Raw genomic sequence first — 56,324 nt, 5'->3', positions numbered from 1 at the left:
GAGGCGCGGCTTGCGCCGTTCGTCGCGGGCGCGGCGGTGGTGCCGACGGTGGTCTATTTCAACGGCGAGCGCTTCGCCCCGGACCACATGCGCTTCCGCCGCGCCGGGGACTACGAACTGGCGGTGGCCGACGACGAAAACGGCCGCGCCTTCGCCGGCCTGATGGCGGGCACGCCGATGCGCATCCTGCTCAGCGGCGAGTTCCCCACCCTGGTGTGGAAGAAGCTCCTGATCAACGCGGTGGCCAACCCGGTCACCGCGCTCACCCTGCAACGCCAGGGGGTGTTCCGCCGCGCCGACGTGCGCGAACTCTGCCTCGGCGTGCTGGAAGAGGCGGCGGCGGTGGCCCGCGCCGAGGGCGCGCCCCTCGCCGCCGACGTGCCGCGGCGCACCATGGACGTCCTCGCCACCCATCCGGCGGATGCGGGAACCTCGATGTATTTCGACCGCCTCGCCGGGAACGCCCTGGAAATCGAGGCCCTGACCGGGCAGATCGTCGCCGCGGCGGAACGCCACGGCATCGCCGTGCCGCTCAACCGTGCGCTGCTCACCCTGCTGCGCGTCGTCAGCGACGCCGCGGAAGCGTAGGAAATTCCGCCTTCTGCTGCACGCGGCATGGGTGAGGGGAAAACCAGGCCGGGCTCTGCCCGGACCCGCAAGGGGCCGGGAGGCCCCTTGACCCCTTAAACTGGTTTTCGCCGCGAAGCGGCTATCAACGCCTGCTGCATCGACAGAAGGGGAATAGCGCTTCGTGCGGAAAAGGAAGGGGGTCTGGGGCCCGCGGCCCCAGCGGGGTCCAGGGGCGGAGCCCCTGGCCTGGTTTTCGTTCACACCGTCCGCACCGCCTCGGTCAGCAGATCGACGCCCTTGAGGAAGTCGGCGATATCCATCGCCTCGTGCGGGTTATGGGAGCCGTTTTCGTTGCGGACGAAGACCATGGCGGCGGGGATTCCGGCATTGGCGAACACCGCGGCGTCGTGGCCCGCGCCGCTGGGGATGGTTTCCAGCGGGCTGCCGAGGCGCAGCGAAGCGGCCTGGAGGCGGGCGATCCACGCGGGGTCCATGGTGGCGGGGGCGGTGTCGATGCGTGTGTCGAAGGTGAAGGCGACGCCGCGGGATTTTTCGACGGCGCGGCATTCCTCGCGCACCAGGTCGTAGAAGCGCTCCATGGTGGCGGCGTCCTGGCTGCGGATTTCCAGGCTGAAGCGCACCTCGCCGGGGATGACGGAGACGGCGTGGCTGTCGGGCGAGGTGGTGCAGATGCCCGAGGTCATCACCAGGTCCATGCCCATTTGCAGCAGCACACGCCAGTGTTCGTCCATGCGGGAGAGGAGTTCCGCCACCGCGAGGACGGCGTCCTTGCGCAGCCAGCGCGGCACCGCGCCGGAGTGTCCGGCCTCGCCGGTGCAGCGCACCGCGTTGTGGCGCAGGTTGCCGCGGATGCCGGTGACCGCGGTGACCGGCCAGCCGCGCGCGGTCATCACCGGGCCCTGTTCGATATGGAGTTCCAGGTAGGCGGCGGCGTCGCCGGGGGCGAGCAGGGGCTTCCCGGCGCGGATCGCCTCGGTATCGATGCCGAGCATCGCCATCGCCCCGCCGAGGGTGCCGTGGCCGTCGCGGTGGCGCAGCGCGAGCGCCTCGCCGCCGAGCTTGCCGGTGAGGGCGAGGGAGCCGAGATAGGCCTTGCCGTACCAAGCGCTCTCTTCGCCGCGCAGGGCCAGCGCGCGCAGAGGCGGGGCCTCGGCGGCGCGGCCGCGATAGCGGGCGAGCGCCATCATCGCGGCGGCGACCCCGGCGAGGCCGTCGAAGTTGCCGCCGTGGGGCACGGAATCGAGGTGCGAGCCGAGGATCACCGGCGGCGCGGCGCGGGCGTCCTCCGGCAGGCGCATCCACAGGTTCTTGTAGGCGTCGGTTTCGCAGGCCAGCCCGAGTTCCGCGGCGATGGCGGCGACCGCTTCCATGGCGCGGCTTTCGCCCGCGCCGAAGCTTTCGCGCGAGACGCCGGGGTCGTCGCGGGTGAGGCCGCCGACGGTGCCGAAGATGCGCTCGGCGAGCGCGGCGGCGGACAGGGTGGAGACCGCGTTCATGCGCCCACCCCGCCGTGTTCGATCGACCAGGCCACCGGGTCGGCGGCCCAGGCGGCGAGCATCGCCTCCTGCGCCGGTTCGATGCGGCCGCTCTCGGCCAGCGCGGCGTGCAGGTCGGCCCAGTTGGTCATCGCGTGCAGGGCCATGCTTTGTTCGGCGAAGCGTGCGGCGGTCTGCGGGTAGACGTCGAATTCCATCAGCACCAGGGTGTCGTCCACGCGGGTGCCGGTCTGGCGCAGGGCGCTCGCGGCGGCGATCTTGGAGACGCCGTCGGTGGTCACGTCGTCCACCAGCAGCACCTGGGCCGCGGGCGGCAGGCGGCCCTCCAACTGGGCGCGCATGCCCCAGCCGATCGGCCGCTTGCGCATGTAGAGCAACGGCAGGGCGAGGCGTTCGGCGATCCAGGCGGCGAAGGCGATGCCGGAGTTCTCCACGCCGACCACGGCGTTGATCCCCTGGCGGGCGATCGCCGGGGCGAGGGCCTGGGCGGTGAGGTCCATCGCCTCGCTGCGCAGGGCGACGTCGGACATCAGCATGCGGGCGTCCACGTAGACCGGGCTCGCCCAGCCGGAGGTATAGAAGAACGGCTGCGCATCGGCGAGGTGCACCGCGCCGAGGGCGGCGAGCGCATGGGCGAGCCGCGCGGAGGCGGCGGGGGAGAGGATCATCGGCGAGGAACTCCGGCATGCCATCGGGAAAAGAGATGGTAGGTGTGGAGCGGTCTGGCGAGAAGTGGTAAGAATTCCGCTCAGGCGTTCCGTTTCACGATGTCTGGAGGGGGATATGACCGGCCTTCCGGCGCGCCGCGGCTTCCTGCGGCAGATCGACCTGGGAACCATCGAACTCTTCGTGCTGATCTGCGACCTCGGCAGCATCGCGGCGGCGGCGCGGGTGGCGCACATCGCCGCCTCGGCGGTGAGCAAGCGCATCGCCGGGCTGGAGGCGGCGGCGGGCGGCGGCCTGCTCGCCCGCCACGCGCGCGGCGTGCGGCCGACCCCGGCGGGCGAGCGCCTGCTGGAGCATGCGCACGCCATCCTGCTGGCGGTGGAGCGGCTGCGCGGCGACCTGGCGGAGTGCGCGGGCGGGGTGCGCGGCCGGGTGCGGGTGTGCGCCAGCGCCTCGGCGGTGGAGCAGTTTCTCGCCGCGGGGGTCGCCGACTTCGCCGCGGCGCATCCGGACATCCGCATCGAGCTGCGCCAGGCGACCAGCCGCGCGGTGGCCGAGGCGGTGCGCAACCGCGAGGCCGACCTCGGCATCTGCAACCCGACCGACGGCAGCGCCGGGCTGGACTCCCGCCCCTACCGCCGCGAGCGCCTGGTGCTGGTGACGCCGCCCGGCCACCCGCTGGCGGCGCGCGGGCGAGTCGCCTTCGCCGAGGCGCTCGCCTTCGAGCAGATCGGCCTGCGCGGCAGCAGCAGCGTGCGCGAAACCCTGCTGCGCGCGGCGCGGCGCGCCCGGCGGGTGCTGCGCCAGGGCATCGAGGTGGACAGCCTGAGCGCGATGTGCCGGATGATCGAGGCGGGGCTGGGCATCGGGGTGATGCCGGAGGGGGCCTACCGCACCCTCGGCGCGCCCTCGGGTTTGGCCGCGGCGGGGCTGGCCGATGCCTGGGCGGAGCGGGAGCTTGCGCTCTTCGCCGTGGACTTCGCGGCGCTGCCCGCCCCGGCGCGGCGCTTCGCCGATCACATGGCCGCGCCCTGAGGCGCTTTGCCGCAACCGCGGGAAGGCGGTATCCTGGTTGCGGTTCGATTGCAGGAGGCTCCCCCGTGACCGCAACAGCGAAGATCGTCTTCCTCGACCGCGACACGTTCTCCCCCGAGACCGTGCTGCATCCCCCCGCGTTTCCGCACGAGTTGGTCACCCACCTGCGCACCGCGCCGGACGAGGTGGCGGCGCGCATCGCCGATGCCGACGTGGTGATCACCAACAAGGTGCCGATCACCGTGCAGTCGGTGACCGCGGCGAAACGCCTGCGCCTGGTGGCGGCGGCGGCCACCGGCTACGACCAGATCGACCTCGCGGCGTGCAAGGAGGCGGGGGTGACGGTGTGCAACATCCGCAACTACGCCAAGAACACCGTGCCGGAGCATACCTTCGCCCTGATCCTGGCGCTGCGGCGCAGTCTCGTGCCCTACCGCGCCTCGGTGGTCGATGGGCGCTGGGAGGAGTCGGGACGGTTCTGCTATTTCGACTATCCGATCGCCGACCTCGCGGGGTCCACCCTCGGCATCGTCGGCGACGGCGTGCTCGGCCGCGCGGTGGCGCGCCTGGGCGAGGCGTTCGGCATGCGGGTGCTGTTCTCCGCCTACAAGGGGGCCGACGGCATGGGCCCGCTCTACACGCCGTTCGACGAGGTGATGCGGACGAGCGACGTGATCACCCTGCACTGCCCGCTGTCGCCCGCCACCCGCAACATGATCTCGCGCCGCGAGTTCGCCCTGATGGAGAAAAAGCCGTTGATCGTCAACACCGCGCGCGGCGGTCTGGTGGACGAGGCGGCGCTCGCCGAGGCGCTGGAGTCCGGGCAGGTGGCGGGCGCGGGCTTCGACGTGCTGACCCACGAGCCGCCGGGGGCGGACCACCCGCTGCGGCGCATCGCGGCGCGCCCCAACCTCATCCTCACGCCGCACGTCGCCTGGGCCAGCCGCGAGGCGATCCAGGGCCTGGCGGACCAGCTGTTCGGCAACATCGAGGCGTTCTGGCGCGGCGAGCCGCGCAACGTCGTGGTCTAGCGATCCGCGCCGTCCGGAGAAGAACGGGCGTCCGCCACGGCGGCCGCCCGTTGCGTTTGCAGCGGCCGCGGCTTTATTACGAATTGGTTGCATTCCGGCAATAAGCGCCGAGGAAATCCGGGGCGGGCGAAGAAGCGGCGCAGCGGGAGGATATCGCGGCAAGGGAAGGCGGGGGCGGGGGAAGTCTTATCCGTACAATTCATGCGGCTTTTACGCGGCGCTGCATGAGGGGGACTGTTCGGTATTCCACAATATATACATAAGATAATCAGTAATTTGCTTTGAGTTGTTTAATTCTATTGGAATAAATTAAAAGAGACGGATGCGAAACGATGCATGAATTATCTTAAATAGACTTATATTACGGTTGATTTAATATTCCGGATATGAGATAGCCCCGTCAGGAAGAATGAGTCGTTTTTTCTGCGGCGCACCGCGTTCCTGGCCGCGCCCCGCATTCCCTCGCCCGCGCGGCGGGGACCCTGCGCGCCGTGGTGGAAACCTTCCTGCAAGGCGTCCGGACCGCCTGACCAGGAAGGGGCGGGGGCGATTCGGGCTGGTCATTTCAGCCCCGGTGCGACAGAATCGCCCCCGCTTTTCGCCGCAACGACGTAATCGGTCATCGAGATGATCCTGTCCCCATGCGCAGGAGCGCGCCGAGGTTTCCGCCGCGTCCGCGCCTGCGCGGCGCGCCGGCTTTGCCTCGTGCTGCTGCTGGCCGCGGCGTTCTTCCCCGCGGCGGCGAATGCGGGCGACGGCGCGGCGCGGCGGGTTCTGGTTCTCGCCTCCTATCACCACGGCAATCCCTGGACCGACTCCATCGTCGAGGAAATCCGCCACGTCTTCGCGGCGCGTCAGCCGGGGGTGGAGGTCTATGTGGAGTACATGGACGCGGTGCGCAACGACACCCGCCAGGTGTTCCCCTTCCTCGAAACCCTGTTCCGCTCCAAGTACCGCGACAAGCCGCCGGAGGTGATCATCGCGGTCAACGACGAGGCGCTCAACTTCCTGCTGGCGCGGCGCGACCGCCTGTTCGGCAAGGTGCCGGTGGTGTTCTGCGCGATCAACGCGACGCGCAAGCTGCCGATCAAGGACGCTGCGGGGATCGTCGGCGTCACCGAGGACGTGGACCTGCGCCGCACCATCGAGCTGGCGCTGGCGCTGCACCCGAAGACCGAGCGGGTGGTCGGGGTGAGCGATCTGTCCTCGGCGGCGCGCTACGACTTCGAGCGCTTCTGGCGCATCTTCCCGCTGTTCGAGGACCGCCTACGCTTCGACGAGTTCGTCGGCTATTCCGCCGAGGACCTGGAGCGCGAGCTTTCCCGCCTGCCGCCCAACACCATCGTCATCGACGTGGCGTTCCGCCGCGACCGCAAGGGGCGGGTGTTCTCCCCGCCGGAGACGATGCGCCTGCTCAGCCACAACGGCGCTTTCCCGGTCTATTCGCTGTGGGACTACTACGTCGGCCAGGGGGCGGTGGGCGGCTTCGTCACCAGCGGCCGCCTCCAGGGCGAGGCGGCGGCGCGCCTGGCGCTGCGCAGGCTGAACGACGAGCCGGTGCAACTGGAGGAAGTGGAGAGCGAAAACCGCAGCGTGCCGATGTTCGACTATGCGCAGCTCGAACGCTTCAACATTCCGCTCTCCGCCCTGCCGGAAGGCAGCGTGATGGTCAACCAGCCGGAGAGCTTCTACTGGCAGTACCGCCATTACATCTGGGGCATCACCCTGGTGATCGGCAGCCTGCTCACCCTGGTGCTGATCCTTTTCAGCAACATCCTGCAACGCCGCCGCGCCATGCGCGAGTTGCAGGCGAGCCAGGAGCGCTACCGCGCCATCGTCGAGGACCAGACCGAATACCTGATGCGCTTCAACCGCTTCTTCCGCGTCACCTACGCCAACAGCGCGATCTGCGCGTTCCTGCGGCTGTCGCGCGACAAGGTGCTGGGCATGGATGCGACGCAATTGATCCCGCCGGTGCGCCTGCGCCGCCTGCTGCCGACGATCTCGCGGCGCACGCCGGACGAACCTCTGTTCCACGGCGAGGAGCGGGTGCGCGCCGCCGACGGCGCGCTGCGCTGGATCAAGTGGACGGGGCGCGCGATCTTCGGCCCCGAGGGGCAGGTGGAGGAATACCAGGTGGTGGGCGCCGACGTGACCTCGGAGAAGCTGACCTACCGCGAACTGGAAAAGTCGCGCGAGGCCTACCGCGAGCTTGCGGCGCACGGCCAGAACCTGCTGGAGAACGAGCGCACCCGCATCTCCATGGAGATTCACGACGAGCTCGGGCAGAACCTCACCGCGCTCAACATCGGGCTGTCGATTCTCGGGCAGGGGCCGGGCGGCAAGCATGCGGAGCGCATCCGCGAGATGCGCGACCTCACCGAGCGCACCATCGGCTCGGTGCAGCGCATCTCGCAGGAGCTGCGCCCGCCGCAGCTCGACGAACTCGGCCTGCTGCCCGCGATGCAGTGGCACGCCCGCAAGTTCCTCGGCTCGGTGGGCCTCGACTACCGCTTCGAGAAGGAGGGCGGCAACCCCGACGCCTGCCTCGACAAGGACCGTGCCACCGCGCTGTTCCGGGTGTATCAGGAATCGTTGACCAACGTGGTGCGCCACGCCGGGGCGAGCCACGTCACCATTCGCGTCAGCACGGCGGACGACGCGGTGGGCCTGGAGATCGCCGACGACGGCGTCGGCATCGACGAACGCGCCAAACGGTCGCGCAATTCGCTCGGCATCATGGGCATGCGCGAGCGCATCCGCGCCTTCCAGGGGCGGCTGATCGTCTCGGGGCGGCCCAACCAGGGGACCACGGTGCTGGTGCGCCTGCCGGCGGCGCAGGGAGGAGCGGAAAGATGAGGATTCTGCTGGTCGATGATCATGCGGTGGTGCGCAAGGGGGTGATCGACATCCTCTCGGCGCTTGCGCCGCCGCCCGTCTTCGCCGAGGCGGAAACCGGCTGCGGCGCGATGGAGCGGCTCTCCGCCGACCCCGGCGGCTTCGACCTGGCGATTCTCGACCTGCACCTGCCGGACGAGAGCGGACTCGACACCCTGGGCAGGATGCGCGCCGTGGCGCCGGGGCTGCCGGTGCTCATCCTCAGCATGTACGACGCGGCGGAATATGCGGTGCGCGCCCTCAAGGCGGGGGCCAACGGCTACGTCACCAAGGGTTCGGTGCCGGAAGAGCTGCACCGCGCCATCGAGGCGGTGCTCTGCGGCAAGACCTTCGTCAGCGAGCAACTGGTGGGCGACCTGCTCACCGGCCTCGGCGCGGAGCCCGCCGCCGGGCTGTCGGAGCGCGAGGCGACGGTGCTGCGCCTGCTGGCGCTCGGCCAGCGCATCAACGTCATCGGCGACCAGCTGGGGCTGAGCCCCAAGACCGTGGCGACCTACCGCGCCCGCGTGCTCGCCAAGCTCGGGTTGAAGAACAACGCCGAGCTGGTGCGCTACGCCTACAAGAGCGGTCTCCTATCCGAATGAGTAGGTCTGTAATCGGCCTTCCCAAGCACATGGCGTTAAAAGAACGCCGTGTGAAGGACGCGCCATGCGCTTAATACGTAAATATTTTTTGTCGAAAATCCCGATATATCCGAATTAACATTGTGAATATGAGGCATGCTTCCGGCAATAACCGCAAATATTTTCATGATGAATACTCTATGTAGGATTTATCCTACACTATATAAGACAAATCCTACAAACTTTTATGTTGAATAGTGTTTCCCCAGGCAGCATTCTGGCAAGACAAAAATCTCCGGCGAGACCTGCCCGGGCCGCCGTAAAAAAGGGAGGTTTAAGATGGGTTTTTCGAAAACCGGTTTGTTTTTAGGTGCGGTGATGGGCATGTGCGCCATGGTCGGCGGAGCCCAGGCCGCGAGTTTCCCCGATAAGCCGATTCAAATCGTCGTCACCTTCAAGCCGGGTGGCGGCAGCGATCTGTCCGCGCGCGTGTTCGCCAAGCACCTGTCCAAGTATCTGCCGGTGAAGGTGGTGATCACCAACATCGACGGCGCGCGCGGCCGCATGGGCGAGCTGGAAGTCAAGCGCGCCCGTCCGGATGGCTACACGGTCCTCTGGCAGCACCAGAACCTGCACATGGCCTATGCCACCGGCCGTTCCAACTACGACTACACCGCGTTCAAGCCGTTCGCCGACACCGTGCGGTCCGACAACGCCCTGATCGTCGGCAAGAACAGCCCCTACAAGACCGTGACGGAGCTCAACGCCGCGGCCAAGGCCGCCCCCGGCACCATCCGCTGGGGCGCCGCGATCAACGGCTTCAGCCACTTCGCCTTCCTCGAGTACCTCGATGCGACGAAGATGAGCGAGGAAACCTTCCACACCATCGGCATGAGCGGCGACAAGGACCGCATCATCGCCATGCTGCAGGGCAACCTCGACGCCGCCATCGTCGCGCTCAGCTCGGCCCGCCCGTATCTCGAGTCCGGCGACCTGCGCCTGCTCGGCATCATGGCGGAAGAGCGCTCCCCGGCGTATCCCAAGCTGCCGACCCTCAAGGAGCAGGGCATCGATGCGGTGTTCTACTTCGACTACATGAGCTTCGTGCCCAAGGACACCCCCGACGACCGCGTCAAGATTCTGCGCGATGCGTGGATGAAGGCGGCGGCGGACCCGGACATGCAGAAGGAATTGCATGACGGCTGGATGATCCCGACGCAACTGTCCGGCAAGGCGTTCGACGACTACCTCGCCAAGCAGATGAAGCAGTTCATGAAGCTGGCGAAGACCTATGGCCTGGCCAAGGAGGCCGGAAAGTAGGGCAGGGACCGTCCCGTCCCTGAGGCGTCGTCCGGGACAACGGAGAGAGCGCGGCCTTCATCCCGCCATGGTTGCGGGTGCGCTCCCTCCTTGCCCGGCGGCTATGGACCCAGCGGTCAATTCCTTGAGCGAGGGCGCGATGAAAACGGCAAACCGGATTGCGGCCGTCCTGATCATCCTGATCTGCCTGTTCCTGATCGGCGAGGCCTCGAAGATCGAGAGCCTGGCCTACGAGCTGATCAGCAACCGGATGTTCCCGTACATGACCTTCGGCCTCGTGCTCGCGCTCGCGGCCGGCCTTCTGGCGACGACCTTCATTCCGTCGCTCGAATCTCCCTTCCCCAGCGGCTATTGGGCGCGCGTCGTCGGCAAGCGGCGGCTGATCACCCTCGGGCTGTTCTGCGTCTACCTGCTGCTGCTGCCGGTGCTCGGCTTCCTGCCTGCGAGCTTCGGCTTCATCGTCGTCACCACCCTGGTGCTCAGCCCGCAGCGGCGCAAGGACCTGCCTGTCGCCCTGGCGCTCGGCGGCGGCGTGGTCGGCGTCTGCTACCTCGTCTTCGTGTACTGGCTGCAGTTCTATATGCCCTGACCGCCGGGAGAAATCGTCATGTGGGAACAATACGTCACGTCTTTCGGCCTCATCGCGACGCCCCAGATCATCCTGTCGATCGCGGCCGGCGTTCTGGGGGGCATGTTCATCGGCGCGATGCCGGGCCTGACCAGCACCATGGCCATCGCGCTTCTGGTGCCGGTGACCTTCGGCATGGATTCGGTGCACGGCCTCGCCCTTCTCATGGGCGTCTATTGCGGTGCGATTTCCGGCGGCTTCGTCGCCTCCTGCCTGTTGAACATTCCGGGCACGCCGTCGTCGGCGGCCACCTGCCTCGACGGCTACCCGATGTCGAAGAACGGCGGGGCGCCGCGGGCGCTCGCGCTGGCCGCCTATTCGTCGGTGATCGGCGGCTGCCTCTCCGGCCTGTGCCTGGTGATCATCGCGCCGACGCTGGCCGACTTCGCCCTGCGCTTCGGCCCCTGGGAGTACTTCTCCCTGGTCATCTTCACCTTCAGCTGCGTTTCCTCGCTGTCCAGCGGCTCGATGCTCAAGTCCTTCCTCGCCGCCGGGTTCGGCATGATGCTGGCGCTCGTCGGCACCGATCCGTCCAACGGCGTGGTGCGCTTCGCCTTCGGCTTCGAGGATTTGGAATCCGGCTTCAACGTGATGCCCGCGCTGATCGGCGTGTTCGCCATTCCGCAGCTGCTCGAGGACGTGGACGAGATCGGCGTCAAGGCGCACATCATCGAGGCGGACATCAAGTTCTCCGACTTCATGAGCGCGCTCAAGGAGATCTGGGAACGCAAGGTGGACCTCGTGCGCTCCACCTTCATCGGCATCGTCATCGGCATCCTGCCGGGCGTCGGGCCGGGGCTGTCCAACGTCGTCGCCTACGCCCAGGCGCGCACCGCCTCCAAGCATCCGGAGAAGTTCGGCCAGGGCGTCCTCGCGGAAGCGGTGATCGCGCCGGAGGCCGCCAACAACGCCTCCATGGGCGGCGCGATGATCCCGCTCTTGACCCTCGGCATCCCCGGCGACGCCTCGACCCTGATGATGCTCGGCGCCTTCATGCTGCACAACATCCAGCCGGGGCCGCTGTTGTTCCGCGACAACGGCGACATCGTCTACTCGATCTTCATCGCCTATTTCATCGCCTTCGGCTTCCTGCTGGTGTTCCTGCACTTCTGCCTCAAGCCGCTGATCAAGGCGATCGTCACCCCGGCGCAGTTCATGATCCCGGTGCTCCTGGTGCTGTGCACCGTCGGCAGCTATTCGCTCAACAACCGCATGTTCGACGTCTACTGCTTCCTCGGCTTCGGCCTGTTCGGCTACCTGCTGCGGCAGATGAAATTCCCGCTGCTGCCGGTGATCCTCGGCCTCATTCTCGGCCACATGGCGGAACAGCAGTTGCGGCTTTCGCTGACGCTGGGCTCGGGCAGCCTGCTGCCCTTCGTGACGCGGCCGATCTCGCTGGTGCTGCTGGTGGTCTCGGTGGTTTCCCTGATCCTGCCCTACGTCATGGAAGGGCGGCAGAAGAAGCGGTCGGCGGCAGCGGCGGCGGCAGACGGAAACTGACAAGAAACATCCTAGCGCGGGCGCCCCGAACGGGCGCCCGCATACGAGAAAACCCGGAGGAATAAAGGCATGTCCGTTCATTTCATCGACAACTCGGTGTTCCAGGATTCCGTCAGCACGCCGCGCATGCGCGAAATTTTCGACGAGCAGACGATGTTCCAGCGCTGGCTCGACGTCGAGCGCGCCATCGCGCTGGCGTCCGGCGAACTCGGCATCATCCCCAAGGCGGCGGCGGAGCGCATCGCCGCACATGCCAAGATGGACGGCATCGATCTCGACGCGGTGAAGGCGCACGGCAAGGTCACCGGGCACAGCCTGCTCGGCCTGCTCAAGGAGTTCCGCCGTGTGATCAACCACGACGATGCGCGCTACGTGCACTGGGGCGCCACCACCCAGGACATCATCGACACCGGCATGATGCTGATGGTGCGCGACGCCTACGCGCTGATCGAGGAGCAGATCGCCGAGACTCTGCGCCACGCCCGCCCGCTGCTCAAAACCTACCGCGACACGGTGATGGTCGGGCGCACCCACGGCGGCCATGCGCTGCCCATCACCTTCGGCATGAAGGCGGCGAGCTGGCTGGACGAAATGGGCCGCAACCTGGTGCGCTGGCGCGCCGCCAAGGAGCGCATCCTGGTGGTGGACATCGTCGGCGCGGTGGGCACCTTCGCCTCGTGGGGCGACGCGGGCTTCGCGTTGCAGCAGCGCTCGGCGGAGATTCTCGGCCTCGGCGCGCCTCTCTCGCCCTGGCCGTCGTCGCGCGACCGGGTGGCCGAGGCGGCGACGCTCTGCGCCTTGACCTCCGGCACCGCGAGCCGCATCTCCAAGGAGATCTACAACCTCGCCAAGACCGAGGTGCGCGAGATCGAGGAACCCTTCACCATGGGCAAGGTGGGCAGCAGCACCATGCCGCACAAGCGCAACCCGATCCACACCGAGTGGTCGATCGTGCTCGACCGCATCATCCGCGGCGACACCGCGGTCTCGCTGGAGGCGATGGGCGTGGAGAACGAGCGCGACGCCTCCCACTGGAAGGCGGAGTGGATCATCGTGCCGGAAATCTTCTGCATGCTGTCGGGCTCGCTCGCCCACCTCGATGCGACGCTGTCGGGCCTCTGGGTCCACCCCGAGCGCATGGAGGCCAACACCCGCATGCTCAAGGGCCTGCTGCTCTCCGAGCGGGCGATGTTCGTCCTCGCGCAGAGCATGCCGCTGCCGGAAGCGCACGAGACGGTCTACCAGGCCTCGGTGCGCGCCTTCGACAACGACACCGCGCTGATCGACGAACTGATGCAGGAGAAGGGCGTGGCCGCGGCGTGCACGCGCGAAGACATCGAGGCGGCGCTCGATCCGAAGAGCTACGTCGGCCTGGCGGGCGAGATCGCCGACCGCGTCGGCGCCCACATCGACGAACTGGTGAAGTAATGGCGAACCCGCCCGCACGCCTGGCCGAACGCCTGGCCGCCTTCACCGCGGCGCTCCGCTGGCAGGACCTGCCGGCGGACGTGCGCGGCCTGGCGGTGCAGGCGTTCCGCGACTGGGTCGCCAACGCCGCGGCCGGAACCACCACGCCGTTCGGCGAGGCGGTTCTCGCGGTGGCGCGCGCCGCGGGCGGCGGCGGACGGGCGAGCCTGATCGGCCCGCTCGGCGCGGCCGACCCGCTGACCGCCGCCCTGGTCAACGGCGGCTCGTCGCACGCGCTGGAATTCGACGACAGCCATAAGGGAACCTTCTACCACCCGGGTTCCCCGGCCTGTGCGGCGGCTCTCGCCGCCGCGCAGGCAGCCTCCCGCAGCGGCGCGGAGATGTTCGCGGGCATCGTCGCGGGCTACGAGGCGGGCATCCGCCTCGCCGCGGCGCTGGGGCCGGAACACTACCGCGTCTGGCACACCACCGGCACCGCCGGGGTGTTCGCCGCCGCCGCCGCCGCGGCGCGCACCCTCGGCCTGTCCGCCGGGCAGACCGCCGCCGCCTTCGGCCTCGCCGGAACCCAGGCCGCGGGCCTGTGGGAAGTTCTGCCCGACGCCCCGGCGGCGAAGAACCTGCACGCCGGCAAGGCGGCGCAGGGGGGCCTGCTCGCGGCGCTGCTGGCGCGCGAGGGGGTGCCCGGCCCGGCCTCGATCCTCGAGGGAAGCCGCGGCGTGTTCGCCGCCATGGTGCCCACGGGCGCCGATGCCGAGGCCTGCGTCGCCGCTCTCGGCGAGACCTGGCGCATCCGCGAGATCACCTTCAAGGCCTATCCGATCTGCGGCCACACGATGACCCCGGTGGAGGCCGCCCTGCATCTGCGCCCGCAGGTCGGCGATGCGGCGGTGGAGCGCATCGTCGTGCACTCCAACGCCATTTCCCTCCGCGTGGTGAGCAATCCGGACCCGCACGACGGCTATGCGGCGAAGTTCTCGATGCCGTATTGCGTCGCCGCGGCGCTGATCCACGGCCGCGTCACCCAGGCGGAGTTCGCGCCCGAGGCGCTGTGCGATGCGCGCATCCGCGATCTGATGGGGCGGATCGCCCTGGTGGCGGACCCCGAGTTCGACCGCATCGCCAGGACCATCCGTCCGGCGCGCATGGAAATCCACCTCGCCGATGGGCGGGTGCTGGAGGCGACCTCGGAGACGCGGCGCGGCGATCCGGAGCAGCCGCTCTCCGTGGCGGAAATTTCGGAAAAGTTCCGGGCGCTCGCCGCCCTCGCCTGGGGGACGGAGAAGGCCGCCCGGGTGGATGCGGAGATCGACGCCCTGCCGGGCTGCGATTCGGTTCCGGCATGGGCGGAACGGGTGCTTTCGGTGTGATGTGCGTGCAAGCGAGAGGAATCAATCGATGAAACGCGACGCGATTGCGATCAAGGACGGGGACAACGTGGCCACGGCCCTGCGCGACCTGGCGGCGGGAGAAACCGTCTCCGTCGGCATCGGCGACCATGTGGTGGCGGTGACCATGGCGGGCGCGGTGGAGTTCGCCCACAAGCTGGCGCTCGCCGACCTGCCCGCGGGGCAGGACATCCTCAAATACGGCGAAGTGATCGGGCGGGCGACGGAGGACATCCCCAAGGGGGCGCATGTCCATGTCCACAATATCGAGAGCCTGCGCGGCCGCGGCGATCTGGCGTGAGCCCGAGAGTTTCAGGAGAGGAGAGTACGCGATGATGGAATTCCAGGGATACCGGCGCCCCGACGGTCAGGTGGGCACGCGCAACTACGTGGGGGTGTTCTCCACCGTGGTCTGCGCCAATGAAGTGGCGGAGGATATCGCCCGCCAGGTGGACGGCGCGGTGAGCTTCACCCACCATCAGGGCTGCTGCCAGACGCCGGTCGATCTCAAGCGGGTCAACGAGGTGTTGATCGGGCTGGGCAGCAACCCCAACCTCGCCGCGGTGCTCCTCGTCAGCCTCGGCTGCGAGAGCACGGCGGTGGCCGAGGTGGTGGAGGGCATCCGCAAGACCGGCAAGCGGGTCGAGACCATCGCCATCCAGGAGCACGGCGGCGCCGCGCGCACCCGCGCCGAGGGCACCCTGATCGTCCAGGACATGGTGTCCGAGGCGACCTCGATGAAGCCTGAGAACTTCCCGATTTCCGAGCTGGTGCTCGGCATGAAGTGCGGCAGCTCCGACACCACCCAGGGCCTCTCCGCGACGCCCGCGATCGGCGTCGCCTCCGACCGCATCGTCGCGGCGGGCGGCACCACGGTGCTCGGCGAGATCACCGAGTTCATCGGCGCGGAGCACATCGTCGCCCGCCATGCCGCCACCCCGGAAATCGGGCAACAGATTCTCGCCCTGGTCGAGCGCATGGAAAACCGCGCCAAGGCGGTGGGCTGCGACATGCGCGGCGGCCAGCCGACCGGCGGCAACATCAAGGGCGGTCTCTCCACCATCGAGGAGAAGTCGCTCGGCGCCATCGCCAAGGCGGGCACCGCGCCGATCCGGGCGGTCTACGAATATGGCGAACGGCCGCAGGTGAAGGGCCTGGTGGTGATGGATTCGCCCGGCCGCGAGCCGGAAATCCTCACCGGCCTCGCCGCCGCGGGTTGCAACGTCATCGCCTTCGCCACCGGGCGCGGCGCGCCGCAGGGCTTCCCCTTCGTGCCGGTGGTCAAGCTCACCGGCAACGCGCTCACCTGGGAGCGCATGCGCGACCACATGGACATGTCGGTGGCGAGCATCATCGAAGGCACGGAGAGCATTCCCCAGGCGGGCGACCGCCTGCTCGAACGCATCGTCGAGGTCGCCTCGGGGGCGCGCACCCGGTCGGAGATCACCGGCTACACCCGCGCCATGGACATCTACGTCACCGGCCCGGTGATCTAGGAGAGGAAGGAATAATGACCCCGCGTTACGTCCAGTTGCTGAAGGACGTGGCCCTGCCGCCCGTCGCCCTGGTCCGCCAGACCTTTCCGGTCATGGAGGCGGGCGACGTGGCCGCGGCGGTGCACGAGGCGATGGCCAAGGAGGCCTGCTGCGATGCGGCGATCAAACCCGGCATGCGCATCGCGCTGACCGTGGGCAGCCGCGGGCTGGCCAGCCTGCCCGAACTGACGCGCGCCATCGCCGCGGAAATCCGCGCCCGCGGCGGCGAGCCGTTCATCGTGCCCTCCATGGGCAGCCACGGCGGCGCCACCGCCGAGGGCCAGGTGAAGATGCTCGCCCACCTCGGCGTCACCGAGGAGAGCGCAGGCTGCCCGATCCGCTCCAGCATGGAGACGGTGAACGTCGGCACGCTGGAAAACGGCATGGAGGTGCATGTCGATAAGCTCGCCTACGAGGCGGACGGCATCGTCGTGTTCAACCGCGTCAAGCCGCACACCGAGTTCCGCGGCGACAACGAAAGCGGCCTGATCAAGATGCTGGCGATCGGCCTCGGCAAGCAGTCGGGGGCCGACAATTGCCACGCCTGGGGCTCGGGCTACCTCGCCCGCTCGATCGTCGATATGGGCCGGATGAAGCTCGACCGCTGCAAGATCCTCTTCGGCGTCGCCACCCTGGAGAACGCCTACGACCGGCTCGCCCGCGTCGTGGTGCTCCCCGCGCAGGGGATGATCGAACGGGAGCGTCCGCTGCTCGCCGAGGCGATGCGCGCCATGCCGCGCCTGCCGCTCGGCCCGCTCGAAGGCTTGCAGGCGTCGGGGCCGCTCGACGTTCTGGTGCTCGACCAGGTGGGCAAGGAGTTCTCGGGCAGCGGCATGGACCCCAACATCACCGGCCGCGTCTCCACCCCGGCGATCAGCGGCGGGCCGGAGGTGGCGCGCATCGCGGTGCTCGACGTCTCCGACCACAGCGAGGGCAACGCGGTGGGCATCGGCATGGCCGACGTGATCACCCAGCGGCTGTTCGACAAGTTCGACCGCGAACCCACCTACATCAACTGCATCACGCTCGGCACCCTGACCATGGCGGGCCTGCCGATGACCATGCCCAACGACTGGGCCGCCATCGCCGCCGCGGTGAAGAGCTGCGCCTCGCATACGCCCTCTGCGATCACCCTGATCCGCGCGCCCAACAGCCTGCACCTGCAACACCTCTACGTCTCCGAGGCGCTGTTGCCGTCGGTGCGGGAGCGTCCGGGCATCGAGGTGGTCCACGAGCCGCGGCCGATGGGCTTCGACGCGGCGGGCAACCTCGCCGACCCCTGGCCGGAGCGCCACTGATGACCCGCGCCCCGGAGCATATCCACCTCGATGCGGTGGGCGGCGCGGCGGGCGACATGTTCGTCGCCGCGCTTCTCGACGCGCTGCCGGACCTGCGGCCGCGCGTGCTTGCCGACGTCGTGGCGGTGCTGCCGCCGGGGTGCGGCGCGCCGCGGCTTTCCGCGGTGCAGGCGGGCGGCATCGCCGCCCTGCATTTCGAACTGGCGGCGGAAGCCGCCCAACCTCTCCCCGATCATGCGCGCCTCCCCCATCCTGCGCATGATCACCCCGGCCATGCGCACGTACCCGAAGACGCGCATGGCCATTGCGATCATGCGCAGGGTCCTGAAGCTGCGCATGATCCTCACGGTCGTGCGCCCAGCCCCCCCGCAGCGCACGACCACTCCGGCCATGCGCATGAACCCCATGCGCATGGCCGCCCCCATCATCACGGCGCGTATGCCGACATGCGGAGCCGCATCGCGGATGCGCCGCTCTCCGCGGGCACGGCGGCGCACGCCGCGGCGATCCTGCGCCGCATCGCCGAGGCGGAGGCGGGCATCCACGGCGTGGCGCTCGACGACGTGCACTTCCACGAGATCGGCGGCTGGGACTCCCTGATGGACGTGACGGCGGCGGGCAGCATCGCCGCCGCTCTGCCCGGCGTCTCGTGGAGCGTCTCGGCGCTGCCGCTCGGCTCCGGCCTGGTCAAGACGGCGCACGGCCTGTTGCCGGTGCCGGTGCCCGCCGCCGCGGCGATCCTCGCGGGGTACGACTGGCGCGACGACGGCGTCCCCGGCGAGCGCGTCACCCCCACCGGCGCCGCGATTCTCGCCCACCTCACCGGCGGCGCCCCCGGCGTCCGCCGCGGCGGGCGGCTGCTCGCCACCGGCTGCGGCGCGGGCAGCCGCGCGCTGCCCGGCATGCCCAACATCCTGCGCGCCTCGCTGTTCGCGGCGGGGGAAGACGCGCAGACCGATGCGGTGTGCGTGGTCGAGTGCGACATCGACGACATGACCGGCGAGGAGATCGCCCAGGCCGCCGACCGCCTGCGCGCCCTGCCCGCGGTGCGCGACCTGGTTCTCACCCCCGGCATCGGCAAGAAGGGCCGCCCGCTCGTCACCCTGCGCCTGCTCGCCGATCCGGCGGGGGTGGAGGCGGTGGCGCGCGAGGTGTTCCTCGAAACCTCCACCCTGGGGCTGCGCTGGCACCGCGCCGAGCGCCGCATCCTGCCGCGGGAGGAAATCCGGGGCGGCCTGCGCGCCAAGCGGGCGCTGCGCCCCGGCGGGGTGCGCACGGTGAAGGCGGAGAGCGATGCGCTTTCGGGCATCGCCACGCTGGCGGCGCGCCGCGCCGCCAAGGCGAAAGGAGAGGAGGAACGATGACCGCCGCATTGCCCGCCGAGCGCGCCCTGCGCGCCGTACTGTCCTCCTACGGGCCGCTCGCCATCGCGGTGTCCGGCGGCATCGACAGCCTGCTGCTCGGCACCCTGGCGCACCGCTGGCTCGCCGAGACGCCGGTGATCTGCCATGCGGTTTCCCCCGCCGTGCCCGCGGCGGCGACGCAGCGGGTGCGCGCCATGGCGGCTTCCGAAGGGTGGGCGCTCGAAGTCCTTTCCGCGGGCGAGTTCGACGATGCGCGCTACCGCGCCAACCCCTACGACCGCTGCTACTACTGCAAGAGCCGCCTCTACGCCGCCTTGCGCACTCTGACCGGGCGCACCGTCGCCTCGGGCACCAACCGCGACGACCTCGGCGACTACCGCCCGGGCCTGATCGCGGCGCGCGAGCAGGGGGTGGCGCACCCCTTCGTCGAGGCGGGCATCGACAAGCAAACCATCCGCGCGCTGGCGCGGGCGGCGGGCCTGGGCGAACTGGCCGAACTGCCGGCGCAGCCCTGCCTTTCCAGCCGGGTGGAAACCGGCATCGCCATCGAGGCCGCGGACCTCGCCTTCGTCGATGCGCTGGAGGAGCGGCTGCGGCGGCGCTTCGGCGCGGAGCTGACGCTGCGGGTGCGCATCCGCGCCGCGGGCGTGGTGGTGGAGGTGCCGCCCGCCATGGGCGCGGCGACGCGGCGCGCCGTGGCGGCGCACGCCGGGGAGGTCTGCCTGGCCGAGGGGCGGGTGCCGGCGGGGGTGGAAACCTACCGCATGGGCTCCGCCTTCGTCGCGGGGAGGCGCTCATGCCCGGCGCGGTGATGGACTGGCAGCGGGTGGAGCGCATCGGCCTGCCGGAGGCGGTGTATGCCGAGGGCAAGACGCCGCAGCAGATTCAACAGATCGTCGATGCCGCCCAGGACGAGGGCCGCCGCCTGCTGATCACCCGCCTGGATGCGGAAAAATACGCCGCCCTGCCCGAGGCGGCGCGCACCGTCATCGACTACGACGCAACCTCGCGCACCGCGATTCTCGGCGCGCCGCAGGGGGCTCTGCCCATCGCGGCGGCGATCGTCACCGCCGGTCTCGCCGACCTGCCGGTGGCGGCGGAGGCGGAGCGCACCCTGGCGTTCTCCGGCGTCGGCGCGACGCTGTTCTGCGATGTCGGCGTCGCCGGGCTGTGGCGTCTGCTCGACCGCATCGACGAGATCCGCCGCCACCGCGTCGTCATCGCCGCGGCGGGCATGGAGGGCGCGCTGTTCAGCGTGCTCGCGGGGCTGATCGCCGCGCCGGTGATCGCGGTGCCCACCTCGGTGGGGCGCGGCGTCGCCACCGGCGGGCGGGTGGCGCTCGAGAGCGCGCTCGGCAGCTGTGCGCCCGGCCTGGTGGTGGTCAACATCGACAACGGTTTCGGGGCCGCGCAAGCGGCGCTGCGCATCCTGCGCGCGCCGCGCGCGGCCGAACTTTAGGGGACGGTTTCCATGCATATTCCGGATGGTTATCTCAGCGCGTCCACCTGCGCCTTCACCTATGTGTCCGCGCTGCCGTTCCTCGCCGTCGGGGTGAAGCGGGCGGGCCGTCTGCCGCGCGAGCGCCTGGCGCCGCTGGTGGGGCTGGCCTCCGCCTTTTCCTTCGTGGTGATGATGTTCAACCTGCCGCTGCCGGGAGGCACCACCGGGCATGCCGTGGGCATGGGAATAGCCGCCGCGGTGCTCGGCCCATGGGCCTCGATGCTGGCGATCTCGGTGGCGCTGGCGATCCAGGCCCTGGTCTTCGGCGACGGCGGCGTCACCACCCTCGGGGCCAACGTCCTCAACATGGCGGTGGTCGGCTCCCTCGTCGCCTATGCGGTCTACGTCGGCCTCGCCGGGCGCTCGGAGATCCGCTCGACGCGCCGCGTCGCCGCCGCCGCGGTGGCGGGCTACGTGGCGCTCAACGCCGCGGCGCTGCTCGCCGCCTTCGAGTTCGGCATCCAGCCGATGTTCTTCCACGATGCCGGAGGCATGCCGCTCTATGCGCCGTACCCGCTCGCCGTGGCGGTTCCGGCGATGATGGCGGGCCACCTCGGCTTCGCCGGTCTCGGCGAGATGGTGGTCACCGGCGGCCTCTTCGCCTACCTCCAGCACGCCCATCCGGAGCTTCTCGCTCCCTCCGCCGATCTGCCCGCGGGCGTCTCGCCGCGGCGCGCGGTGAAGCGCCTGTGGGTCGGCCTCGCCGCGATGGCGGCGGCCACGCCCTTGGGCCTGCTCGCCACCGGCATCGCCTGGGGCGAGTGGGGGGTCTCGGACTTCCTCGACCCGGCGGGGCGTGCGGCGATCGAGTTGGCCTCCGGCGACGCCGCCCTGCCCGAGGCGGTGCCGCAGGGCCTGGCGCGCCTCGCCGAGGCGTGGTCCGCGCCGATTCCCGACTATGCGCCCGCCTTCCTCTCCGGCGAGGCGATGGGCTACGTTCTTTCCGCCGCGCTCGGCGCTGGGCTGATCGCCCTGGCCTTCGCCGTTGCGGCGCGGCTGGGGCCGCGCCCGGCGCGCTGAATCCCCCCTCGCGGGCGGGCCGCCGCGCCCGCCCGCGAAGATGTTACAGTGTTGCCTCTCTTGACATCTCCGCCCGCAGTGGCGTAGATGGGCATGTCGGTGTCCGGTGCGGCTGTCGTCCGCCCGGATGAAAAGGGAACCCGGTGCGGCGCTGCGCGCCTAGTCCGGGGCTGCCTCCGTAACTGTGAGCGGCGAGCTTGCGGTCGATCGGGCCACTGGGAAACTGGGAAGGCCGACCGCGCATGGCGACGACCCGCAAGCCAGGAGACCTGCCGGCGATACGTCGCTTTCCTGTGGGCGGAGGTCCGTGGGGACGGTGAAAAGCCGTTGCGGTGACGTGGTTGTCGCAATGGGCCGTCGCGCGATTTTTTTCCCGAACGTCCATTGTGCCTGTCCGCCCCCGGCGGCGGCGCCCCCGTGCGTCGCCGCCTGACCGAACGAGGCTCGCCATGACGAAACAGCCGAGAGTGGTGTTCATGTTTTCCCACCCGTTCCTGCCGCAAGCCTGGGAGGCCGCCCGCGCCCTCCTGGCGGAACGGGGCATCGCCTGCACCGTCGCCGACCAGACGCAGCCGCGCGACTGGAACGCCTTCGCCGCCGAGGAGGTGGAGACCGCGGATGCGCTCTACCTCGACCTGACGCCGGATTTCGGCGGCTTCGACACGCTGCTCGACGCGGCGATGGCGGTGCCGCTGGTGGTGCCCGGCGGCGGCGCGGTGGCCGAGGAGTGGACGGAAACGGACAGCGGCGCGCGGGAGGCGATGCGCGCCTGCCTGTGCGCCGGACGGGCGGAGGACCTGGCCGGGGGGGCGCTCTGGCTTTTGCGCCGCTGCGGCTCTTGGCGCTTCGCCCTGCCGCAGGCACAGGCACAGGCGCCGCGCGCCGCGGCGCTCGAAGCGGCCCTGTGAAAGGCGCTTCGCGCGCGCCGGGAAGCGCCTTCGGCGCGCGCGGACGCGTGGCCGCAACGATGCGGCCGCAAGGGCCGTCTCCGGCCGATCGGCGGGGGCGCGGACCCCGGAGGGGCGGCATGTCCGCCGCCGGGGCGAAGAGCAAGTAAGAATAATTACAATCAATGAGATTGCTCAAGGGAAGGGAAGAAGAATCCCTCCCCTCGATGGGCAGTGGTGAATCTTGACTGGTTGCCTGTATAACTATATAGATTGCTAGCTGGCCTTCTGGGTGGACCAGTAGTCCTGTTGTCCGGGAAAATGCGGGGGAAAACACAGGGAATGGTGGCCTTGGATATCCACGAGCGGATCCCTGCGCTGGGGTCCAAGATCGCGAAACACACGATGAAGGAACAGATCAGCGACAAGATCGCCTATCTGATCTGTTCCGGCTTCCTGCGGGTGGGGGACGAGCTTCCCAGCGAGCGGGAGCTGGCCAAGGCGCTCGGCGTCAGCCGCGAGACGGTGCGCGGCGCGATCCAGTCGCTGGCGGGGCGCGGCATGCTGGAGGTTTCGCAGGGGGCGCGTACGCGGGTGGTGCGCAGCGACGGCTTCGCCCTCTACGAGGCGGTGACCACCCTGAGCGAACTCAAGAACTACTCGCCGCAGACCGTCTACGAGGCGCGCATGACGGTGGAGAGCGCGGTGGTGCGCAACGCCGCCGGGCACATGACGAAGGAGACGTTGCAGCACCTCGACAGGCTGCTCGCGGTGCAGGCGACGCTGTTCGACGATCCGTCGGCCTTCCAGATCTCCGACCGGGAATTCCACGAGGTGATCTACCGGAGTTGCGACAACCCGTTGCTGGCGAAGTTCGTGAGCGACCTCTACGCCTATGCGCTCGACGTGCGGCGCCACGCGATCAGCCGTCCCGGCGCGATCAGGAAGAGTTACGAGGACCACCTGAAGGCCTACGAGGCGTTCGCCTCCGGCGATGCGGAGGCCGCGGTGACGGCGATGTCGTCGCACCTCGTCACCGTCTACACCACGTCCCAGGAGTTCGGGAAGAACAGGAACGGGTGACCGGGAGCCCCGGGAGTTTCCCGCTGCCCGGCGTAGAGGATATGATGTCGGATCATCGCGGCGAGGGCGTGCTGGACACCACCATCGAGACCCTGGGGACGCCGACGGTCGCGTCGCCGCTCGCGGGCCGCCGTTTCATTCCCGACGATCACTTCGCGAACATCTGCCTGAGCCCGGAGGACATCGACGACGTCGCCGAGGAAACCGAGGCCGATTTCGAGATCGCGGGGCCGCGCGAACGGCTGTATTTCGATCCCGCCGGGGTCAAGGCCGCGGTGGTGACCTGCGGCGGGCTCTGCCCCGGCCTCAACGACGTCATCCACGCGATCGTCCTCGAGGCGCTCAACGCCTACCGCGTTTCCGGCGTCGTCGGCATCCGCTTCGGCCTGCAGGGGCTGATCCCCCGCTACGGCCACCCGCCGGTGGAGCTGACGCCGCAGGCGGTGGCGGGCATCCATCAGCAGGGCGGCACCATTCTCGGCACCTCGCGCGGACGGCAGCCCGCCGGAGAAATGGTGGATTTTCTCGAAAGCCGGGGCATCGGCCAGCTCTTCGTCATCGGCGGCGACGGCACGATGAAGGCGGCGATGCGCCTCAGCGAGGAGGTGCGCCGCCGCGGCGCGGCGATCGCGGTGATCGGCGTGCCGAAGACCATCGACAACGACATCAGCCTGGTCACCTCGTCCTTCGGCTTCGACACCGCGGTGGAGCGCGCGGCGGAGGCGATCCGCTGCGTCCACACCGAGGCGGTGAGCGTCCCCAACGGCATCGGCGTGGTCAAGCTGATGGGCCGCGAATCCGGCTTCATCGCGGCGCAGGCGGCGCTGGTGGTCAAGGATGCGGATTTCGTCCTGGTGCCCGAGGCGCCCTTCAGCCTGCGCGGCGAGGGCGGGCTTCTGCCCTCTCTGGCGGAGCACCTGCGGCGGCGCGGCAACGCGGTGATCGTCGTCGCCGAGGGCGCGGGGCAGGATCTCATCGCCGCCGCCGCGCCGCAGGCCGACGCCTCGGACAACCTGCGGCTGGGCGATATCGGCGGTTTCCTCATCCGCGAGATCGACGCATACCTGAAGGAGCAGGGCATGCTCCACAGCTTCAAGTACATCGACCCGAGCTACCTCATCCGCTCCGTCCCCGCCAACGCCAACGACCGCATCTATTGCGGCTTCCTCGGCCAATATGCGGTGCACGCGGCGATGGCGGGCAAGACCGGCATGGTGGTGAGCAAGCTCTACGGCCGCTACGTCCACCTGCCCCTGGCGCTGGTCACGCGCCGCCGCCGCAGGCTCAACCTCACCTCTTCGTGCTGGCAGTCGATCCTCGAAACCACCGAACAGCACCGGCTCGCCGCCGTCGCGCGGTAGCCGCGGCCAGCCGCCCGGCGGCCACTGGTCCGGCGGCGGGCGGGCATCCTGCCGACTCGGTGAAGGCGGCGGCGGGGGCCGGGCCGGGCCGCGGGGCGGAAACGCGCCCCCGGCGCTTCCGCTTCCGGCGTTTCCGTGGCCGCCGGGGAGGCTTGCCGCCGAGGGGGAGAGGTCCCGGAGCGGGCGCTTGACAGAATAGCCACACGGGAAGTAGAGTTTAAGCAACTGGTATGCTAAGCGGTCCAGTTGAGGGCCTCTCCGGACCGGCGCACCGGACGGAGCGCCGTCCGCGCCTGAGCCCGCGCCCGCCTGTACGTGGTTGGTGGCGGTTGTCTGGTCTACTGGATGGTCGAGGCAACCTGTTGCCGGGGCCGGAGCAGCAAGGAGGACGAAGAGGGTGAAGGCGCTTGTGTTCTACGGGAACGAGGATTTGCGGCTCGCCGACGTCGCCGACCCGAAGGCCGGTCCGGGGGAAGCCCTGATCCGCGTCAAGGCCTGCGGCATCTGCGGCTCGGACGTGCACGGCTATCTCGGCATCACCGGGCGGCGCACCCCGCCGATGGTGATGGGGCACGAGTTCGCGGGCGAGGTCGCCGCGGTCGGCCCCGGCGTCGCCGATATCCGCGTCGGCGACCGGGTGGCGCCCTATCCCGTGGTGTTCTGCGGCGAGTGCGCGGCCTGCCGTGCGGGCAACATGCACCTCTGCCTCAACAAGCGGGCCCTCGGGGTGCTCGACTGCGACGGCGCGATGGCGGAATACATCGCGATTCCCGCGCGGCTGCTGTTCAAGCTGTCGGCGAACGTTTCCTACGACGTCGGGGCGATGATGGAGCCTCTCGCGGTGGCGATGCGCGGCGTCAACCATGCGGGCGATCTTGCGGGCAAGACCGTGCTGGTGGTCGGCGCGGGCACCATCGGCCTGCTCGCCCTCGCCCTGGTGAAGACGCGCCATCCGGCGCAGGTGTTCGTCTCCGACCTCAGCGACGCGCGCCTTGCGGTGGCCGGGCGGCTGGGCGCCGATTGCGCGGTCAACCCGTCGAAGGAGGACCTCGCCGCCGCGGTCAGGGCCGCGACCGGCGGCGCGGGCGCGGACGTGGCGATCGAGGCGGTGGGGGCCACGCCGACGGTGCAGCAGGCGATGTCCTGCCTGCGCACCGGCGGCGTCGGCGTGTGGATCGGCAATTCCGCCAGGATGGTCAGCGTCAACATGCAGGAGATCGTCACCCGGGAGCTGCGGGTCGCGGGGTCGTTCCTCTATACCGTCCGGGAATTCGGCGAGGTGGTCGGCCTGCTCAACGAGGGCAGGCTCGACGTCGAGCCGGTGATCAGCCTCAAGGCGCCGATGATGGAGGAGGGGATCGCGCTTTTCGCCAAGCTGGCGAAGGACCCCGGACCGCTGATCAAGGTGATCCTGAACAACTGAACAGGCGAGACATCGGACCGGAGCGCGCTCCGGAACGTCTGCCGGGGACGATCGAGGCCGGAACCGGCGTGCACAGGGGAAGTTTAATGACGGACGGAACTCTTCGGCGTCTCAGGAGCTGCCGCCTCCTTCCCCGGCAGAAGGATTTCGCTCGGGGGATTCTCCGATCGATCGGGAGACGGGTCGATTTCTCCCAGGGACAGGCCGCGGATAATTCGGCGGCGGACCCGGGAACGGAAGCATCCCCCGGCCCGCCGCAGGATCAACCTCAAGAAATGGAGCCATAACGCAGCAACAGAAAACTTCATGGATCAGGAGAGTACCAAGCCGGTGTTGTGAGGGAGCCTTCTTTCACAACCCAGGGAGGCCACACCCATAAGAGGATCGTCATGAAAAAATTCGTAAAAGCGGTCATGGTTGCGGGGCTTGTTTGTTTCGGACTGATCGGCGTCTCGCAAGCGTATGCGCAAACCAAAAGCTCCGAGGTCACGCTGAAGGCGGAGGCCAAGGTCAAACCCGATTACACCATTCGTTTCGCCTACTACGACGCGGGCACCTGGCCGGCGCTGTCGAAGAATCCGCTGCCCGAGCATGCCTTCGCCCTGGTGTTCAAGAACATCGTGGAAGCCAGCACCAACGGCAAGGTCGCGGTCGATCTCTTCCCCGGCAATGCGCTGGGCGACACCAAGGCGACGATGGAAATGGCCCGTTCGGGCAGCATCGAGATGGTCACCACCACCGGCACCATCGCCAGCCTCTATCCGCAGGTCCAGGTGATTTTCCTGCCCTACGTGTTCAAGTCCGACGAGATCGCCTGGTGGTTCTTCGACGAGAGCAAGATGTGGAAGGACATGACCGCCGAGCTCGAGAAGAAGACCGGCCTCAAGATGCTCGCGGTCGGCCAGAACGGCACCCGCCACTTCACCAACAGCAAGCGCCCGATCCACACCCCGGCGGACATGAAGGGGCTGAAGTTCCGCGTCATGCAGTCGCCGATCTACGTGAAGATGGTCGAGGCGATGGGCGCCGCAGCCACGCCGCTGGCGTCCGGCGAAATCTACACCGCCTGCCAGACCGGCGTCGTCGATGGCCAGGAAAATCCGATCTGGAACATCGCCGCCAACAAGTGGAACGAAGTGCAGAAGTACATCACCCTCGACGGCCACACCTGGAGCGAGAACTTCGTGACGATCAACGCGGCGTTCTTCAACAAGCTGCCGAAGGAATACCAGCACATCATCAAGATCGCCGCCTATCAGGGGCAGATCGCCGACCGCGCCGCCGAGACCCTGGCCTCGCGCGTGCTCGATTTCGAATCGATCAAGAAGAGCATGGACATCTACGTCCCCACTCCGGCCGAGCTTGAGGAGTTCAAGAAGGCCGCCGCCCCGACCTACACCTGGCTGCGCGGCCAGGTCGGCGACGCCGTCGTCGATAAGTTCCTCGCGACCGTGAAGGAAGGCGAGAAGGTCTACGGTTACTGAGCGGTTTTTCAAGCAAAACGAACTCCCCTCCGGGAAACTCCCGGAGGGGGCGTGAGGGACATCAAGGGGGGCTTTTATGCAAATGCTTGAAAAGCTCAGCGACGCTTTGGACAAGCTCGCTGTGTTCTTGGGGGCTCTGATCCTGGGGGGGGTCTTTCTGCTCGTGATGAGCGGCGTGGTCTTCCGCATCACCGGTCACAACTTCTCTCTTTCGGAGGAGCTGTCGCGCTGGGGTCTGGTCAGCATCTGCTTCATCGGTTCGAGCGCCGCGCTCAAGCGCAAACAGCACGTCGGCGTGAACATGCTGTTGCAGGTGCTGCCGCTCGGCATCGGCAAGGTTTGCGTCGCCGTCTCCTATCTCGCGGTGCTTACGACGGTCGCCTTCTCCGCCCACTACAGCCTCCGGGCCGCGATGTGCGCCCAGGGGATGGTCGGCGACATCGTGCCGGTGTCGATGATGTACGTGAAGCTCAGCCTGCCGTTCGGCATGGCGATGATGTTCGTGCATCTGCTCTACGGGCTGTTCTCGATCCCCAAGGGGAAGACCATCAACTCCGTCCTCATCGGCACGCAGGAGGAGGTGTGAATGGTCGCCCTGATCTTCGTCTTCATCGGCGCGTTGCTGATCGGCATTCCGATCGCCTTCGTCATCGGCTGTTCGGCGCTCTACTACTTCCTGTTCGTCGGCAACATCCCGATGGACATGATCGGGCAGAAACTCTACAGCGGCTGCGACAATTTCGTGCTGCTGGCGATCCCGTTCTTCATCCTTGCCGGGGACCTGATGAACCGCTCGAAGATCACCGATTCCCTGGTGAACTTCGCCAAGCTGCTGGTCGGCCGCATTCCCGGGGCGCTGGCCCAGGTGAACGTGGTGTGCAGCATCTTTTTCGCCGGGATCACCGGCGCCGGCGTCGCCGACGTGGCGGCCCTCGGCTCGGTGCTCATCCCCTCGATGCGCAAGGAGGGCTACGCCACCGACTATGCCGCCGCGATCACCGTGGCGAGCTCGGTGATCGGCCCGATCATTCCGCCGAGCATCATCATGGTGGTCTACAGCATGACCACCGGCGAATCGGTGGGCGCGCTGTTCGCCGCGGGCTTCGTGCCGGGGCTGTCGGTCGGCCTCACCCTGATGATCATGAGTTACTACTTCGCGATCCGCTACAAGCACCCGCGCCGCACCGAATCGATCCCGTTCGCGGAGGCGGTGGTCACGGTGCGCAAGTCGCTGACCGCGCTGATGTGTCCGGTGATTCTCGTCGGCGGCATCTTCTCCGGCGACTTCACCCCCACCGAGGCGGCGGCGGTCGCCTGCTTCTACGCGATGATCGCGGGCGTCTTCCTGCTCAAGACGCTGTCCTTCCGGGACATCGTCGAGTGCATCGCGCGGTCGGCGGTGTCGTCCTCGGTGATCCTGCTGATCATCGCCATGGCCGGGCTGTTCAGCCAGGTGATGGCGCTGGAGCATCTGCCGCGCACCGCGGCCCAACTGATCCTGCAGATCACCCAGAACAAGTACACCTACCTGCTGCTGGTGAACCTGCTGCTGCTGTTCATGGGCATGATCATGGAGACCGCGGCGAGCGTCATCCTGCTCGCGCCGATCCTGCTGCCGATCGCCATCCAGCTCGGCATCCATCCGCTGCACTTCGCGCTGGTGATGCTGGTCAACCTCAACATCGGCCTGATCACGCCGCCGGTGGGCGTCTGCCTGTTCGCCGCGGCGCCGATCGCGGGGATCAGCATCGAGAAGATATCGAAAGCGATCATGCCGTTCATCTGCGCGGAACTGTTCGCGTTGTTGATGATCACGTACATCCCGGAACTGGTTCTGATCGTTCCGCGGATGCTCGGGTTCATTCGCTAGGGGCGTGTCCGCCGCGCCGTGCCCGCCGGGGGAGGCTTCGCAGCCGCCACCGGCGCCTGGGCAGGACGCGCGGCTTGGGAAAGGAGAAACAGGTGGCTGACCAAGCGTTGATCAAGGACCTCGAAGCCAAGGCGGTGCAGTTGCGCTGCAACGTTCTCGAGATGATCGGTATCGGCAAGGCGGGGCACTGGGGCGGTTCGGCCTCCCTCGCCGAGGCGATGGCGGTGCTCTACTTCCACGTGATGAACGTGGACGCCAAGGCGCCCAAGGCGCCCGACCGCGACCGTCTGCTGCTCTCCAAGGGCCACGGCGCGTTGATCCAGTATGCCGCGCTGTGCGAACTCGGCTATTTCCCGCGCGAGGAGATGCAGCGGGTGAAGAGCCTGAACGGCCTGTTGCAGGGCCACCCGGACCTCAGCATCCCCGGCGTCGAGGCGGTCACCGGCTCGCTCGGCCAGGGGCTTTCGATCGGCGTCGGCATGGCGCTGGCGCTGCGTTTGGATAAGAAGGCCTCCCGCGTCTACGTGGTGATGGGCGACGGCGAGCAATCCGAAGGGCAGCTCTGGGAAGCCGCGATGGCGGCGAGCAACTTCAAGCTCGACAACCTCACCGCCTTCCTCGACTGGAACAAGATCCAGGCGACCGGCCGCACCGAGGACGTGTTCAAGATTCCCGACCTCGACAAGAAGTGGGCGTCCTTCGGCTGGGAGGTTTTCTCCGTCGATGGCCACGACGTCGAAAAGCTGCTCGCCGCGGTGGACAAGGCCAAGGCGGTGAAGGGGCGTCCCACCCTCGTCATCCTCGATACGGTCAAGGGCAAGGGCGTCTCCTTCGCCGAGAACACCCCGGCCTACCACAACGGCACGTTCGACGAGGCCAGGTTCACCCTGGCGATGGCCGAGCTCGAAGCGCGGAAAGCCGCCCTCGCAGCGCAGAAGGAGATGGTGTGATCATGGAGAAGAAGAGCTTGCGCACGGCCTACGGCGAAGCGCTGGTGGAAATGGGCAAGACCAACCCGGACATCGTGGTGTTGGAAGCCGACCTCGGCAAATCGACGATGTCGTGCCTGTTCAAGGACGCCTATCCGGAGCGTTACTTCGAAATGGGCATCGCCGAGCAGAGCATGGCCTCCACCGCGGCGGGGCTGGCGCTTTCGGGGAAGGTGCCGTTCTACAGCACCTTTGCGGTGTTCGCCTTCGGCCGCGCCTACGACCAGATCCGCTGCGGCATCGCGATCCCGAACGCCAACGTCAAGATCTGCGGGTCGAGCTGCGGCTTCTCCGATTTCGGCGACGGCAAGACCCACCAGTCGATCGAGGACGCGAACGTGATGCGGATGATCCCGCACATGATCGTCCTCAACCCCTGCGACGCGGTGGAAACCCGCAAGATGATGCGGGCGATGGCGGCCTACGACGGGCCGGTCTACATCCGCATCAACCGCAACGACCTGCCGGTCTACACCGCCGAGGAAGGCGACTACGAGATCGGCAGGATGTCGCGCATCGTCGCGGGCGCCGACCTCGTGATCTTCGCCACCGGCTCGATGGTGTGGAAGTCCGTCGAGGCGGCGGAGCTGCTGAAGGCCGAAGGCATTTCCGCCGAGGTGGTCAACGTCAGCACGCTGAAGCCGCTCGCCAAGGAGGAGATCCTCAAATACGTGGCGGGCAAAAAGGCGATCGTCACCGCCGAGGAGGCGACCAAGCTCGGCGGCCTCGGCAGCGCCATCGCCGAACTGCTGATCGGCGAGATCGCCCTGCCGTTCGAGCGGGTGGGCGTGGACGACGCGTTCGGCACCTCGGCCCACAGCTATGCGGAACTCTTGGAGACGTACGGGCTGACCGAGCGCCACATCGCCGCAGCCGCGAAGAAAGCCCTCAAAAGGTAAGAGACAGGAGCACGGACAATGAAGATCGGCTTCATCGGGATCGGCATCATGGGCCGGCCCATGGCGAAGAACTTGCTCAAGGCGGGCTACGACCTCGTCGTCTACGACAAGGTCGCGAAGCTGGACGACGTGGTGGCCGCCGGGGCCAAGGCGGGCGCTTCCAACAAGGACGTGGCCGCGCAGTGCGAGGTGGTGATCACCATGCTGCCCAACTCGCCGCACGTGAAGGAGGCGGTGCTCGGCGAGAACGGCGTGCTCGAAGGGGCGAAGCCGGGCACCATCCTCGTCGATATGAGCTCGATCGCCCCCGGCGCGGCGCAGGAGATCTGCAAGGCGGCGGCGGAAAAGGGCGTGGTCATGCTCGACGCGCCGGTTTCCGGCGGCGAGCCGAAGGCGATCGACGGCACCCTCGCGGTGATGGTCGGCGGCGACGCCGCGGCGTTCGACACGGTCAAGCCGATCCTCGAAAAGATGGGTTCCTCGGTGGTGCGCGTGGGCGAATCCGGCGCGGGCAACGTCACCAAGCTCGCCAACCAGATCGTCGTCGCGCTCAACATCGCCGCGGTGTCCGAGGCGCTGGTCCTCGCCACCAAGGCGGGGGTGGACCCCGAGGCGGTGTTCGACGCGATCAAGGGCGGCCTCGCCGGGTCCACGGTGATGAACGCCAAGGTGCCGATGATGCTCGCCCGCAACTTCGCGCCGGGCTTCCGCATCGAACTGCACGTCAAGGACCTGCAAAATGCGCTGGACACCGCGCATGCGCTGCACGTCGCGGTGCCGCTCACCGCGAGCGTGATGGAGACGATGCAGGCGGTGACGCTCGACGGCCACTCCACCTCCGACCACAGCGCCCTCGTCCGCTATTACGAGAAGCTGGCCCAGGTCGAGGTGCGCAAGCAACCGGCATGACCGCGAGCCCCCATGCGGGGCTCGCTCCACACGGGACGACAATCATGCGACTGAAGGACAAGACCGCCCTGATCACAGGCGCGGCGCAGGGACTCGGCGCAGCGATCGCCCGCCGCTTTGCGGAAGAGGGCGCACGCGTGCTGGTGTGCGACGTCAACGCCGAAACCGGGGAGGCGACGGTGCGGGCGATCGCCGCGGCGGGCGGTTCCGCCGCCTTCCAGAGCCTCGACGTCACCGACGAGGCGAGCTGGGCCGCGGCGATCGCGGCGGCGCTCGCCCGCTTCGGGCGGCTCGACGTGCTGGTCAACAATGCGGGGATCAACATCCGCGAGCCGATCGAGGAGATGAAGGCGGAAAACCTCGACAAGATGCTCGCGGTCAACGTCAAGGGGCCGTTCCTCGGCATCAAGCACGCCATCCCGGTTCTGCGCAAGGGCGGCGGCGGCGCGATCATCAACATGTCGTCGATCTGCGGCCTCGTCGGCCACAAGTACACCACCGAGGCCTACACCATCACCAAGGGCGCGCTCACCCTGATGACCAGGACCGTCGGGGTGCGCTACGCCAAGGACAACATCCGCTGCAACTCCATCCACCCCAGCACGGTGGACACGCCGCTGGTGCAGGTGCTCTTCCAGGACCCGCAGAAGAAGGCGGAGCGCCTGGGCGAGGTGCCGCTCGGGCGGCTCGCCACCGAGGCGGACGTGGCCAACGCCGCGCTCTATCTCGCGTCGGACGAGGGCGCCTTCCTCAACGGCGTGGCGCTGCCGGTGGATGGCGGGCTGACGGCGTACTGAGCGAAGCGTTTTGCGTTCCCGCCGGGGGGCCGCGGGGCCGGTGCACGCGCCGGTTCCGCAGCCGCCCGGAACTTCCCGCCCGGGCGGCGTCCTCCCTCCGTCCCGCATGCCCGGGCGGGATTCGACTGCCCGGAGAGCACCCGGGGAATGGAAAAGGGGCCGGACGATGCGCCCGGCCCCTTGGCATTCCTGGTGCCGGTTGCAGGATTCGAACCCGCGACCCCCTGATTACAAATCAGGTGCTCTACCAACTGAGCTAAACCGGCGTGCTTTCGACCGCTTGTAGCGTGAGGGCGGGTGCGGGCGCAAGGTGTTTGGCGCATATGGAAAGGGAGCCTTGCGGCTCCCTCCCTCGGCACGTGCTCAGGCGTCAGTCGAAATGCCCGCGGTTGGCGGGGACGTCCTTGAGCATCTTGTCCTGCTTGACGGACTTGCGGTGCCGTTTCGGCCCCTTGCTGAAGTCGATCTTCTTGCCGAGTTTCAGGATGTCGCGGGGCTCCAGGTGCTCGATCTCGTTTTCGTCATAGGGTTCACCGGGTCTCATGGTGCTCTCCTTCCCTTCACCACGCCTTATTGAATATGCGGTTCCCGGCGGCGATTTCTCAACCATAGATGAAAAAACATCATTTATTATTATCGTAAACAGGATGACGCTCCCCGCAAAAAAAAGGGGGAGCCGCAAGGCTCCCCCGTTTGGTTTCGGCAGGGCGGGGTTCAGTCGAACAGGCCGCGATAGTCCGCCACGCCCCGGGTCGGATCGATCTTCTTGGCGCTCCCGCGGCGCCGCAGGCGGCACTGGGTGAAGTCCAGATGGCCGCGCTTCAGGATATCGCGGGGCTCCATGTGCTGAATTTCTCCGTGCGGATCGCAGTACCACATGGTTCTCTCCTTCCTGTCAGCCTAATACCTGACTACTGTAGTAGGATATAGGGACGCGGCGGAGAGGAGTCAATTTCCTCTCCGGATTTTCAGGCGAGCAGGGCGTAGAGCGCGATCGCCGCGGCGTTGGAGACGTTGAGACTCTCCATGGCGGGGCGGATCGGCAGCCGCGCGGTGAAGTCGCAGGCCTCCTGGCTCAGGCGGCGCAGCCCCGCGCCCTCGGCCCCGAGCACCAGCACCAGGGAATCCGGCAGGTCCTGTTCCGTCAGCGTCTTGCCCGCGCCGCCATCCAGGCCGACGCACCAGAAGCCCTTTTCCTTGAGGGCGCCGAGGGCGCGGGCGAAGTTGACGGCGCGCACCAGGGGCACGGTTTCGAGAGCGCCGCAGGCGGCCTTGGCGATGGCGCCGGTCTCCTCCGGCGCGTGGCGGTCGGGCAGCAGCACGGCGAGCGCGCCGAAGGCGGCGGCGCTGCGCAGCACCGCGCCGACGTTGTGCGGGTCGGCCACCTGGTCGAGCGCCACCACGACGCGCCGCTTCGGCGGCGGCGCGCCGTCGGCGGGAGCTTCGGGAATGTCGGCGATCTCGGCGGCGGGCAGCGGCGGGCACAGCATCGCCGCGCCCTGGTGCACCGCGCCGGGCGGCAGCACCGCATCGATGTCGCGCCGCGTCGCCGTGGCGGCGGCGATGGCGTGCGGGGTTTCGGCGAAGGCGTGGGCGAGCGCCGCTGCGGCCTCCTCGGTGGCGAGCAGGCGCTTCGGCCGGCGCGCCGGGTTGGCGAGCGCCGCAGCCACCGCGTGCAGGCCGTAGAGCCAGACGTCGCCGCTGGGCTTGCGGCCGGGGCGGGCCTCCGGGGCGGGCTCCCGCCGAGGCTTGAATCGTGTCATGCGCGGTCCCAATTTCTGCTGTGAGGACGGGCGCTTGCCGCGCCGTCGGAATCGACTTCTAGCACGAAGCCGGGGCCGGGTGCGAGAAAACCGGATTCCCCGACTTTGATGTTGACATAGGGCCGGAAATGCTCATATTTGCGCACTCCAACGCACTGGTCCGCAGGGGCCGGGCGCGTCCTGGACGACCCGCCGGGTGGCAGGGTGCGGAGGGGTGGCCGAGCGGTCAAAGGCAGCAGACTGTAAATCTGCCGACGTATGTCTACGTAGGTTCGAATCCTACCCCCTCCACCATCCCGCCGAACGGCTGGAAGCCGGGGCGCGTTGCCGTGCGTGGGGAAGCTTCGGCGCCGAGCGGGGGAAGTGTGCGGGTGTAGCTCAATGGTAGAGCCCCAGCCTTCCAAGCTGGTTGTGAGGGTTCGATTCCCTTCACCCGCTCCAGGTTTTTAGGCGCTTCGGGGTAGGTACGGGTGCCGTGGGCTGCGGGGGCGGCGGCGGCGAGACTCCGGGCGAGGCGGGTGGTTCCTCCTCGTTCCTTTATCCATCAACACCGGAAACATTGGATTTCACGTCATGTCCAAGGAAAAATTCGAGCGGAGCAAGCCGCACTGCAACATCGGCACGATCGGCCACGTTGACCACGGCAAGACGACGCTGACTGCGGCGATCACGAAGGTTCTGGCGGAGACCGGCGGAGCGACGTTCAGCGCGTACGATATGATCGACAAGGCTCCCGAGGAGCGGGCTCGCGGCATCACGATCAACACGGCGCACGTTGAGTATTCGACGGAGAACCGTCACTACGCGCATGTGGATTGCCCCGGCCACGCCGACTACGTGAAGAACATGATCACCGGCGCTGCGCAGATGGACGGCGCGATCCTGGTGGTTTCGGCGGCGGACGGCCCGATGCCGCAGACGCGCGAGCACATTCTGTTGGCGCGCCAGGTGGGCGTTCCGGCGATCGTGGTGTACATGAACAAGGTCGATCAGGTTGACGATCCGGAGCTTCTGGAGTTGGTGGAGATGGAAATCCGCGAGCTTCTGTCGAGCTACGACTTCCCTGGCGACGACATTCCGATCGTTCAGGGTTCGGCGCTTGCGGCTCTGGAAGGGCGCGACGAGAAGATCGGCCGCGAATCGATCCTGGAGCTGATGAAGGCGGTTGACAGCTACATTCCGCAGCCGGATCGCCCGAAGGACAAGCCGTTCCTGATGCCGATCGAAGACGTGTTCTCGATCTCGGGGCGCGGCACGGTGGTGACCGGGCGCGTCGAGCGCGGCGTTGTGAAGGTGGGCGAGGAAGTCGCGATCGTCGGCCTGAAGGACACGGTGAAGACGACGTGCACCGGCGTGGAGATGTTCCGCAAGCTTCTGGACCAGGGCGAGGCGGGGGACAACATCGGCGCCCTGTTGCGCGGGACGAAGCGCGAGGACGTGGAGCGCGGCCAGGTTCTGGCGGCTCCGGGTTCGATCACGCCGCACACCAAGTTCAAGGCCGAGGCGTACATCCTGACGAAGGAAGAAGGCGGGCGTCATACGCCGTTCTTCTCGAACTACCGGCCGCAGTTCTACTTCCGCACGACGGACGTGACGGGTTCGGTGGTTCTGCCGGAAGGCGTCGAGATGGTGATGCCCGGCGACAACATTTCGATGGAAGTGGACCTGATCGTGCCGATCGCCATGGACGAGGGCCTGCGCTTCGCGATCCGCGAAGGCGGCCGTACCGTCGGCGCTGGCGTCGTGGCCTCGATCATCGAGTAATATGGATATGGCTTTTCCACCGGGGGGGACCCGGTGGAAAAGTGCTTGCTTGCCGAAGGCGGGGGAGCTAGTCTCTCGCGCCTTTGGTGTTGGGGCGTTACATACCCCGATGATTTCGTTTGCGTGCAGGCCCTAGGGGTGTAGCTCAACTGGTAGAGCACCGGTCTCCAAAACCGGGGGTTGCGGGTTCGATCCCTGCCACCCCTGCCAGCGCAACGGCGAAATCCTCCGGGGTTAGGAACGCAGCCCGCGCGGCGCGATAGGCGCGACGGCGGGCACGACAACTTGGGTTTGATGTAATGGCAAAGACCTCTCCCGGTCAGTTTGTGCGTCAGGTTCGGCAGGAGCTGGCGAAGATCGCCTGGCCCAGCCGCAGGGAAACCATGGTCTCTACGCTCATGGTGATGTCCCTGGCGGTGGTGGCGTCGGTTTTCCTGTTCCTGGTGGATACGGTCTTCTCGCTGGGAATCCAGAGCGTTCTCGGACTGGGAGGCTGATCGCATGCAGGCGCGCTGGTACGTGGTGCACGTCTATTCCGGATTCGAGAAGAAGGTCGCGCTGTCGATCCGCGAACAGGCGACGATGAAGGGCATGGCCGACCTCTTCGAAGAGGTGCTGGTCCCCACCGAGGAAGTCGTCGAGGTGCGCCGTGGCGCCAAGGTGAACGCCGAGCGCAAGTTTTTCCCCGGCTACGTGCTGGTCAAGATGGTGCTCACCGACGAGAGCTGGCATCTCGTCAAGAACACCGCGAAGGTGACGGATTTCCTCGGCGGCAAGGGCCGCCCGATCCCGATTACCGAAACCGAGGCGCAGCGCATCATGACGCAGGTGCAGGAGGGCGTGGACCGCCCGAAGCCCTCCGTGGTGTTCGAAATCGGCGAGCAGGTGCGGGTGTGCGACGGGCCGTTCACCAGCTTCAACGGCGTGGTCGAGGAAGTGGACGAAGAAAAGAACCGCATCAAGGTGGCGGTGTCGATCTTCGGGCGCTCGACCCCGGTCGAGCTGGAATACGCCCAGGTCGAAAAGATCAGTTGAGTCTCTAGAATTCCGGCGCCGCGCGCGGCGCCGTCAATCCGCGGGAGGCCTGGCCAGGGCCGCAAACCGCGGTCCTGTCCATGGCGCCGGGGATGGGCCCCGCCGCCGTTAGAGAGTGAGAAACATGGCGAAGAAAATTGTGGGCTTCATCAAGCTCCAGGTGCCGGCGGGCAAGGCGAATCCGTCGCCGCCGATCGGCCCGGCGCTCGGTCAGCGCGGCCTCAACATCATGGAGTTCTGCAAGGCGTTCAACGCGCTGACCCAGAACATGGAGCCCGGCATGCCGGTTCCGGTGGTGATCACGGCCTTCTCCGACCGCACGTTCACCTTCATCACCAAGCTGCCGCCGATCAGCTACTACCTGAAGAAGGCGGCGGGTCTCCCGAAGGGCAGCCAGACCCCGGGCCAGTCCGTCGCCGGGCAGGTTTCCGTGGCGCAGGTGCGCGAGATTGCGGCGGCGAAGATGCCCGATCTCAACTGCCATACCGTCGAGGCGGCCATGGAAATGGTCCGCGGTTCCGCCCGTTCCATGGGCCTGCAGGTGGTGGAGTAAGCTCATGGCGAATCTCGGAAAGCGTTTGACTGCGGCCTACGAAGGCGTTGACCGCGACAAGTTCTACCCCCTCGTCGAGGCGGTGGCCCTGATCAAGGGCGCGGCCAAGGCGAAGTTCGACGAGACCGTCGAGGTCGCGATGAACCTCGGCGTCGATCCGCGTCATGCCGACCAGATGGTGCGCGGCGTGGTGTCCCTGCCGCACGGCACCGGCAAGACGGTGCGCGTCGCGGTGTTCGCCAAGGGCCCGAAGGCCGATGAGGCGACGGCCGCGGGCGCGGAGTTCGTCGGCGCCGAAGACCTGATGGAACAGATCCAGGGCGGCATGATGGACTTCGACCGTTGCGTCGCCACCCCGGACATGATGGGCATCGTCGGCCGTCTGGGTAAGGTGCTCGGTCCGCGCGGCCTGATGCCGAACCCGAAGCTCGGCACGGTGACGATGAACGTCGCCGAGGCGGTGAAGGCGGCCAAGGGCGGCCAGGTGCAGTTCCGCGTCGAGAAGGCGGGCATCGTGCACGGCGGCGTCGGGCGCATCTCGTTCTCCGAGGCGCAGCTGGCCGAGAACATCAAGGCGTTCGTGGACGCCATCAACAAGGCCAAGCCCTCCGGTGCGAAGGGCGTGTACCTGAAGAAGATTTCGATTTCCTCGACGATGGGGCCGGGCCTCAAGCTCAACATCTCCGACGTCGTGGGATAAAGCCGACCTTCCGGGCCGTGTCCGCACGGCCCGGGATGGGTCCTCCGTTCGCGGGGGTCCCGAAGTACCTGTCCGAGACCGCAGGCGCCGACCGTTTGGCCGGTTTAATGGGTTCCCACCTGCGCAGACGGGAGTGGCAAGTTTTTCGCCGGGGCGGTGCGTCCGCCGCGGCTGGGCTTGAACTTTCGAGGGCAGGTTCGTCGATCCCGGCGGAGGGGCCGCAAGGCGCCGAAGCCGGGGAGCCGATCCGGACACCGTTCGCGGTGGCCGGGTCAAGTCAGCGGAGACGAAAGTGAACCGAGAAGAAAAATCCGAACTGGTGCGTTCCCTGAACGCTCTGTTCAACGAGGTCTCGCTCGTCGTCGTCACCCAGTACAAGGGTCTGACGGTCGAAGAGATGACGGCCTTGCGTGGGCAGATGCGCGCAGCCGGTGCGCAGTTCAAGGTTACGAAGAATCGGCTTACGCGTCTCGCCCTGGCAGGCACCGACTTCGAAGGCGCCGGTGATTTCTTCACCGGGCCGACGGCGATCGCCACTTCCGCCGATCCCGTCGCCGCCGCCAAGGCCGCAGTCGAATACGCCAAGAAGAACGAGAAGCTGGTCATTGTCGGCGGTTCGCTCGGCAAGACGGTTCTGGACGCCGACGGGGTCAAGGCCCTGGCGACCATGCCGTCTCTCGACGAACTGCGCGGCAAGATCCTGGGTCTGTTGCAGGCCCCGGCCACCAAGCTGGCCGGCGTCACGCAGGCCCCGGCGGGCCAGCTCGCTCGCGTCTTTGCGGCCTATGCCGATCAGGGCGCCGCAGCGTAACGCGGTTTTTCAACGAATATCGAAAAGTTCAAGCCTGACAAGGAGTTACTGAGAAATGGCCGATTTGGGTAAGCTGGTCGAAGAGCTGTCCGCCCTGACCGTGATGGAAGCCGCCGAGCTTTCGAAGATGCTGGAAGAGAAGTGGGGCGTTTCCGCCGCCGCGCCGGTGGCCGTTGCCGCCGCCGGTCCGGCCGCCGCCGCCGCTCCGGTCGAGGAGCAGACCGAATTCGACGTGATCCTCGCCGCTGTCGGCGAGAAGAAGATCAACGTCATCAAGGAAGTCCGCGCCATCACCGGCCTTGGCCTGAAGGAAGCGAAGGACCTCGTCGAGGGCGCGCCGAAGGTGGTGAAGGAGGCCTGTTCGAAGGACGAGGCCGCCGCTCTGAAGAAGCAGCTGGAAGAAGCCGGCGCGACGGTCGAACTGAAGTAAGACGCAAGCGTTGCGTCTTACGTCGTGACATCTGGGTCGTCCCGCACCGCGCAGAGATGCGTGTGTGCGGGCCGGCCCGTCTGTGCTTCCCGGTTCGAGACGGGGAGCGCGGCGGAAGAACCCCGCGCATCGGTTGCGTGGGCGCGGATTTCGAGGCGGGGCCTTCGCGGGCGCCGCCGGACGACGCTGGCGGCGCATGGTGCGCCCGGCGGATCAAGTGAGTGCAATAAGGAGCGGCGATGTCGAGCTCTCTCTCGGGATGTAAAAGGGTGCGCCGGAGTTTTGGACGGATTCCGTCCGTGGCGACGATGCCCAACCTGATCGAGGTTCAGAAGAACTCCTACGACCAATTCCTGCAGATCGGCACGCCGCTTCACGAGCGGCAGGACGCCGGGCTGCAGGAGGTCTTCAAGTCGGTCTTCCCGATCAAGGACTTCACCGGCCGCGGCGAGCTTGAGTTCGTCGGTTACGAGCTGGAAACGCCGAAGTACGACGTCGATGAGTGCCAGCAGCGCGGCATGACCTTCGCCGCGCCGCTCAAGGTGACTCTGCGCCTCGTCGTCTGGGATATCGACGAGGACACCGGCGCCCGCTCCATCCGCGACATCAAGGAGCAGGACGTCTACATGGGCGACATGCCCCTGATGACGTCGAAAGGCACCTTCATCATCAACGGCACCGAGCGCGTCATCGTCTCCCAAATGCACCGCAGCCCGGGCGTCTTCTTCGACCACGACAAGGGCAAGACCCACTCGTCGGGCAAGTTCCTGTTCGCGGCGAGGGTGATCCCCTACCGCGGCTCGTGGCTCGACTTCGAGTTCGACGCCAAGGACCTGGTCTACGTGCGCATCGACCGCCGCCGCAAGCTGCCGGTCACCACGCTGCTCTATGCGCTCGATTCCGGGGCGACCGTGGACAAGCGCCGCACCCTCGCCGAGGAAGGGCGGAAGCTCGACCCGGCCGAGGCCGAGGGGATGTCCGCCGAGGAGATTCTCGGCACCTTCTACCAGCGCATCCTCTATACCCGCGACGCCGAGAGCTGGTGCAGCGCGCTCGACCTGCAGGCGCTGCGCGGGCTGAAGCTCGACTACGACCTGGTGGACGCGGATTCGGACGAGGTGCTGGTCGAGGCGGGCAAGAAGATCACGCCGCGCATCCTGCGCCAGGTCGCCGAGGTCAACGCCACCCGCGTGCGCATTCCGACTTCGGAGCTCACCGGCCGCTTCGTCGCCGAGGACGTGATCAACGAGGAGACCGGCGAAGTGTTGGCCGAGGCGGGCAACGAGCTCACCGAGGCGGTTCTCGCCGTCATGGCCGCCGCCGGAATCGCCGAGATTCCGGTGCTGCGCATCGACTCCAACACCGGCCCCTACCTGCGCAACACCCTGGCGGCGGACAAGAACTCCTGCCGCGAGGAAGCCCTGGTGGACATCTACCGGGTGATGCGCCCGGGCGAGCCGCCGACGCTGGACACCGCCGAGGCGCTGTTCCAGGGCCTGTTCTTCGACTCCGAGCGCTACGATCTCTCCGCGGTCGGCCGGGTGAAGATGAACGCGCGCCTCAACCTCTCCACCGACGTCGCGCCGGAGAGCCTGCGCGTGCTGCGCAAGGACGACATCCTGGCGATCATCCGCGAACTGCTGGACCTCAAGGACGGCAAGGGCGAGATCGACGACATCGACCACCTCGGCAACCGCCGGGTGCGTTCGGTCGGCGAACTGATGGAGAACCAGTACCGCATCGGCCTGCTGCGCATGGAGCGGGCGATCCGCGAGCGCATGAGTTCGGTGGACATCGACACCGTGATGCCGCACGACCTGATCAACGCCAAGCCTGCGGCGGCGGCGGTGCGCGAGTTCTTCGGCTCGTCGCAGCTTTCGCAGTTCATGGACCAGACCAACCCGCTGGCCGAGATCACCCACAAGCGCCGTCTCTCGGCGCTTGGCCCGGGCGGCCTGACCCGCGAGCGCGCGGGCTTCGAGGTGCGCGACGTGCACCCCACGCATTACGGCCGCATCTGCCCGATCGAGACGCCGGAAGGCCCGAACATCGGCCTGATCAACAGCCTCGCCACCTTCGCGCGGGTCAACCAGTACGGCTTCATCGAAACCCCGTACCGCCGCGTCGTCGATGGCCACGTCACCGACGAGGTGGTCTACATGTCGGCGATGGAGGAGGGGCGCTACCACATCGCCCAGGCCTCCGCCCCGGTGGACGCCAACGGCAAGTTCACCGAGGACCTGCTGCCGGCGCGTAAGGCGGGCGACGTGCTGATGGTTCCGGCCTCCGACATCCAGTACATGGACGTCTCGCCGAAGCAGCTGGTCTCCGTGGCCGCGGCGCTGATCCCGTTCCTCGAGAACGACGACGCCAACCGCGCGCTGATGGGCTCCAACATGCAGCGTCAGGCGGTGCCGCTGCTGAAGGCCGAGGCGCCGTTCGTCGGCACCGGCATGGAGGCGGCGGTGGCGCAGGACAGCCGCGCCGCCATCGTGGCGCGCCGCTCCGGCCGGGTGCAGCAGATGGATGCGACGCGTATCGTCATCCACGCCGTGGCGGAGGAAACCGGCGCGGCGGATACCGGCGTGGACATCTACACCCTCGCCAAGTTCCAGCGTTCCAACCAGAGCACCTGCATCACCCAGCGTCCGCTGGTTCAGGTGGGCGACCTGGTGCGGAAGGGCGACATCATCGCCGACGGTCCGTCCACCGAATACGGCGAACTGGCGCTCGGCCGCAACGTGCTGGTCGCGTTCATGCCGTGGAACGGCTACAACTACGAGGACTCCATCCTGATCTCCGAACGCATCGTCCGCGACGACGTGTTCACCTCGATCCACATCGAGGAGTTCGAGGTGATGGCCCGCGACACCAAGCTCGGGCAGGAGGAAATCACCCGCGACATCCCCAACGTCGGCGAGGACGCGCTCAAGAACCTCGACGAGGCGGGCATCGTCTACATCGGCGCCGAGGTCAAGGCGGGCGACATTCTGGTGGGCAAGGTGACGCCGAAGGGCGAGAGCCCGATGACCCCGGAAGAGAAGCTCCTGCGCGCGATCTTCGGCGAAAAGGCCACCGACGTGCGCGACACCTCGCTCAGGGTGCCGCCGGGCGTCACCGGCACCATCGTCGAGGTGCGGGTGTTCTCGCGCCGCGGCGTGGACAAGGACGAGCGCGCGATGGCGATCGAACGCCAGGAGATCGAGCGCCTGGCGAAGGACCGCGACGACGAGAAGGCGATCCTCGAAACCTCGTTCAACCAGCGCCTGCGCGACCTCCTGATGGGTCAGCAGGTGGTGGCCGGGCCGAAGGGCATGGCCACCGGCGAGCCGGTCTCCGACGCGCTTCTGGCGGATTTCACCCCCGGCCAGTGGCGGCAGATCGCGGTCGCCGACGACGAGATGATGAGCCGCATCGAGGTTCTGAAGCGCCACTTCGAGGGCACGGTTCAGAAGTTGCAGGAGCGCTTCGAGAACAAGGTGGACAAGCTGCAGCGCGGCGACGAGCTGCCGCCCGGCGTGCTGAAGATGGTCAAGGTGTTCGTCGCGGTGAAGCGCAAGCTGCAACCGGGCGACAAGATGGCGGGCCGCCACGGCAACAAGGGCGTGATCTCGCGCATCCTGCCGGTGGAGGACATGCCCTACCTCGCCGACGGCACGCAGATGGACATCGTGCTCAACCCGCTCGGCGTGCCGTCGCGCATGAACGTCGGGCAGATTCTCGAAACCCACCTCGGCTGGGCCTCGGCCAACATCGGGCGGAAGATCGGCGCGATGGTCGATGCCTGCCGCGCCGGCCGCGGCGACGCGGCGGAACTGCGCGGCTACGTCGAGACCGTCTACGGCGAGGAGCACACGGCGAAGGATATCGCGCCGCTTTCCGACGCCGCGCTGATCGAGGCGGCGGACCACCTGCGCGGCGGCGTGCCGATGGCGACCCCGGTGTTCGACGGGGCGCGCGAGCACGACATCGTGGACATGCTGAAGCTCGCCGGGCTCGATTCCTCGGCGCAGTCGCAGCTCTACGACGGCCGCACCGGCGAGCCCTTCGACCGCAAGACCACGGTCGGCTACATCTATATGCTGAAGCTGCACCACCTGGTGGACGACAAGATCCACGCCCGCTCCATCGGCCCGTACAGCCTGGTCACCCAGCAGCCGCTGGGCGGCAAGGCGCAGTTCGGCGGACAACGCTTCGGCGAAATGGAAGTGTGGGCGCTCGAGGCCTACGGCGCCGCCTACACCTTGCAGGAAATGTTGACGGTGAAGTCCGACGACGTGTCGGGCCGCACCAAGGTCTACGAGGCGATCGTCCGCGGCGACGACACCTTCGAGGCCGGGATTCCGGAATCCTTCAACGTCCTGGTCAAGGAAATGCGGTCGCTGTGCCTGAACGTCGAGCTGAGCCAGCGCGACTTCTAAGAGCTTCGGCTTTCTGCCCCGGGCGGTTCTTCCGCCCGGGGCGCCACCCATCGAGTTTTACATAGCGCATTCCAAGGAGCGCAGTGGCATGAACGAACTTACCAAGATTTTCGGCCAGGTCTCGGGCACCCAGGCGTTCGATCAGATCGAGATCGCGATCGCCTCGCCGGAGCAGATCAGGGCCTGGTCGTTCGGTGAGATCAAGAAGCCGGAAACCATCAACTACCGCACCTTCAAGCCGGAACGCGACGGCCTGTTCTGCGCCCGCATCTTCGGGCCGATCAAGGACTACGAGTGCCTGTGCGGCAAGTACAAGCGGATGAAGTACCGCGGCATCATCTGCGAGAAGTGCGGCGTCGAGGTCACCCTCTCCAAGGTGCGCCGCGAGCGCATGGGCCACATCGAGCTGGCCGCCCCGGTCGCCCACATCTGGTTTTTGAAGTCGCTGCCCAGCCGCATCGGCCTGATGGTCGATATGACCCTGAAGGACCTGGAGCGGGTTCTCTATTTCGAGAACTACGTGGTGGTGGAGCCGGGCCTCACCCCCCTGAAGCGCCTGGAGCTGCTGTCGGAAGAGCAGTACCAGATGGCGGTCGAGGAATACGGCGAGGACAGCTTCCGCGCAGGCATCGGCGCCGAGGCGCTGCGCGAGATCCTCTCCGCGATCGACGTGGAGGAGGAGCGCAAGACCCTGCGCGCCGACCTGCGCGAGACCACCTCGGAGGCGAAGCGCAAGAAGCTGGTGAAGCGCCTCAAGGTGGTGGAAGCGTTCTGCGAGTCCGAGACCCGTCCGGAGTGGATGATCCTCGAGGTCATCCCGGTGATCCCGCCGGAGCTGCGCCCCCTGGTGCCGCTCGACGGCGGCCGCTTCGCCACCTCGGACCTCAACGACCTCTACCGCCGGGTGATCAACCGCAACAACCGCCTGCGCCGCCTGATCGAACTGCGCGCGCCGGACATCATCATCCGCAACGAAAAGCGCATGTTGCAGGAGGCGGTGGACGCCCTCTTCGACAACGGCCGCCGCGGCCGCGCGATCACCGGCGCGAACAAGCGTCCGCTCAAGTCCCTGGCCGACATGCTCAAGGGCAAGCAGGGCCGCTTCCGCCAGAACCTCCTGGGCAAGCGCGTCGATTATTCCGGCCGTTCGGTGATCACCGTGGGTCCGGAGCTCAAGCTGCACCAGTGCGGCCTGCCGAAGAAGATGGCGCTCGAGCTGTTCAAGCCGTTCGTCTATTCCAAGCTCGAACTCTACGGCATCGCCACCACGATCAAGGCGGCGAAGCGCATGGTGGAAAAGGAGCGCCCGGAGGTCTGGGACATCCTCGAGGAAGTCATCCGCGAACATCCGGTGATGCTCAACCGCGCGCCGACGCTGCACCGCCTCGGCATCCAGGCGTTCGAGCCGACCCTGATCGAAGGCAAGGCGATCCAGCTGCACCCGCTGGTCTGCACCGCGTTCAACGCCGACTTCGACGGCGACCAGATGGCGGTGCACGTGCCGCTCTCCCTGGAGGCGCAGCTCGAAGCCCGCGTGCTGATGATGTCCACCAACAACATCCTCAGCCCGGCCAACGGCAAGCCGATCATCGTGCCGACGCAGGACATCATTCTCGGCCTCTACTACCTCTCGATGCAGGCCGACGGCGAACTGGGCGAGGGCATGGTGTTCGCCAACCTCGACGAGATCCGCCATGCGCTGGAGCACAAGGTGGTCTCCCTGCACGCCAAGGTCCAGGCGCGCGTCACCGCGTATACCGACGCGGGCGAGCTGGTCACCGGCCGCATCGAGACCACGCCGGGCCGGATGATGATCGGCGAGCTTCTGCCGCTCAATCCGAAGGTGCCGTTCTCCGTGGTCAACCGCCTGCTGCGCAAGAAGGAGATCGGCGACGTCATCGACACCGTCTATCGCCATTGCGGCCAAAAGGAGACGGTGATCTTCGCCGACCGCATCATGAAGCTCGGCTTCCGCGAGGCGTGCAACGCCGGCATCTCCTTCGGCAAGGACGACCTGGTCATCCCGCCGTCGAAGGAGGGGATGATCCACGAGACCGAGGCCCAGGTGAAGGAGTTCGAGCAGCAGTACCAGGACGGCCTGATCACCAAGGGCGAGAAGTACAACAAGGTGGTGGACGCCTGGTCGGCCTGCACCGACAAGGTCGCCGACGAGATGATGAAGGAAATCTCGCGCGTCGGCGCGGGGGTGGGGATCAACTCGGTCTACATGATGGCGCACTCGGGCGCCCGCGGCTCGCAGGCGCAGATGAAGCAGCTCGCCGGCATGCGCGGCCTGATGGCCAAGCCCTCGGGCGAGATCATCGAGACGCCGATCATCTCCAACTTCAAGGAGGGGCTGACCGTTCTCGAGTACTTCAACTCCACCCACGGCGCGCGCAAGGGCCTGGCCGACACCGCTCTGAAGACCGCGAACTCGGGCTACCTGACCCGCCGCCTGGTGGACGTGGCGCAGGACGCGATCATCACCGAGGAGGACTGCGGCACCGAACGCGGCCTGATGGCCACCGCGGTGATCGAGGGCGGCAACATGGTCGCCTCGCTCGGCGACCGCATCCTCGGCCGCACCGCGCTCGAAGACGTGCTCAGCCCGGTCGATGACAGCGTGCTGGTGAAGAAGGGCGAACTGATCGACGAGAAGGACGTCGTGGCGATCGAGGCCGCCGGGGTCGAGATGGTGCGCATCCGCTCGGTGCTCACCTGCGAGACCGAGGTGGGCATCTGCGGCAAGTGCTACGGACGCGACCTGGCGCGCGGCACGCCGGTGAACCTCGGCGAGGCGGTGGGCGTCATCGCCGCGCAGTCGATCGGCGAGCCGGGCACCCAGCTCACCATGCGCACCTTCCACATCGGCGGCGCGGCGCAGCGCGGCGCCGAGGTCTCGGCGATCGAGGCGCCCTACGAGGCGACGGTGAAGATCGAGAACTACAGCGTCGTCGCCAACTCGGAAGGGGTGAAGGTGGTGATGGGCCGCAACACGGAACTCGCGCTTCTCGGCCCGACGGGCCGCGAGCGCGCGCGTTACCGCGTGCCCTACGGCGCGAAGCTCCTGGTCGAGGACGGCGTGGCGGTGGAAAAGGCCCAGAAGCTCGCCGAGTGGGACCCCTACACCATGCCGATCGTCACCGAGCGCGAAGGCATCGCCAGCTACTCCGACCTCATCGAGGGCACCTCGATGAAGGAGGTGATGGACGACGCCACCGGCATGACCAGCCGCGTCGTGGTGGACTTCAAGCAGCAGTCCAAGGGTGCGGAGCTGAAGCCGCGCATCGCGCTCAAGGACGAGGCGGGCAACACGCTCACCCTGGCCAACGGGCAGGAGGCGCGCTACTTCCTCTCCGCGGACTCCATCCTCTCGGTGGAGAACGGCCAGAAGGTCTACGCCGGCGACGTGCTGGCGCGTATCCCGCGCGAAGGGTCCAAGACCCGCGACATCACCGGCGGTCTGCCGCGCGTCGCGGAACTGTTCGAAGCCCGCAAGCCGAAGGACTACGCGATCATCTCGGACCTCGAGGGCCGCGTCGAATTCGGCAAGGACTACAAGAACAAGCGCCGCCTCCTGGTGGTGCCGGAAGAGGGCGATCCGGTGGAATACCTGATCCCCAAGGGCAAGCACGTGACGGTGCAGGAGGGCGACTACGTCCGCAAGGGCGACGCCCTGATGGACGGCAACCCGGTGCCGCACGACATCCTGCAGGTGCTGGGCGTCGAGGCCCTGGCCAACTACCTGATCAAGGAAATCCAGGACGTCTACCGTCTCCAGGGCGTGAAGATCAACGACAAGCACATCGAGGTGATCTCCCGCCAGATGTTGCAGAAGGTGGAGGTCACCGAGCCCGGCGACACCACCTTCCTCGCCGGAGAGCTGGTGGACCGCTTCGACTACAAGGCGGAGAACGAGCGCACCGAGAAGGAAGGCGGCCGCCCGGCGACCGCCAAGCCGGTGCTGCAGGGCATCACCAAGGCGTCGCTGCAGACCCACTCCTTCATCTCCGCCGCCTCCTTCCAGGAGACGACGCGGGTGCTCACCGAGGCCGCGGTGGCGGGCAAGGTGGACAGCCTGATCGGCCTGAAGGAGAACGTCATCGTCGGCCGCCTCATCCCGGCGGGCACCGGTGCGGTGATGAGCCGCCTGCGCCGCCTCGCCGCGGAGCGCGACCGCGAGGCGGTTCCGGGCGAGGCTCCGGCCGCTCTGCCCGACGGCGAGGTCACGCCGCCGCCCGCGGAGTGAAAACCGCCGGATTTCCGGCCATGAAGCGAACGCCGCCCCCCTCGGGCGGCGTTTGTTTTCGGGGGGCGGAAAGGACGGATTATCCGGGTTGACGGGGGTGCCCCGAATACGTATAGTGCGCCCCTCATTCGGACGGTCTCGACCGCGCGGCGCGCGGAACTTCCGGGCAAGACCCGGTAAGCCGCTCGCGCCAAGCACCCGGGAAAGCCCGACTGTTGATGGAAATCGGCCGTTTCGGCCACCCTTTTTCCCTTTCAGCGCGCCCCTTGGGGGATTGCGGTGAAGGGGGGTTTGTTCTCTGGGCACCGAGTCGGCGGCCAGGGAAGGCCGGTTGCGCGTTTCGAGTGAAAGAACATAGGGAACACTCATGCCGACGATCAATCAGTTGATCCGCAAGCCGCGGGAGCCGCAAGTGAACCGCAACAAGGTTCCGGCGTTGCAGGCTTGCCCGCAGAAGCGCGGGGTTTGCACCCGCGTCTACACCACGACCCCGAAGAAGCCGAACTCGGCTCTGCGAAAGGTCGCGCGTGTGCGTCTGACCAATGGATTCGAGGTGACGACCTACATCCCGGGTGAAGGTCACAACCTCCAGGAACACTCCGTGGTGATGATCCGCGGCGGCCGCGTCAAGGACCTGCCGGGTGTGCGTTACCACATCATCCGCGGCACTCTGGATACCCAGGGCGTCAAGGACCGCCGTCAGCGCCGTTCGAAGTACGGCGCGAAGCGTCCGAAGTAATAGATATAGAGGTCCAAGGAAGATGTCTCGTCGTCATGCTGCCGAGAAGCGCGAAGTACTGCCGGACGCCAAGTTCGGTGACCTCGTTTTGGCTAAGTTCATCAACAGCGTCATGAAGGATGGCAAGAAGGCCACCGCCGAGCAGATCGTTTATGGCGCGCTCGACCGGATCACCGCGAAAACCAGCGGCGATCCCGTCAAGGTCTTCCACGAGGCGCTCACCAACGTCAAACCGGCGATCGAGGTTCGTTCCCGCCGCGTCGGCGGTGCGACGTACCAGGTGCCGGTGGAAGTGCGCACCGATCGCCGCCAGGCGCTGGCGATCCGCTGGCTGATCGAATTCGCCCGCAAGCGTTCCGAGACGACGATGGTCGATCGTCTCTCCGGTGAACTCTTGGATGCTTCCAACAATCGCGGCGGCGCGGTCAAGAAGCGCGAAGACACGCACCGTATGGCCGACGCCAACAAGGCCTTTTCGCATTACCGCTGGTAACCCCGACAGAAACGAAAAGACCAGGATCGTAGATTATGGCACGCCAGACACCCCTCGCGGACTACCGCAACATCGGCATCATGGCCCACATCGACGCCGGCAAGACGACGACGACCGAGCGCGTCCTGTATTATACGGGCCGCTCGCACAAGATCGGCGAAGTGCACGACGGCGCTGCGACCATGGACTGGATGGAGCAGGAGCAGGAGCGCGGCATCACCATCACCTCCGCCGCCACCACCTGCTTCTGGAAAGGCCATCGCATCAACATCATCGACACCCCCGGCCACGTCGATTTCACCATCGAGGTGGAGCGTTCGCTGCGCGTGCTTGACGGCGCGGTTGCGGTGTTCGACTCGGTGGCCGGCGTCGAGCCGCAGTCCGAGACGGTGTGGCGTCAGGCCGACAAGTACCACGTGCCGCGCATCTGCTTCGTCAACAAGATGGACCGTATGGGCGCCAACTTCTTCCGCTGCGTCGATATGATCGTCGATCGCCTCGGCGCGGTTCCGCTGGTCACCCAGCTGCCGATCGGCGTCGAAGCCGAGTACGCGGGCCTGATCGACCTCATCAAGATGAAGGCGGTCATCTGGAAGGACGAGAACCTGGGCGCCGAGTTCGAGTACGTCGATATTCCGGCCGAGCTTGCCGACCAGGCCGCGGAATACCGCGAGAAGCTTCTGGAAACCGCCGTCGAAACCGACGATGCGGTGATGGAAGCCTACCTCGAAGGCGCCGAGCCCGACGAAGAGACCCTGAATACCTGCATCCGCAAGGGCACCGTCGCCATGAAGTTCGTGCCGGTGCTGTGCGGGTCCGCGTTCAAGAACAAGGGCGTGCAGCCGCTGCTCGACGCCGTGGTCGCCTACCTGCCGAGCCCGCTCGAAGTTCCTTCGATCAAGGGCGTGCTGATGGACGGCGAGACCCCGGTGGAGCGTCACTCTTCCGACGAGGAGCCGTTCGCGGCGCTCGCCTTCAAGATCATGAACGACCCCTTCGTCGGCTCGCTCACCTTCGCCCGCGTCTACTCCGGCAAGCTCGAGAGCGGCTCCTACGTGCAGAACACGGTGAAGGACAAGCGCGAGCGCATCGGCCGCATGCTGCAGATGCACGCCAACAACCGTGAAGAGGTCAAAGAGGCCTACGCCGGCGACATCATCGCCCTGGTCGGCCTCAAGGACACCACCACCGGCGACACCCTGTGCCTGCCGTCCTCCCCGGTGATCCTGGAGCGCATGGAGTTCCCGGACCCGGTGATCGAGGTGGCGGTGGAGCCGAAGACCAAGGCCGACATGGAAAAGATGGGCCTCGCCCTGGCGCGTCTCGCCGCGGAGGATCCGTCCTTCCGCGTCACCACCGACCAGGAATCCGGTCAGACGGTGATCAAGGGCATGGGCGAACTCCACCTCGAAATCATCGTCGATCGCATGCGCCGCGAGTTCAAGGTCGAGGCCAACGTCGGCGCGCCGCAGGTGGCCTACCGCGAGACCATCTCCAAGACCTACGAGATCGACTACACCCACAAGAAGCAGTCGGGCGGTTCCGGCCAGTACGCGCGCGTCAAGATCGTCTTCGCGCCGGGCGAGGCGGGCACCGGCTTCGTGTTCGAAAGCAAGGTCATCGGCGGTTCGGTGCCGAAGGAATACATTCCGGGCGTGGAAAAGGGCCTGAAGCATTCGCTGGACAACGGCGTGCTCGCAGGCTTCCCGGTCACCGACTTCTCGGCCACCCTGGTTGACGGCGCCTACCACGACGTGGACTCGAGCGTGCTCGCGTTCGAAATCGCGGCGCGCGCCGCCTTCCGCGAGGGCATCGCCAAGGCCGGTCCGAAGCTTCTCGAACCCATCATGAACGTCGAGGTCGTCACCCCCGAGGACTACATGGGCGACATCATCGGCGATCTGAACAGCCGCCGTGGTCAGGTCAACGGCATGGACAGCCGCGGCATTGCCCGTGTGGTCACCGCCCACGTCCCGCTCGCCAACATGTTCGGCTACGTCAACACCCTGCGTTCGATGAGCCAGGGCCGCGCCCAGTACACGATGATGTTCGATCATTACGCGGAAGTGCCGAGCAACGTGGCGGACGAGATCCGTGAGAAGATGGCCGGTTGAACACACACGATTTGACGGAGTAGGCAAAGATGTCCAAGGAAAAATTCGAGCGGAGCAAGCCGCACTGCAACATCGGCACGATCGGCCACGTTGACCACGGCAAGACGACGCTGACTGCGGCGATCACGAAGGTTCTGGCGGAGACCGGCGGAGCGACGTTCAGCGCGTACGATATGATCGACAAGGCTCCCGAGGAGCGGGCTCGCGGCATCACGATCAACACGGCGCACGTTGAGTATTCGACGGAGAACCGTCACTACGCGCATGTGGATTGCCCCGGCCACGCCGACTACGTGAAGAACATGATCACCGGCGCTGCGCAGATGGACGGCGCGATCCTGGTGGTTTCGGCGGCGGACGGCCCGATGCCGCAGACGCGCGAGCACATTCTGTTGGCGCGCCAGGTGGGCGTTCCGGCGATCGTGGTGTACATGAACAAGGTCGATCAGGTTGACGATCCGGAGCTTCTGGAGTTGGTGGAGATGGAAATCCGCGAGCTTCTGTCGAGCTACGACTTCCCTGGCGACGACATTCCGATCGTTCAGGGTTCGGCGCTTGCGGCTCTGGAAGGGCGCGACGAGAAGATCGGCCGCGAATCGATCCTGGAGCTGATGAAGGCGGTTGACAGCTACATTCCGCAGCCGGATCGCCCGAAGGACAAGCCGTTCCTGATGCCGATCGAAGACGTGTTCTCGATCTCGGGGCGCGGCACGGTGGTGACCGGGCGCGTCGAGCGCGGCGTTGTGAAGGTGGGCGAGGAAGTCGCGATCGTCGGCCTGAAGGACACGGTGAAGACGACGTGCACCGGCGTGGAGATGTTCCGCAAGCTTCTGGACCAGGGCGAGGCGGGGGACAACATCGGCGCCCTGTTGCGCGGGACGAAGCGCGAGGACGTGGAGCGCGGCCAGGTTCTGGCGGCTCCGGGTTCGATCACGCCGCACACCAAGTTCAAGGCCGAGGCGTACATCCTGACGAAGGAAGAAGGCGGGCGTCATACGCCGTTCTTCTCGAACTACCGGCCGCAGTTCTACTTCCGCACGACGGACGTGACGGGTTCGGTGGTTCTGCCGGAAGGCGTCGAGATGGTGATGCCCGGCGACAACATTTCGATGGAAGTGGACCTGATCGTGCCGATCGCCATGGACGAGGGCCTGCGCTTCGCGATCCGCGAAGGCGGCCGTACCGTCGGCGCCGGCGTCGTGGCCTCGATCATCGAGTAAAGATTGGAACAGTTGGGCGTCCGGGCGCGGACCCGGTGGTTCGCGAAGCGGACGCCCATCACAAAAACGGTGTGAAAGCCATGATGGAAGGTCAAAACATCCGCATTCGCTTGAAGGCGTTCGATCACCGCGTGCTGGACCAGTCCACGCGCGAGATCGTCAATACCGCCAAGCGCACGGGTGCTCAGGTGCGGGGCCCGATCCCGCTGCCGACGCGGATCGAGAAGTTCACCGTGAACCGCTCGCCGCACATCGACAAGAAGTCGCGCGAGCAGTTCGAAATCCGGACTCACAAGCGCCTGTTGGACATCGTGGATCCGACTCCGCAGACCGTGGACGCGCTGATGAAGCTCGACCTGGCGGCCGGCGTTGACGTCGAGATCAAGCTCTAAAAGGAACGGGAATCATGCGATCCGGTCTGATTGCGCAGAAAATGGGCATGACCCGCGTGTTCACCGAGGACGGGCGGCATGTGCCGGTCACGGTTCTGAAGGTGGACGGCTGCCAGGTGGTGGCGACGCGTACCGCCGAGGCCAACGGCTACACCGCGGTGCAGCTCGGCGTCGGAACCGCGAAGGTGAAGAACGTGTCCAAGGCGATGCGCGGGCACTTCGCGGCGGCCAAGGTCGAGCCGAAGAAGAAGGTGGCGGAATTCGTGGTTTCGGCGGACTGCCTGCTGGACGTCGGCTGCGAGCTGTCGGTCAATCACTTCGTCCCCGGCCAGTTCGTGGACGTCGCCGGCACCTCCATCGGCAAGGGCTTCGCGGGCGCCATGAAGCGCCACAACTTCCGCGGCCTGGAAGCGACCCACGGCGTGTCGGTGTCGCACCGCTCCCACGGTTCCACCGGTCAGTGCCAGGATCCGGGCAAGGTGTTCAAGGGCAAGAAGATGGCCGGCCACATGGGCGCCGAGCGCGTCACCCAGCAGAACCTGCAGGTGGTCTCCACCGACGAGGACCGCGGCCTGATTCTGGTCAGGGGCGCGGTGCCGGGTTCCGAGGGCGGCTGGGTTCTGGTTCGCGACGCGGTGAAGAAGCCGCTGCCCGAGGGGGTTCCGCTCCCGGGCGCGATCAAGGCTCAGGCCGAACAGGCCGTCGCCTCCCAGGATAAGGAATAAGCGGCGATGAAGCAGGACGTGATCAATTTCGACGCGAAGAGCGTCGGCTCCATCGACCTTGACGAGGGCGTTTTCGGCGTCGCGGTGCGCGCCGACATTCTGCATCGCATGGTCAACTGGCAGCTCGCCAAGCGCCGCGCCGGCACCCACAAGACCAAGGAAATCGGCGAGATTTCCGGCACCACCAAGAAGCCCTACAAGCAGAAGGGCACGGGCCACGCCCGCCAGGGTTCGCTGCGCAGCCCGCAGTACCGCGGCGGCGCGACGATCTTCGGCCCGGTGGTCCGCGACCATGCGCACGAGCTGACCAAGAAGTTCCGCAAGCTCGGTCTGAAGACCGCGCTCTCGGCCAAGGCGGCCGAAGGCAAGCTGGTGGTTCTCGAAGACGCCAAGTTCGCCTCCGCCAAGACCAAGGACTTCGCCGACAAGCTGAAGACCCTGGGCTGGGCGAGCGCGCTGATCATCGACGGGCCGGAGGTGGACGGCAACCTGGCGCTCGCCTCGCGCAACGTCATCGGCATCGATGTGCTGCCGCAGCAGGGCGCGAACGTTTACGACATTCTTCGGCGCGACACCCTGGTTCTCACCAAGGCCGCCGTCGAGCACCTGGAGGCGCGTCTGAAATGACCAAGGCGATCAAGATTTCGAAGGAGCGCATGTACGACATCGTGCGCATCCCGGTGATCACCGAAAAGGCGACGCTCGGGTCCGAACACAATCAGGTGACCTTCAAGGTTCCGCTGGACGCGAGCAAGCTCGAAGTCGCGGCGGCGGTGGAAGGCATCTTCGGGGTGAAGGTCACCGCGGTGAACACCCTGCGCCAGAAGGGCAAGACGAAGCGCTTCCGGGGCCGTCTCGGCCAGCGCTCCGACATGAAGAAGGCGTATGTGACCCTGGCCGCAGGCCAGACGATCGACGTCGCGACGGGGGTGTAAGACGATGGCTTTGAAATCGTTCAATCCGACGACGCCGGGTACGCGCGCGCTGATCCTGGTGGACCGGTCCGAGCTCTACAAGGGCAAGCCGGAAAAGACTCTCACCGAGGGTCTGACCAGCTCGGGCGGGCGCAACAACACCGGCCGCACCACCGTGTGGTGGCGCGGCGGCGGGCACAAGCGCAAGTACCGCTTGGTTGACTTCAAGCGCCGGAAGCTGGATATTCCCGCGACCGTCGAGCGCCTGGAGTACGACCCCAACCGCACCGCCTTCATCGCCTTCGTGCGTTACGAGGACGGCGAGGTCGCCTACATCCTGGCGCCGCAGCGCCTGGCCGTCGGCGACGCCGTGATCGCCTCCGAACGCGCCGACATCAAGCCGGGCAACGCGATGCCGATGAAGAACATGCCGGTCGGCACCATCGTCCACAACGTCGAGTTGAAGCTCGGCCGCGGCGGGCAGATGGCGCGCTCCGCGGGCTGCTACGCGCAGCTCATCGGCAAGGACGGCGGCTATGCTCAGCTTCGGCTGTCGAGCGGCGAGCTGCGCCTGGTGCGCGGCGAGTGCTTCGCCACGGTGGGCGCGGTGTCCAACCCGGACAACCAGAACACCAACCTGGGCAAGGCGGGCCGCAATCGCTGGCTGGGCCGCCGCCCGCACGTACGCGGCATCGCGATGAACCCGGTCGATCACCCGTTGGGCGGTCGCACCAACGGCGGCGCGCACCCGGTGACTCCGTGGGGCAAGCCGACGAAGGGCAAGCGGACCCGCTCGAATAAGAAAACCGACGGACTGATTATGCGCAGCCGTCATTTGGCCAAGAAGAAGTAAGGGAGAACGACCGTGGCTCGTTCCGTATGGAAAGGTCCGTTTGTGGACGGATACCTCCTGAAGAAGGCAGAGGCCGCCCGTGCTTCCGGCCGCAATGAGGTGATCAAGACGTGGTCGCGCCGTTCAACGATCATGCCGCAGTTCGTGAGCCTCACCTTCGGCGTTCACAATGGGCAGAAGTTCATCC

52 protein-coding genes, 4 tRNA genes and 1 riboswitch (2 of these 57 cut by a window edge) are annotated in these 56,324 nt (G+C 67.2%); of the genes, 50 read left to right on the top strand and 6 right to left on the bottom strand.

All coding sequences use genetic code 11. From position 1 onward, the window contains the following. Nucleotides 1-588 carry the 3' portion of a 2-dehydropantoate 2-reductase gene (locus O7R11_RS08380; RefSeq protein ID WP_337997052.1) on the top strand. Its footprint begins 321 nt before the window's first position, so only the last 588 of its 909 coding nucleotides appear in the window; the start codon falls outside the window, past its left edge; it ends in the stop codon at nucleotides 586-588. 239 nt (nucleotides 589-827) lie between these two features. On the opposite strand, the gene O7R11_RS08375 is transcribed toward O7R11_RS08380, so the two are convergent. Further along, the gene (locus O7R11_RS08375; RefSeq protein WP_337997051.1) at nucleotides 828-2,087 is read right to left on the bottom strand and encodes a hydantoinase/carbamoylase family amidase; all 1,260 of its coding nucleotides are present in this window, start codon (nucleotides 2,085-2,087) and stop codon (nucleotides 828-830) included. Further along, entirely contained in the window at nucleotides 2,084-2,755 is a 672-nt protein-coding gene (locus O7R11_RS08370) for an orotate phosphoribosyltransferase (protein ID WP_337997050.1), read from the bottom strand. The genes O7R11_RS08375 and O7R11_RS08370 overlap by 4 nt, the downstream gene beginning before the upstream one ends. 115 nt (nucleotides 2,756-2,870) lie before the next feature. On the opposite strand from O7R11_RS08370, the gene O7R11_RS08365 reads away from it, so the two are divergent. The 27 genes from O7R11_RS08365 (at nucleotide 2,871) to O7R11_RS08235 (ending at nucleotide 32,961) form a co-directional block, all read left to right on the top strand. Next, entirely contained in the window at nucleotides 2,871-3,788 is a 918-nt protein-coding gene (locus tag O7R11_RS08365; protein WP_337997049.1) for a LysR substrate-binding domain-containing protein, read from the top strand. Nucleotides 3,789-3,853: 65 nt separating this feature from the next. Then, nucleotides 3,854-4,819 carry a D-2-hydroxyacid dehydrogenase gene (locus O7R11_RS08360; protein WP_337997048.1) on the top strand — a complete coding sequence of 322 codons (966 nt, stop codon included), beginning with the start codon at nucleotides 3,854-3,856 and terminating at the stop codon, nucleotides 4,817-4,819. Nucleotides 4,820-5,524: 705 nt separating this feature from the next. Beyond that, on the top strand, nucleotides 5,525-7,678 hold the full coding sequence (locus O7R11_RS08355; protein ID WP_337997047.1) for a sensor histidine kinase: 2,154 nt from the start codon (nucleotides 5,525-5,527) through the stop codon (nucleotides 7,676-7,678). After that, nucleotides 7,675-8,301: a response regulator gene (locus tag O7R11_RS08350; RefSeq protein WP_337997046.1), complete on the top strand. Its 627-nt coding sequence runs from the start codon at nucleotides 7,675-7,677 to the stop codon at nucleotides 8,299-8,301. The genes O7R11_RS08355 and O7R11_RS08350 overlap by 4 nt, the downstream gene beginning before the upstream one ends. A 318-nt stretch (nucleotides 8,302-8,619) precedes the next feature. Then, nucleotides 8,620-9,600: a Bug family tripartite tricarboxylate transporter substrate binding protein gene (locus O7R11_RS08345; RefSeq protein ID WP_337997045.1), complete on the top strand. Its 981-nt coding sequence runs from the start codon at nucleotides 8,620-8,622 to the stop codon at nucleotides 9,598-9,600. A gap of 139 nt (nucleotides 9,601-9,739) precedes the next feature. After that, nucleotides 9,740-10,189 carry a tripartite tricarboxylate transporter TctB family protein gene (locus O7R11_RS08340; RefSeq protein ID WP_337997044.1) on the top strand — a complete coding sequence of 150 codons (450 nt, stop codon included), beginning with the start codon at nucleotides 9,740-9,742 and terminating at the stop codon, nucleotides 10,187-10,189. Nucleotides 10,190-10,207: 18 nt separating this feature from the next. Next, complete coding sequence (locus O7R11_RS08335) at nucleotides 10,208-11,728, top strand: tripartite tricarboxylate transporter permease (RefSeq protein ID WP_337997043.1); 1,521 nt, start codon at nucleotides 10,208-10,210, stop codon at nucleotides 11,726-11,728. Nucleotides 11,729-11,797: 69 nt separating this feature from the next. Further along, a complete protein-coding gene (gene purB, locus O7R11_RS08330; protein ID WP_337997042.1) occupies nucleotides 11,798-13,156 on the top strand; it encodes an adenylosuccinate lyase in 1,359 nt (452 codons plus the stop codon). Continuing rightward, on the top strand, nucleotides 13,156-14,523 hold the full coding sequence (locus O7R11_RS08325) for an MmgE/PrpD family protein (protein ID WP_337997041.1): 1,368 nt from the start codon (nucleotides 13,156-13,158) through the stop codon (nucleotides 14,521-14,523). The genes purB and O7R11_RS08325 overlap by 1 nt, the downstream gene beginning before the upstream one ends. Nucleotides 14,524-14,551: 28 nt before the next feature. Next, a complete protein-coding gene (locus O7R11_RS08320; protein ID WP_337997040.1) occupies nucleotides 14,552-14,842 on the top strand; it encodes a UxaA family hydrolase in 291 nt (96 codons plus the stop codon). 31 nt (nucleotides 14,843-14,873) lie between these two features. After that, nucleotides 14,874-16,037 (top strand): UxaA family hydrolase, encoded by a 1,164-nt coding sequence (locus tag O7R11_RS08315; RefSeq protein WP_337997039.1) that lies wholly within the window; start codon nucleotides 14,874-14,876, stop codon nucleotides 16,035-16,037. 14 nt (nucleotides 16,038-16,051) lie between these two features. Further along, nucleotides 16,052-17,374, top strand: coding sequence for a nickel pincer cofactor-dependent isomerase, group 22 (locus tag O7R11_RS08310; protein ID WP_337997038.1), 1,323 nt, complete (start codon nucleotides 16,052-16,054; stop codon nucleotides 17,372-17,374). Beyond that, nucleotides 17,374-18,738 carry a nickel pincer cofactor biosynthesis protein LarC gene (gene larC / locus O7R11_RS08305; protein WP_337997037.1) on the top strand — a complete coding sequence of 455 codons (1,365 nt, stop codon included), beginning with the start codon at nucleotides 17,374-17,376 and terminating at the stop codon, nucleotides 18,736-18,738. Before O7R11_RS08310 ends, larC begins: the two co-directional genes overlap by 1 nt. Beyond that, on the top strand, nucleotides 18,735-19,550 hold the full coding sequence (larE, locus tag O7R11_RS08300) for an ATP-dependent sacrificial sulfur transferase LarE (protein WP_337997036.1): 816 nt from the start codon (nucleotides 18,735-18,737) through the stop codon (nucleotides 19,548-19,550). The genes larC and larE overlap by 4 nt, the downstream gene beginning before the upstream one ends. Then, complete coding sequence (gene larB, locus O7R11_RS08295; protein ID WP_337997035.1) at nucleotides 19,535-20,197, top strand: nickel pincer cofactor biosynthesis protein LarB; 663 nt, start codon at nucleotides 19,535-19,537, stop codon at nucleotides 20,195-20,197. Before larE ends, larB begins: the two co-directional genes overlap by 16 nt. A gap of 12 nt (nucleotides 20,198-20,209) precedes the next feature. Next, the gene (gene cbiM / locus O7R11_RS08290; RefSeq protein ID WP_337997034.1) at nucleotides 20,210-21,259 is read left to right on the top strand and encodes a cobalt transporter CbiM; all 1,050 of its coding nucleotides are present in this window, start codon (nucleotides 20,210-20,212) and stop codon (nucleotides 21,257-21,259) included. 80 nt (nucleotides 21,260-21,339) lie between these two features. Then, nucleotides 21,340-21,550: riboswitch (cobalamin riboswitch) on the top strand. 158 nt (nucleotides 21,551-21,708) lie between these two features. Continuing rightward, nucleotides 21,709-22,167, top strand: coding sequence for a hypothetical protein (locus O7R11_RS08285; protein ID WP_337997033.1), 459 nt, complete (start codon nucleotides 21,709-21,711; stop codon nucleotides 22,165-22,167). A gap of 384 nt (nucleotides 22,168-22,551) precedes the next feature. Beyond that, nucleotides 22,552-23,229, top strand: a complete 678-nt coding sequence (locus O7R11_RS08280) for a FadR/GntR family transcriptional regulator (RefSeq protein ID WP_337997032.1) — start codon at nucleotides 22,552-22,554, stop codon at nucleotides 23,227-23,229. Between the two features lie 41 nt (nucleotides 23,230-23,270). Continuing rightward, complete coding sequence (locus tag O7R11_RS08275; RefSeq protein WP_337997031.1) at nucleotides 23,271-24,590, top strand: ATP-dependent 6-phosphofructokinase; 1,320 nt, start codon at nucleotides 23,271-23,273, stop codon at nucleotides 24,588-24,590. A gap of 397 nt (nucleotides 24,591-24,987) precedes the next feature. Then, nucleotides 24,988-26,013 (top strand): zinc-dependent alcohol dehydrogenase, encoded by a 1,026-nt coding sequence (locus O7R11_RS08270; RefSeq protein WP_337997030.1) that lies wholly within the window; start codon nucleotides 24,988-24,990, stop codon nucleotides 26,011-26,013. A 389-nt stretch (nucleotides 26,014-26,402) separates the two neighbouring features. Next, a complete protein-coding gene (locus O7R11_RS08265) occupies nucleotides 26,403-27,497 on the top strand; it encodes a TRAP transporter substrate-binding protein (RefSeq protein ID WP_337997029.1) in 1,095 nt (364 codons plus the stop codon). Nucleotides 27,498-27,573: 76 nt separating this feature from the next. Continuing rightward, nucleotides 27,574-28,083 carry a TRAP transporter small permease gene (locus O7R11_RS08260; protein ID WP_337997028.1) on the top strand — a complete coding sequence of 170 codons (510 nt, stop codon included), beginning with the start codon at nucleotides 27,574-27,576 and terminating at the stop codon, nucleotides 28,081-28,083. After that, nucleotides 28,084-29,367 carry a TRAP transporter large permease gene (locus O7R11_RS08255; protein WP_337997027.1) on the top strand — a complete coding sequence of 428 codons (1,284 nt, stop codon included), beginning with the start codon at nucleotides 28,084-28,086 and terminating at the stop codon, nucleotides 29,365-29,367. Nucleotides 29,368-29,459: 92 nt separating this feature from the next. Then, entirely contained in the window at nucleotides 29,460-30,317 is an 858-nt protein-coding gene (locus O7R11_RS08250) for a transketolase (RefSeq protein ID WP_337997026.1), read from the top strand. 2 nt (nucleotides 30,318-30,319) lie between these two features. Then, a complete protein-coding gene (locus O7R11_RS08245) occupies nucleotides 30,320-31,255 on the top strand; it encodes a transketolase family protein (RefSeq protein WP_337997025.1) in 936 nt (311 codons plus the stop codon). A gap of 18 nt (nucleotides 31,256-31,273) precedes the next feature. Then, the gene (gene garR, locus O7R11_RS08240; protein WP_337997024.1) at nucleotides 31,274-32,164 is read left to right on the top strand and encodes a 2-hydroxy-3-oxopropionate reductase; all 891 of its coding nucleotides are present in this window, start codon (nucleotides 31,274-31,276) and stop codon (nucleotides 32,162-32,164) included. 44 nt (nucleotides 32,165-32,208) lie between these two features. After that, a complete protein-coding gene (locus O7R11_RS08235) occupies nucleotides 32,209-32,961 on the top strand; it encodes an SDR family NAD(P)-dependent oxidoreductase (RefSeq protein ID WP_337997023.1) in 753 nt (250 codons plus the stop codon). A 190-nt stretch (nucleotides 32,962-33,151) separates the two neighbouring features. Here O7R11_RS08235 and O7R11_RS08230 read toward each other — a convergent pair. The 4 genes from O7R11_RS08230 to O7R11_RS08215 all read right to left on the bottom strand — a co-directional run bounded on the left by O7R11_RS08230 (nucleotide 33,152) and on the right by O7R11_RS08215 (nucleotide 34,724). Beyond that, nucleotides 33,152-33,227: transfer RNA gene (locus tag O7R11_RS08230), tRNA-Thr, on the bottom strand. Between the two features lie 104 nt (nucleotides 33,228-33,331). Beyond that, on the bottom strand, nucleotides 33,332-33,505 hold the full coding sequence (locus O7R11_RS08225) for a hypothetical protein (RefSeq protein ID WP_337997022.1): 174 nt from the start codon (nucleotides 33,503-33,505) through the stop codon (nucleotides 33,332-33,334). Nucleotides 33,506-33,675: 170 nt separating this feature from the next. Further along, nucleotides 33,676-33,804 (bottom strand): hypothetical protein, encoded by a 129-nt coding sequence (locus O7R11_RS08220; protein ID WP_337997021.1) that lies wholly within the window; start codon nucleotides 33,802-33,804, stop codon nucleotides 33,676-33,678. A 125-nt stretch (nucleotides 33,805-33,929) separates the two neighbouring features. Further along, nucleotides 33,930-34,724 carry a 23S rRNA (guanosine(2251)-2'-O)-methyltransferase RlmB gene (locus O7R11_RS08215; RefSeq protein ID WP_337997020.1) on the bottom strand — a complete coding sequence of 265 codons (795 nt, stop codon included), beginning with the start codon at nucleotides 34,722-34,724 and terminating at the stop codon, nucleotides 33,930-33,932. A gap of 208 nt (nucleotides 34,725-34,932) precedes the next feature. Between O7R11_RS08215 and O7R11_RS08210 the strand changes: the two genes are divergently transcribed. The 22 genes from O7R11_RS08210 to rpsS all read left to right on the top strand — a co-directional run. After that, a tRNA-Tyr gene (locus tag O7R11_RS08210) sits at nucleotides 34,933-35,018 on the top strand. 73 nt (nucleotides 35,019-35,091) lie between these two features. Further along, nucleotides 35,092-35,165: transfer RNA gene (locus O7R11_RS08205), tRNA-Gly, on the top strand. 132 nt (nucleotides 35,166-35,297) lie between these two features. After that, complete coding sequence (tuf, locus tag O7R11_RS08200) at nucleotides 35,298-36,488, top strand: elongation factor Tu (protein WP_337997008.1); 1,191 nt, start codon at nucleotides 35,298-35,300, stop codon at nucleotides 36,486-36,488. A 134-nt stretch (nucleotides 36,489-36,622) separates the two neighbouring features. Next, nucleotides 36,623-36,698 (top strand) — tRNA-Trp (locus O7R11_RS08195). A gap of 89 nt (nucleotides 36,699-36,787) precedes the next feature. Continuing rightward, nucleotides 36,788-36,985: a preprotein translocase subunit SecE gene (gene secE / locus O7R11_RS08190; protein WP_337997019.1), complete on the top strand. Its 198-nt coding sequence runs from the start codon at nucleotides 36,788-36,790 to the stop codon at nucleotides 36,983-36,985. A gap of 4 nt (nucleotides 36,986-36,989) precedes the next feature. After that, nucleotides 36,990-37,523: a transcription termination/antitermination protein NusG gene (gene nusG, locus O7R11_RS08185; protein WP_337997018.1), complete on the top strand. Its 534-nt coding sequence runs from the start codon at nucleotides 36,990-36,992 to the stop codon at nucleotides 37,521-37,523. Between the two features lie 124 nt (nucleotides 37,524-37,647). Continuing rightward, on the top strand, nucleotides 37,648-38,076 hold the full coding sequence (gene rplK, locus O7R11_RS08180; RefSeq protein WP_337997017.1) for a 50S ribosomal protein L11: 429 nt from the start codon (nucleotides 37,648-37,650) through the stop codon (nucleotides 38,074-38,076). Between the two features lie 4 nt (nucleotides 38,077-38,080). Further along, nucleotides 38,081-38,776 (top strand): 50S ribosomal protein L1, encoded by a 696-nt coding sequence (rplA, locus tag O7R11_RS08175; protein WP_337997016.1) that lies wholly within the window; start codon nucleotides 38,081-38,083, stop codon nucleotides 38,774-38,776. 292 nt (nucleotides 38,777-39,068) lie between these two features. Further along, a complete protein-coding gene (gene rplJ / locus O7R11_RS08170; RefSeq protein ID WP_337997015.1) occupies nucleotides 39,069-39,587 on the top strand; it encodes a 50S ribosomal protein L10 in 519 nt (172 codons plus the stop codon). A gap of 55 nt (nucleotides 39,588-39,642) precedes the next feature. Then, nucleotides 39,643-40,017, top strand: a complete 375-nt coding sequence (gene rplL, locus O7R11_RS08165) for a 50S ribosomal protein L7/L12 (protein ID WP_337997014.1) — start codon at nucleotides 39,643-39,645, stop codon at nucleotides 40,015-40,017. Nucleotides 40,018-40,256: 239 nt separating this feature from the next. Then, nucleotides 40,257-44,438: a DNA-directed RNA polymerase subunit beta gene (gene rpoB / locus O7R11_RS08160; RefSeq protein WP_337997013.1), complete on the top strand. Its 4,182-nt coding sequence runs from the start codon at nucleotides 40,257-40,259 to the stop codon at nucleotides 44,436-44,438. Nucleotides 44,439-44,526: 88 nt separating this feature from the next. Continuing rightward, complete coding sequence (gene rpoC / locus O7R11_RS08155; RefSeq protein WP_337997012.1) at nucleotides 44,527-48,687, top strand: DNA-directed RNA polymerase subunit beta'; 4,161 nt, start codon at nucleotides 44,527-44,529, stop codon at nucleotides 48,685-48,687. 367 nt (nucleotides 48,688-49,054) lie between these two features. Further along, nucleotides 49,055-49,426 carry a 30S ribosomal protein S12 gene (gene rpsL, locus O7R11_RS08150; RefSeq protein ID WP_337997011.1) on the top strand — a complete coding sequence of 124 codons (372 nt, stop codon included), beginning with the start codon at nucleotides 49,055-49,057 and terminating at the stop codon, nucleotides 49,424-49,426. Between the two features lie 22 nt (nucleotides 49,427-49,448). Next, nucleotides 49,449-49,919, top strand: a complete 471-nt coding sequence (gene rpsG, locus O7R11_RS08145) for a 30S ribosomal protein S7 (protein ID WP_337997010.1) — start codon at nucleotides 49,449-49,451, stop codon at nucleotides 49,917-49,919. A gap of 35 nt (nucleotides 49,920-49,954) precedes the next feature. Then, nucleotides 49,955-52,033: an elongation factor G gene (gene fusA, locus O7R11_RS08140; RefSeq protein WP_337997009.1), complete on the top strand. Its 2,079-nt coding sequence runs from the start codon at nucleotides 49,955-49,957 to the stop codon at nucleotides 52,031-52,033. 29 nt (nucleotides 52,034-52,062) lie between these two features. Then, a complete protein-coding gene (tuf, locus tag O7R11_RS08135; protein ID WP_337997008.1) occupies nucleotides 52,063-53,253 on the top strand; it encodes an elongation factor Tu in 1,191 nt (396 codons plus the stop codon). Nucleotides 53,254-53,336: 83 nt separating this feature from the next. Continuing rightward, the gene (gene rpsJ / locus O7R11_RS08130; RefSeq protein ID WP_337997139.1) at nucleotides 53,337-53,645 is read left to right on the top strand and encodes a 30S ribosomal protein S10; all 309 of its coding nucleotides are present in this window, start codon (nucleotides 53,337-53,339) and stop codon (nucleotides 53,643-53,645) included. Nucleotides 53,646-53,659: 14 nt separating this feature from the next. Continuing rightward, a complete protein-coding gene (rplC, locus tag O7R11_RS08125) occupies nucleotides 53,660-54,370 on the top strand; it encodes a 50S ribosomal protein L3 (RefSeq protein WP_337997007.1) in 711 nt (236 codons plus the stop codon). Between the two features lie 6 nt (nucleotides 54,371-54,376). After that, the gene (rplD, locus tag O7R11_RS08120; protein ID WP_337997006.1) at nucleotides 54,377-54,997 is read left to right on the top strand and encodes a 50S ribosomal protein L4; all 621 of its coding nucleotides are present in this window, start codon (nucleotides 54,377-54,379) and stop codon (nucleotides 54,995-54,997) included. Beyond that, nucleotides 54,994-55,305, top strand: a complete 312-nt coding sequence (locus O7R11_RS08115; RefSeq protein ID WP_337997005.1) for a 50S ribosomal protein L23 — start codon at nucleotides 54,994-54,996, stop codon at nucleotides 55,303-55,305. The genes rplD and O7R11_RS08115 overlap by 4 nt, the downstream gene beginning before the upstream one ends. 4 nt (nucleotides 55,306-55,309) lie before the next feature. Next, nucleotides 55,310-56,137, top strand: a complete 828-nt coding sequence (gene rplB, locus O7R11_RS08110; RefSeq protein WP_337997004.1) for a 50S ribosomal protein L2 — start codon at nucleotides 55,310-55,312, stop codon at nucleotides 56,135-56,137. A 12-nt stretch (nucleotides 56,138-56,149) separates the two neighbouring features. After that, nucleotides 56,150-56,324: the 5' portion of a 30S ribosomal protein S19 gene (gene rpsS, locus O7R11_RS08105; RefSeq protein WP_337997003.1), read on the top strand. The gene runs 104 nt beyond the window's last position; the window shows 175 of its 279 coding nt (coding positions 1-175); its start codon is at nucleotides 56,150-56,152; the stop codon falls past the right edge of the window.

This window comes from Oleispirillum naphthae (assembly GCA_027864655.1).
Lineage (GTDB): Bacteria > Pseudomonadota > Alphaproteobacteria > Rhodospirillales > Rhodospirillaceae > Oleispirillum > Oleispirillum naphthae.
Note: the sequence above shows the minus strand (reverse complement) of the source record. Positions and strands in the feature narration are given on the sequence as shown.

What these genes read in the sequence shown, in the direction of transcription:
- O7R11_RS08375 (WP_337997051.1), bottom strand. Translation starts at nt 2,087, where the DNA reads ATGAACGCGGTCTCCACCCTGTCCGCCGCCGCGCTCGCCGAGCGCATC.
- O7R11_RS08370 (WP_337997050.1), bottom strand. Translation starts at nt 2,755, where the DNA reads ATGATCCTCTCCCCCGCCGCCTCCGCGCGGCTCGCCCATGCGCTCGCC.
- O7R11_RS08365 (WP_337997049.1), top strand. Translation starts at nt 2,871, where the DNA reads ATGACCGGCCTTCCGGCGCGCCGCGGCTTCCTGCGGCAGATCGACCTG.
- O7R11_RS08350 (WP_337997046.1), top strand. Translation starts at nt 7,675, where the DNA reads ATGAGGATTCTGCTGGTCGATGATCATGCGGTGGTGCGCAAGGGGGTG.
- O7R11_RS08345 (WP_337997045.1), top strand. Translation starts at nt 8,620, where the DNA reads ATGGGTTTTTCGAAAACCGGTTTGTTTTTAGGTGCGGTGATGGGCATG.
- O7R11_RS08340 (WP_337997044.1), top strand. Translation starts at nt 9,740, where the DNA reads ATGAAAACGGCAAACCGGATTGCGGCCGTCCTGATCATCCTGATCTGC.
- O7R11_RS08335 (WP_337997043.1), top strand. Translation starts at nt 10,208, where the DNA reads ATGTGGGAACAATACGTCACGTCTTTCGGCCTCATCGCGACGCCCCAG.
- purB (WP_337997042.1), top strand. Translation starts at nt 11,798, where the DNA reads ATGTCCGTTCATTTCATCGACAACTCGGTGTTCCAGGATTCCGTCAGC.
- O7R11_RS08325 (WP_337997041.1), top strand. Translation starts at nt 13,156, where the DNA reads ATGGCGAACCCGCCCGCACGCCTGGCCGAACGCCTGGCCGCCTTCACC.
- O7R11_RS08320 (WP_337997040.1), top strand. Translation starts at nt 14,552, where the DNA reads ATGAAACGCGACGCGATTGCGATCAAGGACGGGGACAACGTGGCCACG.
- O7R11_RS08315 (WP_337997039.1), top strand. Translation starts at nt 14,874, where the DNA reads ATGATGGAATTCCAGGGATACCGGCGCCCCGACGGTCAGGTGGGCACG.
- O7R11_RS08310 (WP_337997038.1), top strand. Translation starts at nt 16,052, where the DNA reads ATGACCCCGCGTTACGTCCAGTTGCTGAAGGACGTGGCCCTGCCGCCC.
- larC (WP_337997037.1), top strand. Translation starts at nt 17,374, where the DNA reads ATGACCCGCGCCCCGGAGCATATCCACCTCGATGCGGTGGGCGGCGCG.
- larE (WP_337997036.1), top strand. Translation starts at nt 18,735, where the DNA reads ATGACCGCCGCATTGCCCGCCGAGCGCGCCCTGCGCGCCGTACTGTCC.
- larB (WP_337997035.1), top strand. Translation starts at nt 19,535, where the DNA reads ATGCCCGGCGCGGTGATGGACTGGCAGCGGGTGGAGCGCATCGGCCTG.
- cbiM (WP_337997034.1), top strand. Translation starts at nt 20,210, where the DNA reads ATGCATATTCCGGATGGTTATCTCAGCGCGTCCACCTGCGCCTTCACC.
- O7R11_RS08285 (WP_337997033.1), top strand. Translation starts at nt 21,709, where the DNA reads ATGACGAAACAGCCGAGAGTGGTGTTCATGTTTTCCCACCCGTTCCTG.
- O7R11_RS08280 (WP_337997032.1), top strand. Translation starts at nt 22,552, where the DNA reads ATGAAGGAACAGATCAGCGACAAGATCGCCTATCTGATCTGTTCCGGC.
- O7R11_RS08275 (WP_337997031.1), top strand. Translation starts at nt 23,271, where the DNA reads ATGATGTCGGATCATCGCGGCGAGGGCGTGCTGGACACCACCATCGAG.
- O7R11_RS08265 (WP_337997029.1), top strand. Translation starts at nt 26,403, where the DNA reads ATGAAAAAATTCGTAAAAGCGGTCATGGTTGCGGGGCTTGTTTGTTTC.
- O7R11_RS08260 (WP_337997028.1), top strand. Translation starts at nt 27,574, where the DNA reads ATGCAAATGCTTGAAAAGCTCAGCGACGCTTTGGACAAGCTCGCTGTG.
- O7R11_RS08255 (WP_337997027.1), top strand. Translation starts at nt 28,084, where the DNA reads ATGGTCGCCCTGATCTTCGTCTTCATCGGCGCGTTGCTGATCGGCATT.
- O7R11_RS08245 (WP_337997025.1), top strand. Translation starts at nt 30,320, where the DNA reads ATGGAGAAGAAGAGCTTGCGCACGGCCTACGGCGAAGCGCTGGTGGAA.
- garR (WP_337997024.1), top strand. Translation starts at nt 31,274, where the DNA reads ATGAAGATCGGCTTCATCGGGATCGGCATCATGGGCCGGCCCATGGCG.
- O7R11_RS08235 (WP_337997023.1), top strand. Translation starts at nt 32,209, where the DNA reads ATGCGACTGAAGGACAAGACCGCCCTGATCACAGGCGCGGCGCAGGGA.
- O7R11_RS08225 (WP_337997022.1), bottom strand. Translation starts at nt 33,505, where the DNA reads ATGAGACCCGGTGAACCCTATGACGAAAACGAGATCGAGCACCTGGAG.
- O7R11_RS08220 (WP_337997021.1), bottom strand. Translation starts at nt 33,804, where the DNA reads ATGGAGCCCCGCGATATCCTGAAGCGCGGCCATCTGGACTTCACCCAG.
- O7R11_RS08215 (WP_337997020.1), bottom strand. Translation starts at nt 34,724, where the DNA reads ATGACACGATTCAAGCCTCGGCGGGAGCCCGCCCCGGAGGCCCGCCCC.
- tuf (WP_337997008.1), top strand. Translation starts at nt 35,298, where the DNA reads ATGTCCAAGGAAAAATTCGAGCGGAGCAAGCCGCACTGCAACATCGGC.
- secE (WP_337997019.1), top strand. Translation starts at nt 36,788, where the DNA reads ATGGCAAAGACCTCTCCCGGTCAGTTTGTGCGTCAGGTTCGGCAGGAG.
- nusG (WP_337997018.1), top strand. Translation starts at nt 36,990, where the DNA reads ATGCAGGCGCGCTGGTACGTGGTGCACGTCTATTCCGGATTCGAGAAG.
- rplK (WP_337997017.1), top strand. Translation starts at nt 37,648, where the DNA reads ATGGCGAAGAAAATTGTGGGCTTCATCAAGCTCCAGGTGCCGGCGGGC.
- rplA (WP_337997016.1), top strand. Translation starts at nt 38,081, where the DNA reads ATGGCGAATCTCGGAAAGCGTTTGACTGCGGCCTACGAAGGCGTTGAC.
- rplL (WP_337997014.1), top strand. Translation starts at nt 39,643, where the DNA reads ATGGCCGATTTGGGTAAGCTGGTCGAAGAGCTGTCCGCCCTGACCGTG.
- rpoB (WP_337997013.1), top strand. Translation starts at nt 40,257, where the DNA reads ATGTCGAGCTCTCTCTCGGGATGTAAAAGGGTGCGCCGGAGTTTTGGA.
- rpoC (WP_337997012.1), top strand. Translation starts at nt 44,527, where the DNA reads ATGAACGAACTTACCAAGATTTTCGGCCAGGTCTCGGGCACCCAGGCG.
- rpsL (WP_337997011.1), top strand. Translation starts at nt 49,055, where the DNA reads ATGCCGACGATCAATCAGTTGATCCGCAAGCCGCGGGAGCCGCAAGTG.
- rpsG (WP_337997010.1), top strand. Translation starts at nt 49,449, where the DNA reads ATGTCTCGTCGTCATGCTGCCGAGAAGCGCGAAGTACTGCCGGACGCC.
- fusA (WP_337997009.1), top strand. Translation starts at nt 49,955, where the DNA reads ATGGCACGCCAGACACCCCTCGCGGACTACCGCAACATCGGCATCATG.
- tuf (WP_337997008.1), top strand. Translation starts at nt 52,063, where the DNA reads ATGTCCAAGGAAAAATTCGAGCGGAGCAAGCCGCACTGCAACATCGGC.
- rpsJ (WP_337997139.1), top strand. Translation starts at nt 53,337, where the DNA reads ATGGAAGGTCAAAACATCCGCATTCGCTTGAAGGCGTTCGATCACCGC.
- rplC (WP_337997007.1), top strand. Translation starts at nt 53,660, where the DNA reads ATGCGATCCGGTCTGATTGCGCAGAAAATGGGCATGACCCGCGTGTTC.
- rplD (WP_337997006.1), top strand. Translation starts at nt 54,377, where the DNA reads ATGAAGCAGGACGTGATCAATTTCGACGCGAAGAGCGTCGGCTCCATC.
- O7R11_RS08115 (WP_337997005.1), top strand. Translation starts at nt 54,994, where the DNA reads ATGACCAAGGCGATCAAGATTTCGAAGGAGCGCATGTACGACATCGTG.
- rplB (WP_337997004.1), top strand. Translation starts at nt 55,310, where the DNA reads ATGGCTTTGAAATCGTTCAATCCGACGACGCCGGGTACGCGCGCGCTG.